We start from the raw sequence: 57,671 nt of genomic DNA, 5'->3' as shown, positions 1-57,671 counted from the left end.
TTTGAACCCGTGCGCCTAGACAATGGTAAAACCTTCCCAATCGCGCAATGTAACAACAGCTATATCTTCCCGGGTATCGGCCTTGGTGTCCTTGCAGTGGACGCCACTCGCGTGACCGATGGCATGTTAATGGCCTCTTCACGTGCACTTGCTGAATGTTCGCCATTAGCGAAGCGCGGCACCGGTGCCTTACTTCCTTCGCTGGAAGACATTACTTATGTGTCAAAGCAAATTGCTTTTGCGGTTGCGAAACAGGCGATTGAAGAAGGCGTTGCCGCCGAGCTGTCTGATGAGGCATTGAAAAAACGCATTGATGATAGCTTCTGGGAACCCAGATACCGTGAGTATAAACGCACATCGTTTTAACCAGCGGTTGACACAAAAAGCTCCTTTCGAGGAGCTTTTTTTGCTAGGATTCCATTCACTTGAGGCGCCAACCTTGACGCCTTATCCGCATGGTATTTCTGAAAAGGACAGTAAGTAGTATGGCGATCCGGCGCCTCGCACGATTGGTGTTTATCGCAGTGATTTTCGCACTGGTTACTATGGTAGCTAGTGACTTAGCGATCACACTCAATGCGCGTGACCGCGTTTRCACCAACGTCGACGCCCTGCCCAAACGCCAAGTGGCATTAGTGCTTGGTACCAGCAAGTATATTGGTAAAACCCCGAATCCTTACTATACCCACCGCATCGAGGCCGCAGAGGCACTGTATAAAGCGAACAAGGTGAGTCATTTACTCTTAAGCGGCGATAATGCGCACCGCTCCTATAATGAACCTTGGACCATGAAGCGCGATCTACTGAAAGCTGGGATCGCAGACGACGCAATTCACCTCGATTATGCTGGTTTTCGTACACTCGACTCCGTGGTTCGAGCCAAAACGGTGTTTAGCTTGGCCCGCTTTACCGTCGTCAGCCAGCAGTTTCACTGTGAGCGAGCCTTATTTCTTGCTGACGTGAACAATATTGATGCGATTTGCTATGCCGTAGCAAGCCCACAAGGCTGGGCTGGCATAAAGATCCGTTTGCGTGAAGTGCTCGCACGCACTAAAGCCGTGTTAGATAGCTTTATCCTTAATGTGAAACCTAAGTTTACCGGCCCGAAAGAGCCAATTGATGGTGTCACTGCTACCGAATCGTAAATGGGTACAAATCCACCCTTTCTTTCTCTTTCCTCTCACAAATTTCACATCTTTTTAATCAAGCGTTCAAAAAGTAGCGTGCAATCGATTAACACCCTTTTCAATAAGGCGTATATTAGCGCCGTCTGACACAGCAGGTTCTGTGCAGCGTTTAAAACATAATAATACGTGCCGCATTGCACGATGACGTTACAACAAAAAGGAAGCCCTATGGATGTGCAATCTTTGACCTCCCAATCCTCCGGGTTGGATAGAAAAGCGTGGATCCTATTTGCCGATATCGCACTCTTTTTCGCGCTGTACTATAGCCTCCCCTTTGACCCTCAAGTGACCACAGGTCTTAGCCTGCTCGTCTTTATCGCGGTGCTCTGGCTAACTGAAGCTATCCATGTCAGCATCACTGCCATTCTCGTTCCCATTCTGGCGGTCGTCTTAGGAGTATTTGAATCCCCTGCGGCGATGGCGAATTTTGCTAACCCTATCATTTTCCTATTCTTGGGTGGCTTTGCCCTTGCCGCGGCATTGCAGGCCCAAGGGCTGGATCAAGCCATCGCCAATAAGGTACTGACGGTCGCGAAAGGAAAAATGTCCGTCGCCGTGATGATGTTGTTTGGGGTCACCGCGGCCTTGTCAATGTGGATAAGCAACACCGCTACCACGGCGATGATGCTGCCGCTTGTACTCGGCATTTTACGTAAAGTCAGTAACCAAAAAGATCATGGAACCTACGTGTTTGTGTTACTGGGGATTGCTTATTGCGCGAGTATCGGCGGGATTGCGACCATCGTCGGCAGCCCACCCAATGCGATTGCTGCAGCAGAAGCGGGACTGAATTTTGTTGGTTGGATGAAAATCGGATTGCCTATCACCTTGGTATTGCTGCCGATCGCCGTCTTGGTGCTCTATGTGCTGACCAAGCCTAATTTAAGCCATGCATTTGAGGCAGAGAAACGCCAATTCGAATGGACGCTGCCTCGCTTAGTCACCATGGGCATTTTTGCACTCACCGTCGCAGCATGGATCTTTAGCAAACCACTGAACAGCCTACTAGGCGGCCTCAGTAAGTTTGACTCCATCGTCGCGTTGTCTGCCATTGTGCTGCTGGGGGCTACCCGTGTCGTGAAATGGAAGGAGATCGAAAAGACTGCTGATTGGGGCGTTTTGCTCCTTTTCGGTGGCGGGATTTGTCTAAGCAACGTACTCAAAGCCACTGGGACAAGCCTATTTTTGGCTAACCACCTAAGCAGCGCCCTTACCGGCTCTGGCATCTTCTTCACCATGTTAGGTGTCGTCGCCTTTGTGATTTTCCTGACGGAATTTGCCAGCAATACCGCCAGTGCTGCCTTACTCGTCCCTGTGTTTGCCACTATTGCAGAAGCGTTAGGTGTTTCCCCTGTGGCGCTATCTGCACTGATTGCGATTGCAGCATCCTGTGCCTTTATGCTGCCGGTCGCGACACCGCCAAACGCCATTGTTTTTGGTTCCGGTCATATCGAACAGCGTGACATGATGCGTATTGGTTTGTACCTAAACATTATTTGTATCATGGTTTTAGCCGTCTTTACTTGGTTATTCTGGTAACCCTGTTCAATCACACTACCTAGCATATGCGCTAGGTAGTGTTTTTCTCCTCTACTCTCACCCCGAAATTGTTTCAATAGAGTTTCAGGTTTACACTATTGCGACGCTTCATTAACCGTAACTAACTATGGCATTTGCAGAAATTACAGGCTGGGGAAAATGTCTTCCTCCGGCGGTGCTGACCAATGATGACCTCAGCACAATTATTGAAACAAACGATGAGTGGATCCGCTCCCGCACCGGTATTGAGTCACGCCGAGTCAGTCATGTTGAAACCTCAGATCTTGCCACCGTGGCCGCTCAACGTGCGCTGGCCGCTGCTGGGATTGAGGCAGCGCAGCTTGATCTACTGATTGTTGCAACCTGCTCACCGGATACCTTAATTCCCAATATTGCCTCTAAAGTACAAGGTAATCTTGGTGCAGTGCGCGCGGCGGCATTTGATATGAATGCGGCCTGCACCGGCTTTCTCTATGGCCTAGAAACCGCAACCAAGATGCTCCAAGCTGGCCATTATCAGCATGCGCTGATCATCGGGGCAGAACACTTAACGTGGTACCTCGACTGGAGCAAACGTGATACTGCGGTGTTATTCGGTGATGGCGCTGGCGCGGTGGTTATTAGTCAAACCGATCAAGAAGTGGGCCTTCTCGACGCACAGCTCGGATGCGACTCAGCAGGACGCGATGTGTTGGCAATTCCTGCTTTTGGCACCGCGATGGACAGATTTGATCCGCAAAATGGTCACTTCGCGTTTGACTTTAGCGGCCGCGACATTTTTAAACGGGCTGTAAAAGGAATGGGGGCTGCCGCGAACCAAGTGTTATCGCGTAATCAGCTCAGCGCGGAACAAATTGACGTGGTGGTTCCTCACCAAGCCAATAAACGCATTATTGAAGCACTTTGTGACCACGCAGGCATTAGCCTAGATAAAGCATTTGTGAATATTCAGCACTATGGCAACACCTCGGCAGCAACCATTCCTATCGCACTCTGCGAAGCGGTGGAACAAGGTGTAGTGAAACCCCATAGCCAATTACTGACCGCCGCGTTTGGTGCTGGTTTAACTTGGGGAGCGGGATTGATTCGTTGGGGTGAACGCACCACGCCACTGCAACAATCGGATGCGGAATTACCCGCCACAGATAAAACCGCGCTGGAGCTACTTGCCTACGCGGTTGATCAATGTCAGAACCGCCAAGCCTAGCCCCAACGCTTGGTGCATCCGCACTCGCTAAAAAAAGCCGACAATCAAGTCGGCTTTTTGCTGTGTATTTTATCAGGCGTTGCTTAGTGAGCGAGATGCAAAAACGCCGCCCCGCGTACGCCACCAGAATCACCGTGCTGTGCTTTCATCAGCATCGGTGGTTTTGCCGCGGACAAAAGGTGATGAGGAAGACGTTTGGGCAGCTCGTGATAAATTTCATCAAAGTTAGACAAACCACCGCCTAGTACCACCATATCGGGATCAAACGCGGTTAACAGCCCACCAAAGCACATCGCCAACACATCAAAAAAGCGGTCAACAAACGCAACGGCATTCGTTTCGCCTAACCGGTATTGCTCGATGATCTCAACGGCAGATAGCGGCGCGTAATAATGGGCATAAAGTTGTTCAAACCCGCGTCCTGACAAGTAGTTATCGAGACAACCTTGATTACCACATCCACAGGCAAACATGGGTGGTTTATCCCCCAAGCGTAGCCAGGCATCAATAGGCATGCGCATATGACCCACTTCACCGGCCATTTGGTTTTTACCGTTGACCACCTTACCGTTAATCACCAAGCCACCACCAAACCCGGTACCCAGAATCAAACCAAGCACGGTTTTCGCTTCTTTGGCTTGCTCATCCCACGCTTCCGATAGCGCGAAGCAATTGGCGTCATTGCTCACCCGAACCTCGCGACCGACGCGCGCTTCTAAATCCGCTCGCAAGTGCATACCGTTTGCTGCTGGCACATTCACGGTTAACACCGTGCCGTCTGCCGATTCTGATCCGGGAATGCCAATCCCCACTGTCCCCTTTTCGCCGAACGTCGCGTCGTACTTTTCGACCAACATGGCAAGGGTATCAATCAGGGCTGCGTAATCCTTAGTCGGTGTCGCATAGCGCTCAGTTGCTACACGATTGAGTTGTTTATCGAAGGCGCCAAATTCAATTTTGGTTCCGCCCACATCAAAGCCGTAATACATGGCCCAGCCACCTTTGTGTGTCGTTATTTATACAAATTATTATTCAGCAAACGGTCATAAATGTCCGTGAGCCGCAACATATTTCGTTACTTTAGAACAAGATATTTTATTCCGCGTAAGATGTTTGGTCACGCATCGCTATAAACTGGGTTAACGCATCTCCCTCAGGTAAGGTTTTTTGTCGCTTCCCAGCAATATAGCGTTCGCGAAAGACATCAAACCACTGGCTTAAATGCACCGCAGCTCGGCGGTCACCCGCGTTTTCGAGCACGTGCGCTGCCACTTCTGCGGTCGCTAATTGGTTCTCTCCGTGTGCGTCACGGACTCGATAGCGTGATAATGCCTCAGGTTGAATACTCAAAACCGGAAAACGATCAAGCCAAGGGCTTTTTCTAAAGATTTTCTTCGCTTCTCGCCATGTGCCATCAATGACCACAAATAACGGACGTTTACCGCTAGGATGAGGCTTTGGGGAAGAAACAACGCGAGACGGCTCAGCATATTGGGCGGGAAACACAATATAAGGCTGGTAAGCGGGATCGGCTAATCGCGTCAGCATCTCAGGATCTGGCTCAGTACGCGACCAAATATACGCCGAGGTATCAGGGATACAGTCAGCAATGAGTCGCCCCGTGTTACTCGGCTTGAGAACTTCGTCATCGTACATGATCAACATAAACGCGGCGTTAGTCTCACACTGGCGACGGTATTCACACACACAATAGTGGCGAACTAACATGCATTGGGTACAACGTTCAACACCTGCACCTCGGGCAAGATAAGGTCGTGTGGCGCGAGCAAGGCGCCTCTCGTATAAGCGGTGAACGGCATGGGAAGGGGTTGCGTCAGACATAAGGCAAGCAGGCAATAACGATAAAGGTGCCTATTATACGCAAAGTAAAATGGGATGCAGTGCTGAAAGAGGTTGTGCTGACAGGAAAAGAGCCCAGTCAACACTGAGCTCTGTGGCATGTAGTGATCTTTTGTTTAGCGCAGTTCAACCATAGCGCCATCAAACAAATTTTTGACGAGTGCAATGTACTCTTCCAAAAAGCCCACTTGTTCTGCCGTAACAGGTTGCTCCCAGCGTCCCGCGAGTACTTCTTCCATGTCTTCTACCACACGGTCAGCTTCTTTCAGGATGGTAAAGCGCAACGCTGACGAAAGGCCAGGATTCTGCTCGCATATAGTCATAATATTGGATGCGACCAAATCATGGACGATATCGGCAATCGTATCATCGCCAATGGCTTCGCCCGGTTGCTCAAACACAGAGAGATTAAACGCAAAATGCTCGATCAGTGCTTGATACCCGTCTGAGTCTACTACCATGATTACTTGTCCTTAGACTGTTCTAATGTCGCTATTGTATCGCGATCGTCAAGTGTATGCGCCTTTTGCGCACGAAATTAGAAAGCTAATCACGCTTCTTCGTACACCGCTTAACGCTATGTATACTATAAGATAGCATTGTGTATAGCACGCCATGCGACCACGTCGAACCGATACGTCGTCAAATTCGTGAGCTAGGCAAGCATACAACCACAATCCGTGTTGAGGCACAAGCTCATACAAAGGACTGAACGCCAGTGCAACTATCAGCAGTATAGCTGGGGGTTGGCAAAGATGCAGAGGCCTCAATGGCAACAAGCCGGGATGATCCCGTCGCTATTCACGCACAAGGATGTAGGAACCACGCATGACAGCTAACCGTGCCCGCCCATTTAGCAAAAGTATTGTCAGCAAAATCGGGCTGATCATGACCTTTATTACCCTGATGGTGCTCGGCCTCTCTGTATCCAGTTACGTGATGCAAGAGCGCGTTAATCGGGATGTTGAGCAAGCCACGAACCAAGAAATCCCCAGTGCCATTATTACCATGACCTTGCTGCGGGCGGCGGGTGAAATGAATGCCAGCATGCTCAAATATGTCATGGGGCGTCATGAATCATTGGCCGTGTTTCTTGAAAACCAACAAGAATTCGAGAACCAACTAGACAAGCTGGCACGGATCAAACCAAGTGGCCACCAGCGACTTACGGAAATTCGTCATCTGTATGAAAGATTTCAACGTAAAGCTCATCAGAAAGTACTAACCGAGTTTGACCCCGTTGCTGAGCAATGGGCTCGCAAGCAAGTATTACGTTTATCGATTGATGTGGTCCGCCCGATCGATAGCCTCGTCGCCGAATTAAAAGCCGCTCAAGAGCTGACGCAACCCGACAACGTCGCGATTTTACAATATCTTGATGAGCTCGTGGATGAAAACGGCGACATGCTCACCGAGCTCAACCAATACCTCGATGGCCAAGAAACCAGTCGTCGCGACTTCACTGACGACATGGCAACATTCGAGCGCTACCTATCACTGGCGAAGTTCGAGCTCAATGATCCCTTGTCTCTGAACAAACTGGAATTAATTTCTCAGCACTTTACCAGCCTGAAGCGCAGTGGCATTGCCATTTTCAATAACTATCAACCTCGCGCCAAAATAGAAGCTATGAAGGCGGTGCGAACGCTCAGTGATCAGGAATATCAAGCGCTAGAAAATGCGCTTTCTGGCTTTGCACGCGAAACGGGTATGGTTGTCAGCAGCTCAATGGTTGATTTGCAAGATATTCTTCATTCCAATCAGCTTAATCTTGGTTATTTGCTGCTATTTATTTTGTTTGTGAGCAGTGCCATGTATGTGTATATCTACCGCACATTCACACAACCTATCGTCAACCTGGCCGATACCATGCAAAGCTTGGTGAAAGGCGATATGACGCCCCCGCTCAGTGACTACCAAGAACGCACCGATGAGGTTGGTAAAATCGCGCATGGTTTAGTGATATTCCGTGCGCATATCATCTCTCGCAACCAAGCACGAGAACAGCTGATGCGAGAAAAAGAGCGCGCAGAAAGTGCCTCGCGCGCGAAGGCTCAATTTCTCGCCACCATGAGCCATGAAATTCGTACGCCAATGAATGGCGTCATCGGTATGATTGATATGTTACGCCGTTCACCGCTCTCACCGTCGCAACACAGTCTGATTGCAACAGTGCGAGAATCGGCATTATCGCTGTTGTCGATTATTAACGATATTCTTGATTTTTCTCGCACGGAGGCGGGCAAGCTCCAGTTTGAACGCGTCACCTTTTCGCTCTCGGAGACGGTCGAGCAAGTCATGGAAACGGTGAGCCACCATGCCAACAAGCGGAACGTGACACTGTCACTATTTATCGATCCGCGGCTTTCTGATCAGCTGATTGGGGATCCCAACCGCCTTAAACAAGTGCTGTATAACTTGGTTGGTAATGCGGTGAAGTTTTCCGGCGGAAAGTCGACCCAGACCGGGAAAGTCGATGTCTGGATCATGCCTCAGCCTGCCTCTTCGCCGGATAAAACCAAGCTTGATATCGAAATCACCGATAATGGAATTGGTATTAGCCAAGAGAAGCTCGAAACCATTTTTCAGCCATTCAATCAGGCTGAATCATCCACCACCCGCGAGTACGGGGGCTCCGGTCTCGGACTGGCGATTTGCAAGAATATTGTTGACCTGCTCGGCGGCGTGATCCGCGTGCACAGTGAGGAAGGGAAAGGCACACAGTTTCGTGTCGAGCTGGAGTACACGATCAATCCCCTGTCAGAAAAAGCTAAACCCGCCATTGCCACAGAATCGAGCGCGCCACTGTGGGTTTTTATTGATTTACCCGCCGGAGCGTTACGCACCGCCATTACCGCTTATTTAAAACACTTAGATATCAAACACCGAGTGACACACAATAAAACGCTCACACCGCTTGATGCGCATCCCAGCTCAACTCAAACGGATAACACCCACTTCATTATTATCACCCAAGACCCAGAAACGGTATTAAATAATAGCCAACTTCATCAGTATACTTTCGCCCATGTGATTGCACTGCGACATACCCTCTCCTTGGCTCGTCACCAAGATAAGCGTGTGGTAGAACTGTTCGCCTCACCATTGACCTATCGTCGACTGGTGCATGGTCTTCGTGTCTGCTTAGGGCTAGAAAGCCCCGATGTCAGTATGCTCGGCGAATATAGTGACGAGCTATCACTGTCAGCCCCACTCAAAACCGGACGGGGTCGAATTTTAGTCGTCGAAGATAATCCCACTAACCAGCAGGTGCTGATCCAGCAGCTTAGTTATCTCGGATTCGATGTACTGATGGCAGAAGATGGTAAACATGCCCTGAGTGTGTACCAACAGCATGAGGTGGATTTGGTGCTGACCGATTGCCACATGCCCAATATGGATGGTTACGATCTCACCGCGGCACTAAGAAAACGACAGCAAGGCGGTCAACGCATTCCAATCATAGCCATTACCGCCAACGCCCTGAGCGGTGAAGACACCCGCTGTTTTCAAGCAGGGATGGACGATTACATCACTAAACCCATTGAGCTCGACGCGCTCAACGAGACCTTACAAAAGTGGTTGAACGACGACAATGCGCTTGCCGCTTTCACCTCAGGCGTCCCTGTCTCAGACGATATGCACACCACGCCCGAGGCAGAACAAACAGCCGAGCATCTCGTCCTAGACGCCAGCGTGATCACGCGATTGTATGCTGGGCAACAGGATGCTTACCAAGACATCATCGCCGTTTTTAAAACACGCTGCCTGCCCTGCCTACATGAGCTTGTACAACACACACCACCGTTTCACGACTGGGCGGCATTAAAAGACGCCGCACACAAACAAAAATCCGCGGCAGGCAGTATCGGGGCGCAAGAAACGTATCACTATTGCCTAGCGGCAGAAAAAGCGGCGGCCGCACACGATAGCGCTGGACTGGATACAGCGCTTCGCCAACTCCACCAAGCACTACCTCGCCTCGAGGCAGCCATTGCGCAAATTCTGGACGGGTCGAAATAGCGGTATCAGCGGCGGATGACGAGAGATAACGTGATCCCATATCCGGATATCGGTAAAAGCGGTGTACAAATTGCGCAATCCAGTGCCACACTGAGTAAGAGACAGTTAAACAACTACGGTAGTGAATAATGAGAAAAACCAAGGTCGTCACCTCCGAGGACATATTACTTAAGCTTTGTCAGTCAGCCACCGCTGTGTTGACCAAGGCCACCAATTCGCCGGTTCATCACGCCGCGATGGTACAAAAAATTGCCAAAACCAGTTTAAAGCCTGATTTAGGCTGCTTTGTTTTATTTGATGGCGGCTTCTCTGGCCTTGTCGTCATCAACTTCTCCTCTGCTGCGGCAATGGAGATCTACAACAACTATATGCAACCCGTGTGAGCTTTACCACCGAAAACAACCATATTTTCTACCTAGAGCTGGCGATGGAGCGGACTGAATTCATCCAGTTACAAGACTTTGAAGAAGGTGAGGAAGTCAATCCAGACGCGATTCTCGAAGAAGAAACCGTCCGTCAGCTGGAGAAGAAACCCACCGAGAAAAAAGGGACGGGTGGCGGTAATAACGACCTACTCGACGAACTAGGGATCTAATCGCTCCCCTTTGAACCTTGGCCCCCCAACCATTAACATCGCCATAGTTAGTGGTTGGGAAGACTCACTCTCGCCTTGTAAAACCTGCAACTAATTTTACTTAATAAAATAAATGCGCCTCTTATTGCGCAACCTCAATTTATTAACTTTCTTTTTGCATCCTATCGCAATCTTCGTTTGATTAACGTCACACAGAAAGAATGAATCTCAATCAAAATCTCGCCATTTTTTAATCGTTTACCTCATTAAATACGTCAGTTATTTTTAGTAGGTGAATAATTCTGCATCGTATAGACTGCGCCACAAAATCATAAGGCTGGCAAAAGATCAGTCAAAACCCTACTGGGCACCCTGCCCACTCCATTATCATTCGTGAAAAAAGGTCGATTCATGAGTCCAGAACACTACCTACTCGATTGGCAAACTAGTCAAAACCACTCTGAAACCATGTATCCGCTGCTCAGCCAGCTTTATCGCCAAAAAGGGGTCGAAATCCAACTGTTTGGCCGTCAACTGATCAACGCCAGTACCATTGATATTATCAAAGCGCACCGAGTCGCCCGCCGTTACACCGGAGGCACCTTAGCACCCAGTCAAACCTTGCCTTTAATTGAAGTGATGGCGGAAATGGATCTCGCGCCAAGTAAAATCGATGTCGGCCAACTGGCTTGGACGTACTGGCAATCTAATGACAACCAAGACGGCATCGCTGATTTTCTCCACAGTCAATTAGGCCATTTAGTGGGAACGGGCAACAGTGTTGAGCCTAAAGATGTCGTTTTATATGGCTTTGGCCGCATTGGGCGTTTGTTAGCACGACTGTTGGTGGAGAAAAGCGGTCCCGGCTATCCATTACGTTTACGCGCTATTGTTGTGCGTGGTGGACGCGAAGGCGATCTAGAAAAACGTGCCAGTTTATTACGTCGTGACTCGGTTCATGGCCCATTCAACGGCAGTATCACCGTTGACGAAGACCGCAGTGCGTTAATCGCAAATGGCAACTTTATTCAGGTGATCTACGCCAACAGCCCAGCGGATGTGGATTATACCCAGTACGGCATTCACAATGCATTAGTGGTCGACAACACGGGAATGTGGCGCGACGAAGAAGGGTTGAGCCAACACCTGAAAAGCAAGGGCGCCCAAAAGGTCTTGCTCACCGCACCGGGCAAAGGCGATATCAAAAACGTGGTATTCGGCGTCAACGATAACGTTATCCACGACGATGATAAGATTATCTCAGCGGCCAGCTGTACTACCAATGCGATCACGCCAGTGCTTAAAGCCATGCACGACAAATTTGGCATTGATGGTGGCCATATCGAGACGGTGCACTCATTCACCAACGACCAAAACCTGATTGATAACTATCACAAAGGGGATCGCCGTGGTCGCTCAGCATCCTTGAATATGGTGCTCACCTCGACCGGTGCCGCCAGTGCGGTCGCGAAAGCGTTGCCTGCGTTAAAAGGTAAGCTCACGGGGAATTCTGTACGCGTTCCTACTCCAAACGTTTCGATGGCAATTGCCAATTTGAATTTGGATAACGCAACAAGCAAAGATGAGATCAATGCTTACCTTCAAGATGTTGCCTTGTATTCGCCGCTATCCGGCCAAATCGACTTTACCCAATCTACTGAGCTGGTTTCTAGCGATCTGATCGGTTCTCGCTTTGCGGGTGTGGTTGATAGCCAAGCAACTATCGCGGATGGAAACCGTTGCGTCCTGTATATCTGGTACGACAATGAATTTGGCTATAGCTGCCAAGTGGTTCATTGCATGGAGAAAATGATGGGCGTTCGCTATCCATTGGTCCCTGAACCCGCAAGCCTGTAATCAGGTGTAGAGCATAAAAAAAGGCCCGAATGGGCCTTTTTTGCTAAGCAGAGAGCAAACTATGACTGCTTTGCAGCCGTCAGCGGCGATGGCTGACTGACAGGTTTGATCAACGCGTAAACAATCCCTGTGACTAACGTACCCGCGGCGATGGCAGCCAAGTACATAAACACGGGGGTGATTGCATTGGGAATAAGCAGTACAAATAATCCACCATGAGGCGCCATTAATTTTGCGCCAATCAGCATCGAAATTGCACCAGTCAACGCGCCCCCAGCAATACACGCCGGAATAACTCGCATTGGGTCTTTAGCCGCAAAAGGGATCGCCCCCTCAGAGATAAAGCACAGCCCCAGCACAAACGAGGCTTTACCCGCTTCTTGCTCAGCATCGTTAAACTTACGTTTCGCCAGAAATGTTGCCAGTCCCATACCCAGCGCCGGCACCATACCTGCGGCCATGATCGCTGCCATTGGCATATAGGTACCACTGTCGATCAAACCCACACCAAAGGTGTATGCGGCTTTGTTCACAGGACCACCCAAGTCGAAGCACATCATCGCACCCAGTAATACACCCAAGATCACTGCGTTGGTTGAGTTCATTCCTTGCAAGAAGGTGGTTAAGCTATCCATCGCCACCGAAACAGGGCCACCCACCACATAGATCATGACCAAGCCCGTGAATAAGCTTGCCACCAATGGGATCACTAAAATGGGCTTGAGGGCTTCCATGGTTGCAGGCAGTTGCACTTTATCAGCAACAAACTTGGCACTGTAACCGGCGATAAAGCCCGCCAGAATCCCGCCAAGAAACCCTGCGCCTGTTGAGGCTGCGAGCATACCTCCAATAAGGCCGGGAGCAAGACCGGGACGATCCGCGATAGAAAAGGCAATAAAACCGGCGAGGACAGGCACCATCAGGGCAAACGCACTGCCACCGCCAATTTGCATTAATGCGGCAGCCAATGTGCCTTCTTCTTTAAATGCTTCAATGCCGAACACAAATGACAGTGCAATGGCCAAACCGCCCGCGACCACGAGTGGCAACATGTGCGACACCCCAGTCATCAAGTGTTTATACACCCCCGTCCGCTCACCTTGGCTAGCAGTCGCTTGTCCGTTGGTGTGCTTTTTAGCTGCGTGGTAGACCTCAGCATTGGCGACTGCATCATCAAGGCTTTGAGCGGCTTTTTTCAACGCGACGCCTGTGCTGGTTCGATATAATCGCTTCCCATCAAAGCGACTTAAATCAACCTCAATGTCTGCGGCAATAAACACCACATCCGCATCAGCGATTTCTTGGTCAGTCAGCGCATTTTTTGCCCCCACCGAGCCCCGTGTTTCAATTTTAACGCTGTAGCCTTTCGATTTGGCGGCCTCTTCAATCGCCTCTGCCGCCATAAATGTATGGGCAACCCCGGTCGGACATGCGGTGATGCCGACAATACGCATGGATTGATTCGCCTCAGGCTCCTCTGACGCTTGATAAACCTCAGCGTGAGATGACACCGCATCGAGAACCGCTTGCGCATTGTCCATCACATCACTTAATGATGCCTGATAAACCGGCTTACCGTTAAAACGTGCGGTCTGCGCCGGTGAACCGACGAGCAAAATACGCTCCGCGTCAGCAATCGCTTCAGACGAGACCGGTGTTGGCGCCTTAATGCTCGATTGACATTCGATGGTTGCTTGCCAGCCTCGCTCACCGACTGCTTTTTCAAGCAATCCTGCTGCGATAACTGTGTTAGCGACGCCACTTGGGCACGCCGTCACAATGACCAGTTTCATACCTTTTACCCCACTCTTGGATTGTTTATTCGGCGTGTGCGGACATAGTGACCGGTGACACGCTAATTTTTTCTATCATTTGATAAACACGGTCGAGATCAGAGACACCGACACCCACTTGGGTGACCGCCAGCGCAGATAGCGCGACCGCTCGACGAAGTACCGTCGCTTTTTCTTCACCGGCTTGGCATCCCCATACCAAACCGGCAACCAGTGAATCTCCCGCGCCAACGGTACTGACGACCTCTTGCGCAGGTGCAACGGCCTGCAGCCAACCTTGATGGTTGCGCCACAGCACACCATCTACGCCACGAGAAATCACCACATTGGCAATGCCTTGTTGGAATAGCTGTTCACCACGCGCTAACAAGGTATCGAGTTCATTACTGATTGGCGCGTTCAAGCACTGAGCAAGCTCAGCTTCATTGGGTTTCACAAGCCAAGGCTTGGCAGACACCGCAGCACGCAGTGCATGTTGGCTGGTATCTACAATCACCTGCTTACCGGCCTCGGTGAGAACCTGAACCCAGTCACTGAGCTGATCAGCATTGACGCCAGGCGGTAAGCTACCGGCCAGTACAATCCAGTCATGCCCATCAGCTAATTCCAATAAGGTATGCGTGAGCGCCTCAATATCGCGCCCTTCCACTGCCATTCCCGGAAAGTTGAGATCCGTGACACGACCGTCTTTTTCTACCAGTTTGACATTTGTTCGACTCACGCCCGGTACGCGTAAAAAGCGATCGCAAATGCCATGCTCAACAAATAAGTGCGCAAAGGGGTCTTGATTTTCCTCACCCAAAAAGCCAGATACCGTCACTTGGGCGCCCAAATCAGCCAACACCCGCGCCACATTCACGCCTTTTCCTGCAGGATGTAGGTTGTACTTTTGCACTAAGTTGACATCGCCAGCTTGCAAGATACCAAGCGCTCCCGTCATATCGAGAGCAGGATTAAAGGTCACGGTTAAGATTGTACTCATGCGTGTTCTCCTAAGCCTTGACGAATAGCTTCACCCAAGGCGGCTATCGCCTCCTGCGCATCACTCCCTTGGGCGGTAAACTGAAGCTGATGGCCATGCTTTACTCCCAGGGCAATGACTTTCATCAAGCTCTTGGCGTTGACGGCAGCCGATTGGGTGGACGCATTGGCCACTTGAATATCCGCGCTGAATTTTTTAGCGGTGTTCACCAACATGGCACCAGGTCGCGCATGTAGGCCATGTGCATTGGTAATGGTAAATAGCCCAGATTCACCCTCAATCTTCGCCGCGGGTGCTGGTGGCTGCACAGTCTCTACGTCAGCGGCATCCGGATGCATAACCGCCGACACAAGCGCGTCAGGTGATTGGTTGATAAGGCTGTTCAATTTACCCTCTGCTTTGAGTTGGGTCAGCTTGGCGAGCAGGGCCATATGCGCGTCATTCTTCGCCGCAAAACACCACAAAGCATGGGCGACATGCTCACCCATATTCAATGGCTCAGAAGGCATGACTAACGACATCCCAGTGTGAGACACGCCATTTGCAATGCCCAACACCCAATGCCCCTCGCCCAAATGAACAGGCGTTGCGGCAATCAGATGACTAACGCCTGAGGTATCTAGGCATCCGCTATTTTTCAAAAGTCCCGCGCCAGCTGCTTGCAGTGTGGTGATATCTCGCGCTGGGAAACCACTTAAAATCATATCTGGGGTAAACGTAAAACCCTGATTATTGTCCTTCGTGCCACCATTGAGGAGTGCCAATATAGCGTCTGCGCTCTCAATACGTTTCAACTGCGCTTCAATACCGTCTTGTGATAACACGTGGGTCAATTGGCGTAGGATTGTCAGGTGCTCATCTGACTTCGCCGCAATACCGATGGCAAGATAAGCGGTTTCACCGTCTCCCCAGTCCACGCCCTGTGGGAAGTGACACACTTGCACGCCCGTTTGTTTCACTTGATCACGGGTGTCTGTAGTGCCATGCGGGATCGCAATACCATTGCCTAAATAGGTGCTCGTTTGCGCTTCTCGCGCCAACATACCCGCTTGATAACCGGGCGCGACCAATCCTTTGTCAATCAGTCGCGTGGCCATAGCTTTGATCGCCTCTTCTTTCGAGGCGGCAGACTGCTGTAAATAGATATCTTGTGCTGTTAGTGCGAGCATGAGGTTAATCCTCTTCGTTTGTGCGCCTTGCGCACGCAATATATTGGGCTCATTACAATCACCGCATCGCAGCAACTGCATGGTAAATCGTAGAAGGTAAGCCAGACGGATGCCTGCATCATCGACCCACATTCTGTTCAATCCTTGAAGACGCGAGATGGTTCGTATCACTCAACTCACGCTAAGCTGAATCGTTTCAGCTTTTGGTTGCAGTCAGACCTCAAGGGTGTTGTCTTTGGGTCTATTTATCGCAACGTTGAATCCGGTCTAACGCTTAGCCGTCCTGTGTTTGGCAAATATGTGATAAAAGTAGTGTCATACAGAACAGCTGAAACCTTTCAGCTTTAAGGCTGAATCGTTTTAGCATATAATGCAAACATAATCTCGATCGGATGTGTGCAAACTTTGATCGCATTCACAAAGCCATCAATAACGATTGGCCTGATACTGGATCCTTTCTATGAAGCTCGATGAGATAGCACGCCTTGCCGGCGTGTCACGCACCACGGCCAGCTACGTGATTAACGGAAAAGCCGATCGTTATCGGATCAGCGCTAAGACCCGGGAACGGGTGATGGCGGTTGTTGACCAACATAACTATCAACCCAACCGTGCCGCAACCGCCCTACGGGCAGGAACAACACGCACCCTCGGATTGGTGGTTCCTGATCTTGCCAACAGCAGTTATGCCCTCTTGGCCAAATTGCTAGAGCGCAAAGCCCATGATCAAGGCTACCAAGTGATTATCACCGGCTCGGATGATGATCCTCAGCGCGAGCAAACCGTTGCCACTACATTGATTTCTCGAAAGATTGATGCGTTGATCGTCGCTTCGTGTTTGCCAGCGGACAATGCTTTCTATCCTGATGTGCAGCGAAAAGGCACACCTGTGGTGGCTATCGACCGACAACTAGACGCGACCCAGTTCGCCAATGTACTGAGTGATGATGCCAAAGGTGCGTATCAATTAACCGAGACACTTATTGCGCCTAGCGATGTGTATCAGGCGGGATTGATTGGTGCCGTCCCCTCTTTAGCCATCTCGCAAGAGCGTGAAAAAGGCTTTCTTAACGCATTGGAGGTCGGTAATGTGGACGGACAAGTGCGCTATGGCAACGCGTTTAGCCGCAGCGAAGGTCAACGGTTAATGACTGAATGGATAGATGCTGGCGATTTACCCGATGCCTTGCTTACCACCTCATTCACCCTATGTGAGGGTGTATTGGATGCAATCCGGCAAACAGGTATTGCGCCCACCGCCTTATACTTTGCCACATTCGGGGACAGTCGCATCTTGGACTTTTTACCCTTTGGGGTGCAGTCGCTTCCACAACAGTTTGATGCGATTAGCGATGCCGCGTTAAGCCTCGCTATTTCAGCTGCTGAAGGCGACAACCAACCCGGCGTGATCACCGTCGATCGTCAACCGATTTGGCGCCCGCATCAAACCCAAGCTTGGATCGGTTTAAACTAATCATGCTCAGTAACCCGTGGCTTCCATAAAGCCACGGCCGCTCACGCTCCCTTCGACACGCACCGGTCCTTCCCAGTATGGGATGCTTAGCGCCATCCAACTATCTGGGTTTAGAGGCTGCGTGGTCACGTTGATCCCTTCATCGGGAATACGTATTTGCCAACCGACGGGCAATGTTCGTTTATCGGAAAGTGTGGCGTGATTGACCGGCACCATGCGTATTGCATGTTTATCAAGTGATCGCACCTTGCCATCGGCCGAGGTTAAAGATCCAAATACAAAGGGCTTTAGACCCCGGATCTGAGTCACCATCAGCGCGCGCCCATCGTCGAGATTCAAACCAAACCAATCCCATCCGGATTGGTCGTCGGCCATGGCACCGCTCGACCATTCTTTATCAAACCACCCTTTTCCTGTAACAGAAAAAGACTTGCCATCGAGCGTCAAGGTGCCTGTAATGCGTAATTGTGGCACCGAGAAATAATAAGAGGCCGACGGTGCACTTTCATGACGAATGCTATATCCCTGCTCGCCCTGCTTCACTCTCAGACCACTGTCTTCAACCTGCAGAGCAAAGCCCACCTCAGTATTCTGTGCCTCAAATTGTGCTTCAACTGTCGCCGGAAAAGGATCGGCTTGACCCTGCCATTGCCAATCATCCAGCCACGCCTGAAATGGTGACAACGTCACGCCGGCTTGACCAATGCCACCGCGGGCAAACCGTTCCGCTTCCCACTGCTGATCAGCGCGTGTTATCGCGACATGTGCCATATAGAGTTGTGGGCTAGCCCAGCCAAGCGCCTGCTCGGCTCGAATCGCGCGGCGAAACAGAGTCCATTGCACGCCGTAGGCTTGGCCTTGGCTATCTTCCAGTGTGGCGGTTAAATACCACCACTCCGTGGCAAAGCCCGGATGGGCAGCCATATCTTTCGGGTATTCGGGATGATAATCGGGGGTCACAGCTTGAAAACCAGACTGCTGGGCAAACACATCAAAGCCTGTCGATGCGCTGCTTTGAGGCGCAGGCTGGCGTCCCCACCAAATCAGACTTCCCAGCGCGATGGCTACAATCATCACCAGCATGGAGCCAAACAGTTTGCGACTTAATTTCATCCCACTCACTCCTTAACTCCTGCCGCTACTGCGCGTCACGCAAAGAGACGGCTGCAGTACGCTTCATCATGCGATAGACGGGCCAAGCACCAGCCACCATTAATGCAAGCATTGATAGCCCGATAGTGGTGGCATAGGTGAGCGGGAAAAAGCTCATGGTCATCGTCCAACCAAAGGAAGCTTTGAGCACCACATGGATTAGCATCCCCGCCAGCAGTAGCCCTAACGGAATTGCGATCACAGCGCTGGCAACCCCGAGGATCACCAACTGCCCGCCTCCGAGCGCAATCAACTCGCGCCCCGACAAACCTAAACAACGCAACAAACTGTACTGACGCTGGCGAGACAATTCGGTGGCCAACGTAGAGAAAAACAGACCACTGATGGCAACAATCAGCATCAATACACACAGACTTTCGGTCACCGTAAACGTACGGTCGAAAATGCGCATCGCGTACTGCATGATATCGGCTTGGTTTTGAACTTGGCCGTTACTGAGTGAGAATGTCCGACGAATCTGCGCAATAAACAGGTCGCTTTCAACGCCTTGATCGAGGACAACCGCCATCGATGGCCTGCCAGCAGTTAACCAGCTTCCTACGTCACCGCGCGCAGAAACCACTAGCTGACCGTAGGGGTTCCCGTAATCATAATAGACACCCGCAACTTGCCATCGCTCTCCCATCGGGGCGGGTAAATTCACCATTTCACCCGCATCCACACCGAATTTTGCGGCCAGCGACTCGCTGAGTAATACAGCTCGTTGCTGATGGAGCTGCGACCAATAATCCGGTTGGGCGTTCTTGATTGCCAATGCTTGTTTCTCGAGGGGGCGATTTCCAACCGAAAGGACTTCTAGTCGGCCTTGCGGCGCATCGAGCTCACGACGGTACGTTGTCCAAAACTGAGAGACATTGTCTTGCTTAACCAACCAAGATTCCATGCGAGGCAATAGCTCATTACTAGGGCGAACATATACATCCGCCGCGAGTCGCTGCTGTAGCCATGTTTCGGTACTGGCACGAAAGCTACCCACCATGGTTTCCATGCCAATATGTGCCGACACCGCCAACATAAAGGCCATTGCCGCCACACCGCGATAACTTAAACTGGCCGCCGCATCAGTAAAAAACCAACGCCAACGTGCGCCTTGGTGCCATTGCGCCAATAGATGAAATAAGCCGCCACACAAATAGGGTAAGACCAACGCAGCACTTAGCATGGTTAGCGCAATTAACGTGAAGCCTTGCCACTGGCTGCTAGGCCAATACGACACACCCCACGCGGCTACCGCAAGCAATAACGCCAATACCGCTTGTACCGAAAACTCACGGCGTGTCCCGCGTAATAGGGTCATCCGCTGCGATAAGCGACCCGAAGGCGTTTTTATTAAGCGGATGAGTGGCCAAGCCGATGCCATTGCAGCTCCTAGCAAGGCTAACAGTACACTGTATAATCCCCACTGCCATTGCCAGTGCATGATCAAGTCAACTTCAGCACCATATAGGTCAGACAGTGTCGTGGCGACCGCTGGAAGCAGTTGCTTAGCTAGCAATAACCCAAGCACATTCCCGCTGATCACACCCAGTATGACCCAGCCGACTAACTCAATCGCCATCACCAGTGACAACTGCCGACCGTCTACGCCTAATTGCCGTAAGCCGCCGACCAGTGGCTGACGCTGCGTCATTGAAAGAGAAATGGCTTGATAGAAAATAAACAACCCCACCACGAACGCGAGCAATCCCATCGCCAATAAATTGAGGTGAAATGCGTTGGTAAGTGGTCCTAACTGGGTGGTTTGGGTTTTCGCAAGTGTTAAAGCGGGGGGTAATAATTGGCGGATCTGCTCGCGCTCGGCCTGACTCAGTGCGCCACATAAGACTTCACTAATGCCGGCATGAGGAGACAAGGCACGCAATAGCGCCATATCCGCCACTAAGTAGGTGCCCATACTGAGCGCATCGTTATCGACAATACGCAACGGGCCAATCGCCGGATAATCTAGCAAGGGGATCATTTGTCCCGATTGCCACCCCTTGTGCGACGCCATCGCTTCCCCGACGTAAACGGGATAAGGTGGAGACATCGCATCGACGGGAGAAATGCCCTCACCGCCATCACCTTCGCTGAGCATGGGTAACATTGCGATCGTATCGACGCCCATCAGGTTGAGATCATCAAGTGACGGCGTCACAACTTGTAAACGCTCTATCGGCACACATTGGGTAAATCCCGCCCGACGTAAATCGATATAAAACGCTTGCGGTACGCGCTGCGTGCGTTGGGTATGATGGATGCTAAACGGATAGGGATTACTAAATAGCTTAGCCCCTTCTCGGTAGCTTTTTTGCGCGTGTTGGTTGATCGATAATACGCCCACCAACAAGGCGATACCTAAGGTAAGCCCCAGCCAAACGAGTAATATTTGAAAAGGATGGCGGCGATAATGCCCCCATAACGCATTAGCGACGGGCCCGAACACTGAGCACGCCCCCTTGCAGCATGACGCTACCTTGTAAGTAATTGGCAACAGTTTCACTGTGCGTAACCACCAACAGGCCCGCTTCTTGTTGGCGCGTTAATGTGGTAAGTAGCCGCATGACGGCATCCGCATTACGCTCATCGAGGCTTCCCGTTGGTTCATCAGCCAATAACAGCTTGGGTTCCATATATAGCGCGCGCGCAATCGCGGTGCGCTGTTGTTGCCCCCCCGAGGCTTCTTCGGGGTAACGATTCAACAACGGCATCAAATCAAGTTGGGAGACAATCTGACGCCACAGCGCTGCATCGTCTTTCAAGCCTTTAAGTTGACGGCAAAAACGGATGTTATCGGCGATGTTCAGGGTTGGCAGCAGGTTAAACTGCTGAAAAATAAGGCCAATATTCTGGCGGCGAAATTGGGTACGCGCGCGCTCATTCATTTGATGAAGCGGTTTATCATCAAACCAGATTTCACCACTGTCGGCTTTGTCCAAGCCGGCAATCAGGTTAAGTAGCGTGCTTTTGCCCGACCCACTTTCCCCCATCAAGGCCAATTGATGGGTGGGAGAAACAGACAAAGCGGCACCTTGCAGCACGGGATGAAAATCACTTCCATCCTGATAGCCCTTACACAGCGCCTTAATTGCTAACATGCCAATCCGTACCCTTTAACGTCTAAATAGCAGCGATAAACGAGAAGTAAGTCACACTGTCTGAACGAATTCGCAATGTACCCCAATTAACACGCTGAGAAAAGGGCTAAAAACTGTGGGCAGCTTCCCATTATTATTTGATAACAAAATCAATTGCTGTCGCTAACCAAATTGTTCAGCCACACACCGGATTTAACACGGATGAGCGAGCCGACCCACTTTACCACCTCTTCGGTCGCCAATAAGGCATAAACCCAATAGACCGGCCACTCAAACACGACTGCGGCTGCCAGCACCACAGGAATACCGATCAACCACTGGGCARCAAAATCTTGACCCAAGCAGTAACGCACGTCGCCCCCCGCACGCAACACCCCGACGATCATTGCCATCGGAATGGTTTTTACCACGATAAGCGCGCACATTGCCCAATAAAAGTATGCGGTAATTTGCGCCGTTTCTCCGGTCAAGGCAGGGAAAAACCCTAGCACCCAAGGTTGAATAGCTAACATCACCAGCGCAATGAATACACCAGCAATAAAATTAAACACGCCCACTTGCCAAGCTTGTTGGTACGCAGTCTCGGTTTGCTTGGCGCCGAGATTATTCCCCACCAACACGGCGGCGGCATTGGCCGTGCCGATCAAAAACGACAAAGATAAGGATTCAACCGGCGTGATGACCGCGATGGCGGCAAGTCCGGCCTCATTCACATGTCCAATAATCGCGTGATAAACGAACAACCCGGACGACCACATTAAAAAGTTAAAGGCGGTGGGCAAGGACAATGCCAAGAAGCGCTTGACGGCTTTCAGTGTGAGGGACGAGACCCATTCCGCACGCGAAAAGGCAACAAGATGTTGGCGCTGGTATAAGTACAGGTATAAAGCCAGCATTTCTACAATACCACTCAATGCGGTCGCGACTGCGGCACCTTTGGAGCCCATTTGAGGCGCCCCCCAGTGGCCAAAAATAAACACCCAGTTCAAGAGGATGTTAACGCTAATCCCCACGCCACTGAAAAACGTGCTGATCCCAGGCTTGTGCATAGCACGCAAACCAGCAGCTAACCCTGACACACTCGCTAGGCAAAAGAGCGACAGTCCCGCGATTTGCAGATAATCTTTTCCTAACGCAATGACAGTAGGGTTGTCGCTGGCAACACTAATAATCGAATCTGCGTAGAGCCAAAAAATAAGTGCACTGAGTGCAGCAGTGGCATTGGTCAAGGTCACTGTGAGTGCAATTTTCTCGCGAAAGCCCTGCATATTGCCTGCACCCCAATACTGGGCAACCAGCATGGATCCGCCTGTCATCGCGCCAAAAATCAACAACGTTGAGACAAACATCGCTTTACCAGCGATACCAATCGCCGCAACATCAGCTTCACTCAACTGCCCCACCATTAAAATATCTACCAAGCTGCGGCTGGAAAACATCATGGTTTGCAGCGCAATGGGAATCGCAATTAACAGTAAACGCTTGAGAAAAACAGCATCAAAGAAAGGACGGGACAAGGCAGACACAGGCGACTCCACGCAACAACGAGAATGGCCTTAGTGTACTTGCCTTTATATGAAGAAAAAACCGCCAACGGGCGGTTTGTATCGATTATTTTTGGGTTGTCTGTGCGGGCATCACCATCAAACTATCTGCTTGGTTTTGCGGCCAAATTAGATACTCTGCATGGTATTTAACAATTGACTTATAGGCAGTCACTTTCGTCGGAGCTAATCCTGCTTGATGCGCCCAATCAATAAAGGTGTTTTCTGGACCTCGTACGTACACACTCAACGGCTTCACCAATACGCCCTCTGAGTCAAAAGCCGCTTGCGTCGCATCGGGACACACTGCCAATGAATGTTGCCCCTCCGAGATCACTCTCACTTTGCGATCAATGGTAGCGTCAGTATGCACCATCCACTGCGCCGATTTTGCCGCATCGATTAGCTGGCATAGCTGGGTATGCATCACGGCGTTAGCCGGCGCATTCACCGGAAACCAAGCTTGATAAATCGATTGAATTTGACGAAATTCCGCTTCTAACGCCGCTTTGGTGCCCGCACTACGGGCACGCTGCACCCAACGTTGTAAATCGGCTTTCACACTATGATGAAAGCGCTGTTTTTTGGCCGCTTGTGCCACCCAACGTCCTAAAAACGCTTCTCGAGCAGCGGGAGCATCAACGAGTTTTCGCGCCGCAATAGCGGCTTCAATGTCTGCAAACGCGGTATTCACTACCGTCTGGATATGGGTCACGTAACTCATGGTTCTTTTCGCGCGAGTAACCAATAGAAAGCGGCAGAGAGTATCGCACAAATCGCGATAGCGCCAATCATCCCCCACGGCGTGCCATCAGAAACGACTGCTACCCCAGCCCCGACTAACGAGCCAATACCAAAGCGCATCGTCCCTGCCAACGACGATGCCGTACCGGCCATTTGGGGATAACAAGACAGTAAACAAGCCATGCTGTTACTGCCGATGGTCGAGATCACGCCGACGTAGGTCATCACTGGGATCACGGTTCCCCAAAGACCAAGGTCTAACCACTGACAGACTGCGATCGCGATACCGGCAACCAGCTGAATCGCCAAGCCGAAACGCAGCATCCAGTGAGAGCCCATTTTGCGCACCAGCCGACCATTCAAAAAGGTCATGATGATCAAACAAACAATGTTAAGGCCAAACAGATAACCAAATGCCTTCGCACTGACGCCGTAATAGTCGATATAAACAAACGAGCCGGCAGTAAGAAACGAGAACATGCCGGCAAAAGAGAAGCCAGAGCAAAAGATCATACCGACGGCAAATGGCGTTTTCAGCATACGCGCATAGTTACGCAGTGAAGCCCCGATGCGTAGCGGCGGACGATGATTTTTGGGTAAAGTCTCGGGAATTTTCACCACAATACAGACCATCACAAAACACGCCCAGCCGGCCAACACCCAAAAAATCGCACGCCAATCGAACCACGTCAGCAGGTAGCCGCCAATCATGGGAGCAGCAAGCGGTGCAATGGTCATCACCAAGGTGATAAATGACATGGTACGTGCAAACTCTTCACGCTCGAACATATCACGCACCAAGGCTTGAATGATCACTGCAGCCGCGGCTCCCGCAAAGCCTTGGGTAGAGCGAGCCAGCATCAATACGTTGATGTCTTCGGCGAGCGCACTGACGACAGCGCAGATAAAAAACAGTATCACCCCGCCAAGCATAACCGGCTTGCGTCCATAGCTGTCGGAGATTGGCCCGTGAAAGAGCTGGCCAATCGCAAATCCGGCCGTATATGCCACTAGGGTTGACTTCACCGCACTATTGGGTGCTCCCAAATCGCCAGCAATGGCTGGCATCGCAGGCAAATACATATCGATGGCAAGTGGTGTCAGCGCCGCGATCGCGCCCAAAATGATAATCAAAAGCCAACTGAGTTGTGTCGGTGACGCCGTGACAGCCGATGATTGCGACATAACACTCCTTAACGTGAAAGACAGAGCAATAGGAAATAACGTGAGGTAGATCGAATTGTAACAGTTTATTGTTTCTGTGCGGGAAAGAATGTCTTTCTTTTTGTTGTTATTGCATAGCGCAATAAGCAACGACACCCAGCGTATAATCTGGGTGCAGATTGTCTCTCTCGCAACAAAAAACAGTGTTCGGCGGGAATATAAAGGAGTCTGGCTGACAGACTCCTGAAAAAGACACCCCATTTTTCGCCCCTGTGCGGGTAACGGAATGCCTAAGGCGTACTTTTATTTGATAAACATGGCCACTTCATCAGCGGTCAATGGGCGATATTCGCCCGGCTCAAGAGAGTCGTCCAAACATAGCGGCCCAACAGACTCACGGTGCAATGCCTCAACACGGTTACCCACCGCAGCAAACATGCGCTTCACCTGATGGTACTTCCCTTCTTGAATAGTCAGCAGCACCTCACACTCATCCACCTTTTCGAGCTTCGCTGGTAAGGTCTCTTCTTTTTCACCGCGTAACATAACACCCTGCTCAAACTGAGCGGCGACATCATCGGCGAGTGGGTCCGCTAACCATACACGATAGGTTTTATCGCATTTATGCTTAGGTGAAGTAATGCGGTGTGACCACTGTCCATCGTCGGTTAATAACAGCAAGCCTGTTGTATCAGCGTCTAATCGGCCAGCGATATGCAGTTTCTCCGCATTCACTTCCTCTAAAAGCACAAACACCGTGGGGTTGAACGCATCTTCATGGGAACACACCACACCCGCAGGTTTGTGCATCATAAAGTAACGCGGCCCGGACAGCATCAGTCGCTGGCCTTCAAACTCAACCTCAGCATCATCGCTGATTTTAACGGCGCCAGATTTGATCACCTCACCGTTGACCGTAATCGCTTCACTTTTCAGAACGCGTGCGGCTTGCTTTCGCGTCACCCCTAAGGTCTCACATAAAAACTTATCTAATCGCATGTGACTGCTCGTTACACCTGTATTTGCGGCGATTATACGTCACATAGGCAGTAAGACACAGATCAAGTTTCAATGGATTGACCTGCATACTGAACGGCCGTGACATAAACTTGTCTCATGCTATCGCCAATCCACAAATTAGATGCAAGGCCTCACGCAGGCTTTTTGTTGAGACGACGAGTCCGTCACATCGTGCCAATGCAACACGTTGTGGCGATTGAGCCTAACTAATGACTGGGTATGATACTGACGTCTCTCGACTAATCAGTGATAAATAAGGTAACACTATGATTGTTTCTCTTCGCCAGCCGGACGCTAATGCTTTTGAAACGCTAATCGCCATGTCGCGCGCGCAGCACGAGCATGAAGCGCTTCCCTTCGAACGCGAACCTGTAGAAATAGCGTTTAAAACGCTACTCTCACAACCAGAGCGTGGGGCTGTATTTCTGATTGATGTTGAGCATAATGGCGAGTGCGAGACCATTGGCTACTTGGTCTTGGTGTACAGCTTTAGCGTTGAAAATGGTGGCAGCGTGGGCGTGATTGATCAGTTTTTTATCGCACAAAACTGGCGGCGCCAAGGTGTGGGCTCTCAAGTGATCCCCTTGGTCGAAGCGACCGCCAAGCAGCATGACTGTGTCGCGGTGATCCTCGAGGTCAACATTGGTAACAAAGGTGCCCGCTTGTTTTATGAGCAATTTGATTACCAACCTCGCCGTCAGCACTGCATTATGTCAAAGCGCCTGTAAAGTCCTGTACCTCGCCCCATAAGTCAGTAAAATTAAACGGCCTTACTTAAAAGGGCCGTTTTTTGTGGAACAAATTCATCGCCAATCACCGCGAACCGCCAACGTTTTTGGTGGTTAACCCCAATACACTGAGAATAACCCTGACTACTGATTATTATGTATACCCTTCGTCCTTATCAGTCTGACGCCGTCAAAGGTGTGCTTCATTATTTTCGTCGTCACAGCACGCCTGCCGTCGCCGTACTCCCCACAGGCGCAGGCAAAAGCTTGGTGATTGCAGAGCTCGCTCGCATCGCGAAAGGACGCGTTCTCGTACTCGCCCATGTAAAAGAGCTCGTCGAACAGAATCATGCTAAATATGAAGGATATGGGCTAACCGGAGGCATCTTCTCCGCAGGGCTGGGACGAAAAGAATCACACGAAAAAGTGGTGTTTGCCTCAGTACAATCGGTGGTACGCAACTTGGAAGCATTCGCAGATCAGTTTTCGCTGCTGGTTATCGACGAGTGCCACCGCGTACCTGACAATCAAGATAGTAGCTACCGCCGCGTCATTAGCCATTTACAAAGCGTGAATGCCGGATTAAAAGTATTGGGACTCACTGCGACCCCCTATCGGCTGGGTCAAGGCTGGATTTATCAGTATCACACCAGTGGAAAAGTCCGCACCACCGAAGCGCGTTTTTTTCGTGACTGCGTCTTCGAGCTGCCAATTAGCCATTTGCTCGATGAAGGATTTTTAACCCCCGCCCATGTGCTGGATGCTCCCTTACTCAGTTACGACTTTTCGCAAGTCTCTCGCACCGCCAACGGTTACTACCGTGAAGCCGATTTAGAAAAGGTCGTGGCCAATGCACCACGCGCAACGCCGCAAATCATTGAGCAGGTAATGTCCTATGCTAAGCAGCGTCAGGGCGTCATGATTTTTGCCGCGACCGTCAATCACGCGAAGGAAGTGCTCGCGCTACTGCCTCCACAAGAATCCGCCTTGATTATTGGTGATACCCCCGGTCCTGAACGCGATGCGCTGATCCAAGCCTTTAAGCAAAAGCAGCTCAAATACTTGGTCAATGTTTCTGTTCTAACCACGGGGTTTGATGCCCCTCACGTCGATTTAATTGCCATTTTACGTCCAACCGAATCAGTCAGTTTGTATCAACAAATTGCTGGCCGTGGCTTGCGCCTTTCTCCTGGGAAAAAAGACTGTTTAATCCTCGATTATGCCGGCAACGTCTACGACTTGTATCAACCCGAAATCGGCATGCCAAAGCCAGATAGCGACAGTGAACTCGTTACCGTTCCTTGCCCTGCCTGTGGATTTAATAACAGCTTCTGGGGGAAACTCGACGACAATGGTTTTTTGATTGAGCATTATGGTCGTCAATGCCAAGGGTACTTGGACGACGACGACGGCGAACGCGAAATATGTGGTTACCGTTTTCGCGCCAAATTCTGCGATGAATGCGGTGCTGATAACGATATCGCCGCGCGGCGCTGTCATCAGTGTGACAAGCCATTGGTCGATCCGGACAAAAAGCTCCGTGAAGCACTTAAACTCAAAGATGCACTGGTGATGGCTTGTGTGGGGGCACCGGACTTTATCGTCGCGCGCAAACAAGGGCGTTTTTGGCACTTACGCCAAAAGATTTTTGATGTTGATGACTTTCTCTCGCAAGCTCGCCTTGATGCATTGCTTGCCCAAAGTGGCGGCCAACAATTCGCCGATGCCGACCTCTAACGCACGCGATTGCGCCATCCTGCGCGTTATGGCTTGTTTTACCCTCCAAGCAGTGCTAATATCCGCGCTCGTTTTTGGGTACTGAGTTAGGTCGCTACGCTCAGTACTGTATTTTCACTCTAAAGAGAGTTATTAATTATGATGAAATTCGAAGCTGAAGTACGCGCAGAGAAAGGTAAAGGTGCGAGCCGCCGCCTGCGTCATCAGAAGAAATTCCCTGCTATCGTTTACGGTGGTAACCAAGAGCCTGTATCTATCGCACTTGACCACCCAGTTGTTGTTAACCAAATGGACAAGCCTGAGTTCTACGAAGGCATCATCCTGGTTATCGATGGCCAAGAAGTTAAAGTGAAGCCACAAGACATCCAACGTCACCCGTTCAAGCCAAAAGTTGAACACATGGACTTCATCCGCATCTAATTCCTCAGCGAATAATGATGTGATAAAAGGCGCCCACGGGCGTCTTTTTTTATCCTGAGCATTCATGACCTAGCGCAAAAGTAAGGTTTACATGTCATGAAAATGTCATAAATGGAGACCTAGATCAAAAAAGGGAGAATGAACGTGATAACAGCATTCCAATTTGACTATTAAGTTGATTAACTTAGCCTCCCTTTTAATACACATGTTATATCCCACCATGAAAAAAAGCATTTTTGTTGTTGCATTTATGTCCTTGGCGTTAATGTTAACGGGCTGCTCAGCCACCAATACTCTCGTTAAAAAACGTAACCTTGATGTGCAAACCAAAATGAGTAACACCGTCTTTTTAGACCCAGTGGCTCCTTCAAAACGCACCGTGTTCTTACAAATTCGCAACACTTCCGATAAGCCTAATCTCGATATTAAGTCTGATATTAAAGCGAATATTGAAAGCCGCGGATATAAAGTCCTCGACAATCCAGATAAAGCTCACTACATGATCCAAGCGAATATTCTGCAAGTCGGTAAATCAGATCTGCGTGATAGCGAAAACTTCCTATCTCAGGGCTTTGGAAGCGCCGTTGGTGGCGCCCTTGTTGGTGCTCAATTTGGCGGCGGTTCAGGCCGAGGTGCAACATCTCTCGCAGGTGCGGCCATTGGCTTGGTTGCTGATGCGTTGGTTGAGGACGTTTATTATTCAATGATTACCGACCTACAAATCTCAGAGCGCGCCTCTGCAGGTGTCGTAGTAACTGAAGCGCTTGATTCTCAACTTGCGCAAGGCACGAACAGTAAGAAGGTCGTAACATCAACCCAAGAAACACAATGGAAACGATATCAAACACGTGTTCTTTCCACTGCCAATAAAGTTAACCTAGAGTTTGCTGAGGCTGAGCCTGTGTTGAAGCAAGGCTTAGTGCAGTCGATCAGTGGGCTTCTATAAAGTGACTAAGCGCGCTTCACCGAGGCGCGCTTTTATCTCGTCATCTTTTTGACAAATACGACAACAAATAACGCCATCGTAAAGCTGCCAAGAAACGCTTCAAAGGCGGCAATAAAACGCGCCACGCCGTGAGGCGATATATCACCGTAGCCGAGGGTGGTAAAGGTGACAACACTAAAATATACGGCGTTCAACAATTCATAAAAGTATCGCTGCCAACCAGTGACATCCGGATAGATAGGATTGCTTTGTGTGGTGCCAAGGGCAAAATACGCGAGTGCACACGACACTATCACCAGAACCGAAAAGACCACCACGCGCAGCGGATCTTCACCATAACCGCAAAAGAGATCAACAATCTTGGAAAGCCAACGTCGAAAACTCAACTTAGGCATTTGGTAGCGCCGAAACCGCATCTCTTTTTTAAAAAAATACCCAGCGACTTCAAATAACCCCTGCTTTTCGCATTGCTTGCGCACGTTTCGGCAGACTTCTTCGGCCTCTTGAAATAACGATTTTCGCCTTGCCGGATCACGCTCTTTGTAGGCCAGTCGTTCTTGCTTAAGCTCTTTTCCCCAGTCCACATTCTCAAGGCCTGCACGAGCCAGATCAGCGCCTAACAAATTGCTGCCATCTAGCCGTGCACAGTTTAAATTCGCGCGTAGCAAGTTGGCTTTCATTAATGAGGCGCCGCGTAAATCCAATCCAAAGCAATGCGCTTCAGCCATGTTTGCCCGATAAAAATCCGCGCCTTGGCACGAGTAGCCTTCACGACTTCCTCGGTTTACCAAGTCAATGTCAGTCAGGTCAGTTCGCGCAAGTTGAAAGCCATCAAGCGGTTTTCCTGATGCCGCCCATTTTTCCACGTCGGCTTTTACGTCATGACCGCATTTATCAATGTCCGGATCATGCCAATAGCATAGCCCGGACTGTCCGGCTGGCTGATCGCAACACCAGCCTTTGCTGCTTTTAAATGAACAAGTTTGACTGCGCATGCCATCGCCCTCCTTACCTAAGTTTAGAAACACTCGGTAATGGCGCCACTTATGACCAGTGAAATAATCAAAGCCAGAAAGAGAACGATGAGCCCAATGCTTACTGGGTGGGGTCCTCATCATCAAACAATGAGGGTTGTTGCGGGATCGGTTGGGTATTTAAGGCAGCATCACGCATCTGTTTGCGCTTGGCACGCATGATGCGCTCATAACGCTGATGGCAGAGGCGAACAACATTACGTTTTTGTTCATTGGTTAATTCAAACCAATGAAAGCGTTCTTCGCGACTGCGAAAACACCCCTTGCAATAGCCTTTATTATTCACTTCGCAGATGCCTTTGCATGGACTTGGCACCTCGAAGAAATCCAGTTGTTCCACGTCTACCTCCCTGCTCGTCTATTCATTCAAGCGGGCACAGGGCAGAAATGCAAGTTTGGTTAAAACAAGCCTAATTGTGGCAAGGCTAAGGTATCAAACTCTTTACCAATAAACGGCAAAATACCATCGGCAACGGGCTTAAGCTGCTTATCAATATAATGCTGATAATCAATCGGGCTACGCCGGTAAGCAAGGGGTTCGGGGCCATTAACGGTAATCACGTATTCAATCCAGCCACCGCGTTGATACTGCTGAGCGCGTCCACGCTGATGATTTTCGCTATCAGCTAAGCGTGCCGCGCGCACATGGGGAGGCACATTCTTTTGGTATTCCGATAACGGACGACGAAGCCGCTTACGGTACACTAAGCGTTCATCGTGCTCGCCTTTGCTGGTGCTGGTCACCAGCTCACGAATAAACTCGTCCACCTCTTCGCCATCGAAGACGCGTTGATAGAGCTGTTGCTGAAATTGCTGTGCAAGCGGTGTCCAATCGGTTCTCACCGTTTCCAAACCTTTAAACACAATCTCAGCGTGACCCGATTCCCTGTTCACAACGCGACCCGCATATCGCTTTTTACTACCGGTCTCTTGGCCACGAATGGTGGGCATCAAAAAACGCTGGTAATGGGTTTCATACTCAATCTCTAGCGCCGATTCAAGAGCATAAGTGTCTTGTAGGTGCTGACGCCACCAGCTATTAACGTGATCAACCAGCGATTGACCAATAGCATCAGCGTCCTCACTCGCCTTATCACCGCCCAAGGACACAAAGGTAGAATCGGTATCGCCATAGATCACCGCATAGCCTTGTGCCTCAATCAGTTCACGAGTGGTTTTCATAATCTCATGCCCCCGCATCGTAATCGACGACGCTAGTCGGTGATCAAAGAAACGACACCCTGACGATCCTAGCACCCCATAAAACGAGTTCATGATGATTTTTATAGCTTGTGAGAAGGCTTTTTCTCCCGCCTTTTTAGCGCGATCGCGCGCTTGCCATAAATCATCAATCAATGCCGGCAAGTAATGCTTTTCTCGGTGAAACACACCACCGCGAAAGCCGGGCACAATATCGTGCTCCTCGCCTGTTTGTTGTGACTTTAAGCCTTCAACCAGCCCTAGCGGATCAATCAAAAACGTACGAATAATAGACGGGTACAGCGACTTAAAATCCAACACCAACACCGAGTGATAAAGGCCGGGTTTAGAGTCCATTACATAGCCGCCAGGGCTTGCAATCCAACCGTCGCTGGCCAAATTAGGCGCCACATACCCCGAGCGATGTAAGCGCGGGAGATACAAGTTGGTAAACGCAGCAACAGAGCCTCCAACCCGATCTAGCTCGACACCGGTGAGACGCGAGCGCTCAATCATAAAATCAAGCAAATGCGTATGGGCAAAGATGCGATTAACCAATCGGCAGTCTTGCAAGTTATAGGTGGCGAGCGCGACTTTATCGTGATGAAACATGCGATTGATGGACGCCATACGATCATGCGGATCGTCGATGGCCTTTCCCTCACCAAGCAGCGTTTGCGCGACCGACTCAAGCGCCCAAGAGCGAAAACCATAGGTCGCTGTTTTCAGCGCATCAATCCCATCAATGACCACACGTCCCGCCAAACTAATAAAGCCAGACTTATTGGCATTTCCTTCTCGCCAATAGGCACTCTCACCGCCGCGGCCAATACGGAGTGACTTTTGGTGACGCTGCGCACGCTTGACCAGCAAACGGAAATCAAAATCAATGACGTTCCATCCCACCACTACATCGGGATCATAGGTGCTAAACCAGCGCTCAAGCGCCGATAACAAGGCGACTTCGTCGCTAACCCATTCTATCCATGCGGGAGCGTCGGGTTGTGGCGCCCCAACCATAATCACGCGGCTATCCATGTCACTGTCTAAACCAATCGAGTACAGCTGACCTTTTTCTGAGCATTCAATATCCAGTGATACATGGCGTAATTGTGGCGTATACGCCTGCGCCTTTGCTTTACCTTGGGTCACTTCGAGGTAACTTGCTCGCTGACGCGCATTACCGGTAAACAGCAAGCTGCCACAAATATAGCGCTCCATTAGATAGCGATCCGCAAGACGCAAATCCCCTTCATAGAGTGGAATGGCGGCGCCACTTAATACACGTTGCCCTTCTTGGGCGCGTTTGACGGTACTGAAGTAACAGGCGACCAAAGGAATATGTTGAAAGGTCGCCAACGGGACGGTTTTGCAGTAAGCGTGCGGGTCGACAGAAGGAAGCAGTGCTTGTGCACGTTGTTGCTCTTCTTGGGGAATAAAAAAGACGCTTTGTTGATTCTCAATACAGAGTTTAACCGGACCATCAGGTGTAGAGAGCCACAGCACGATGGCACTCGATTCGCCTCGATCACGTTGTTGGCGCGTAATAACGAACCCTTTTTGAACATACGGTTGAGACGTCGTCGATAAAGCCACTATTTAGCATCTAACCCAAGAAATCATACTGAGAGTGTAACAAACCGACAAAAGCACTGTATAGATAAACAGTTTAATTTATTGCTCATCACGCCAAACATTAACCGCGTACCTGTTCACGCGGCGTCGCTCCCATCAAGATGACGCCGATAAAGGCCACACAAGCCGCACTGGCTAAACGCATGTTCATCATCTGACCATCGTCCAACCACACTACGCCAACTAAGGCGAGCACCGCCAGTACCGATAACGTGTGCTTCCACAGCAAAGAAACCTGTGTAGAAAGCCACTGCCAAGGATAAATTATCCCGAGCACCGTCAGGGCTCCAGCAATCATCGCCACTACGGCGCCAGATATCGTCACGGTTAAACCGGGCAACGCGAAAATCAGCAGGGCAATTGCCAGTAAGACACTCAACCGAAAACTGATGCAGAGTTGTTTAGGGTACGCTTCAGTGTGTTCAGACAGCGTCTGCCAATAGTCACGCCATGCCAATCCAGCGACAAGTGCCAAGCCCAACCCTAAACCACTGGGGGCGTACATACCGGGGGCAAATAAATACCCCACACCAGCAAACAACAGCATCATGCCGCCCCAGTGCAACCCTTTGCGTTCTGCCGTCGCCATCAAGCCGTGCACACCTTGAACGCCAGCCATCACCATCAGTGCCAGCGTGCCTAAATCAAGATATCGGCATGCAAACAAGGCGGATGTGACGGCAAGCAACAAGCTCGCGGCCATACGCCAAACATCAGTCGGCTGCGAAAAGAGTGAATCAGGCAATCGCGACGCAGCACGTTTTGGCGGCGCTGGATACATATAGGTTGCATTGGCACAGACGCCCGCTTTGTTGCTCGATAGATAACGCGCCGTCAACCATGCCATGATTGCGCCGCCGGCCAACCACAACGCGGCAAAACTCGCCGAATCCAGGCCTCCCGCCATCCCCCACTGCACAAGGTAGCCATTGGCCGTGATCACCATTAATACCAGCAACGACAGACTCATTTGCTTGACCATGCCCATGAATGGGGCTCCTTATAACCACTTACTCCTGCATAGACCGCGTCATCGCGATATTTCTTTCAACCCCTTCCCTTTATGCAGGGCCGAACAATAAGCCTTCTGATCCGCCATCACGGCTTTGTTGTTATTGACGGACGCGATACAATACGCGTTTGTTCGTTCTCGGGAAGTATGCATGTCAGATCCGAAAAGCAAAGCGCTCAAAAAAATCGCCAAATGCCTTGAGTTAAGTAACTCAGCAAACGTCAATGAGGCAGCGCAGGCGATTAAGATGGCTGAGCGCCTGATGCGAAAACATGGCCTGGACCAAGACGATATCGACTTTATCAGCATGGGGAAAACGCGCTCTGAAACCCTGCTGCCCACCTCGGTGAGTGAACCGATCCTGAAGATCATTCGTGGTATTAATGGTCGATTTGGCGTGGAGTGTGTGCTGATCAACTACAAAGGCTTAAAGCAAGCAGAATTTATTGGTGATGCCGATCGCGCGATATTCGCCGCGTTCGCCTTTGATGTGGTGTATCGCGAGATGAATGAGCATATCGGCCAATTCCGCAACAGTTTTGCCGGTTCGGGCACCAGCACTCAAGAAGTGTCACGCCGTGTGCAATCTTTTACCATCGGCTGGCTAGAAGGGGCGCTGGAGAAACTGCCTCAGCTCGATGCGCGTGACAGCGATGATAAGATCAAAAGCTACATCGACAAAGAGTTCGAAAACATTGATCGAGAAACCTTCAAGCAACAGCTAAAAGCCGCCATGGCCGCCATCACCGACGATTACGAGAAAGGGATGAAAAAAGGACGTCAAGTATCTGTGAGTCGCCCTGTGGGCGGGCAAGGCGAACGAAAACGTCTCACTAGTCAGACAAAATCACGCTAGCTCCCTTCGAATTGTCCGACAACGGTCAAGCCTGGCGCATACTTAAGACAGTTGCGTCAGGTTGGGTCAAATCTCGGTTAAATCTCTTTTTTCCTATTGAGTTACCCACTATCCAGATCTAGCCTAGGGGTGAAGGTCGTTCCAAAAATGGCCGGATAACAACGCATAGTTAATGCGAACAATAATACCTTATCATCCTTATTTAGGAGACAGTGGCATGAAAAAAGTCGTGACAAGCCTAGGCCTACTTTTAGCCGTTGCACCAGCGGCTTATGCACAACAAGATAGCGGTCTATACCTCGGTGGCCGTGTAGGTCCTTCATTCCTTGAAGACAGCTGTGTCTCTGACGCCAACTGCGGCGACTCAGAGCTAGCGGCAGGCGTAGTTACCGGTTATAACTTCAATAACTGGTTTGCGCTAGAAGGTACCTATGACTACCTTGGCCGTTTTGATACCTCATTTGACCAGTCAGGCACAACGCTCAGCGCGGCGGGCGATCTTACTGCGTTAACACTGGCCCCTAAATTTGCCTACCATCTCAAACCGGATACCGCGTTATACGGTAAAGTCGGTGGCGCATGGTGGAACTGGAACAGCAGCGCCGGTGATCGCGATGACGTGTCACTGATGGGCGCGATCGGTGTGGATCACCAAGCGACCGATAACATCAACGTACGTCTTGAATACCAACACATTAATGATATGGACGACGGCTACTTCTCAAGTGTTGACAATAACCTTGTGACCGTGGGTATGACCTACCACTTCGGCCGCACCAGCAGCGAGCCGATGCCTGAGCCTATGGTTGAAGAGCCAGTCATGGCTGAGCCGGAGCCAGAACCACAAATGGTTGCGGAACCACAAACCATCGTCTTGTCAGAAGCGGGCGAAACCGAGTTGTTTGGCTTTGATGAAGCAACCCTTTCTCCACAAGCGGCTGCCTCATTACAACCATTGATCAACCGCCTACTCCAGCACGAAGAAGCGACCGCGACCATTATCGGTCACACCGACAGCAAAGGCCCAGCGGCCTACAACCAAAAACTGTCTGAGCGTCGCGCACAAGCGGTAGCAGATGTATTCGTTGATGCGGGCATCGATGCCGAGCGTTTAACCGTGATGGGTAAAGGTGAGTCCACGCCAATTGCTAGCAATGACACTGTGGACGGCCGCGCGAAAAACCGTCGCGTTGAAGTCACCTCACCTGAGTTTGTCTACGTCGAAGTACAATAAGTCCCTTGGTGACAAGGTGAACTCCCCCTAATCAACAAAGCCACCGTTCATGCGGTGGCTTTGTTTTATTCAATCTAAACAAAATAACGTTGCACGTGGCTCGCTAGTAAGTCTAATTATACCGCTTCAGCGGGATGCTGGCCGAGATGGGTTTTCATCAAATCATCAATCATGACCCGATCTTCATCGCTCACGCCGGCGACGCGTGGATAACGCGGCTGTGCCCGATCATTACAATACGCCGCATCCCACCCCTGAGTGGTGTGTAAAAATTCAGCCGCAAAATCAGACGAATAGCGTAAGCAGCCTGCCATGACCGTATCTATGTACGACTGCGCGATCGGTTTATGCACATCAGGCGCGACACGATCCTCTGCCACATACACATACACGGGCCCTTCAAGCGCAATCCCTTTGGGCAGTGCAATACGAGACGCGTCTAGCGAAAGACGTCGATACCCTGCCTCACGGCGATCAAAGTCAGGCAAAGCATCTGGCGCGATCTTTACTAAGACGCCATTGCACGCGCCGTCTCCTTCCAATACCACTAACGGAGAGATCAATGCTTCACTGACATTGCTCCAATAGCGTTGCAACCCCGATACGGTTACCGGACACGCCCACCCTGACTCTCCGGTCAACGCGCGCGAAGCAGGATTCATTAAACTGCCATAGCCAAACAAGTACATTCCCCAAATAACTCCTTATCAGGTTCACCTTACAGAACGCCAGCATGTGCCTTGCTTTTCTCACCCAAGTTGCCAAAATATCGGCAACGTTGTAAACAAGGAAAGTGATTATGGAACAACTAGATAAGCTGGAAGCTCACTTCAAACGTCTGTCGCATTTTCAGCACCTTGCCGCAATCTGTGGTTGGGATCAAGCCACCATGATGCCCAGCGGAGGCAGTCAAGCCCGTGCCGACGCTATGGCGGAATTGGCACTCTATACCCATCAGCAACTCACTACGCATGAACTGCATGACTGGTTTAGCGCGCTGGATGAGCAGCAAGACCGACTCAATGACGCCCAACGCGCCAGCCTCCGAGAAATGAAGCGTCAGTGGCAACATGCCAGTGTACTCCCTGACACCCTAGTGAAAGCCAAATCTTTAGCTGGTGCAAAATGTGAACACGCCTGGCGACAGCAGCGTCAAAATAACGACTGGGACGGCTTCGCCAAAAACCTTAAAGAAGTAGTGGCACTCGCGCGCGAAGAAGCCCACATCCGAGCCGATCAGAAAAACTGCTCACCCTATGACGCTTTGCTGGATCTTTACGAGCCAGACATGACCGCTGACCGCATCGATGAAGTGTTTGGCGAGCTTAAAACATGGCTACCAGACACCATTCAAGCGGTAGTGGATAAACAAAGCCAGCAAACCACACGGTTGCCCGATGGTCCCTTTGCAGAGGATCAGCAAAAAGCCTTAGGCGAGAAAATGATGGCGCTGCTGGGTTTTGACTTCGAGCATGGTCGATTAGACGTCAGCACTCATCCATTTTGTGGAGGCGTGCCAACCGATGTACGCATTACCACCCGCTATGACGAGCAAGACTTTACCTCGGCGTTAATGGGCGTGATCCACGAAACGGGGCACGCGCGCTATGAGCAAGGTCTACCCAAACACCTTGCCGGCTTGCCGGTTGGCAAAGCGCGATCAATGGGTGTGCATGAGAGCCAAAGCCTGTTCTGTGAAATGCAGCTTGCCCGCAGTGAGGCATTCGCCACCTTGATTTGTCAGCATGCCAAACAAGCCTTTAACCGCCAAGACGACCCGGCTTTCCATGTAGACAACTTCCACCGCGTGCTCACACGTGTCTCACCCGGCTATATCCGTGTTGATGCCGACGAAGTCACCTATCCTGCACACATCATGTTGCGCTACGACATTGAGCGCGATCTTATCAGTGGCAAAATGGACGTCGATCATATCCCTGATCGTTGGGATCATGCCATGCAGCAATACCTTGGCCTCAGCACCGCTGGCAACTATAAAAACGGCTGTATGCAAGATATCCACTGGACCGATGGCAGCTTTGGCTACTTCCCGACCTATACCTTAGGTGCACTATATGCCGCGCAATTGATGCAAACGATGCGTCAGCAAATGGATGTGGACGGCATTATCGCCAGCGGCAATGTCTCACCGATTTTTGATTGGTTGTCTCAACATATCTGGCAACGCGCCAGCACCACCTCAACCGATAATTTACTCAAAGATACCACCGGCGAAACCCTCAACCCCACCCATTTCCGCGACTATATTCAAGGGCGGTATTTGTAAGCTCACAGCAGCTCCAAGGCCAGCAATGCTGGCCTTGGAAGCTAACCTCAAGCTACCTCTACGCGTTTTGCTACCACCCTATGTTCGCCTATCGGTGTTAAAACTGGCGAGGACTCAAACGCTGTTTCTGTCAAGCTAAACGACTTTAGAAGCACATCGCGGTCTATATCTAAGAAAACAGCTTTCTCCCAAGTCATATTTGCATAAGAGCGGAAATAGAGAGATCGACTTTCATGATCACGTAAAACAGCCCACTGGGTAATATCACTATTCAGCGGCTCATTGTTTTGGAGCGCCTCAGGAACAACTAACCCACGGGGAATATCAATTCGATTTAGCAGTTTCTCTGCAAGCGTCATTGCCTCTTTGACGGTTTTAGGTCGGTTTGCCAACTGCTGACAGACGTAAGTTTGCACAAAACGCGACGGAGGCGTGGGATCCGCAGGCAAACCAATTAGCCCACTGCCATTCACATTAGTTAATGGTCCAGGCGACCAACAAGAGCGAATGGGAAGAGCATGATTTACTTGGCTGGCTTGCTGTACTTTGTTGGTTWGATTACTGAATTGAGATAGATAGTTTACATGCCAAAGGTAGTCTGAGGAATTCGTCATTACACCAATATACGCATGGTCAACCAACACTTCATAAGCCGAGCAAGGACTGAATCTGCGCACTTTGAAATTATCCACATACGGATCACAGATATCCGTACCTATGGAATCAAACTGCTCTCTTGCCGCATAACAACGATGAATATGCATTTTTCGGTCATACAAAAACTCAATCACGGCACTCTGTCCATCAGCATCATGGATTACATAATGCAATGTCATAGCAACCGCGTCTTCGCCTTCAATACCCAACTGGCTTAGTAATACATAAACAGGATTCTCACTGAGATAATTAACCAACGCCTCAACAGAACTAAAGCTAGATAACACCCATGTTGGAAAAAAAGCAGACCCAATGACAAATGCACTACCGGTGCCATCGACTTGTGCTTTTTTAACTTGTGCAGGAGTTAAGTAATAGGTCATCCCCGGTAAATACAGCGATCCGATTGATAGGCCTTGTGTATTCATACCATCAGAAGCGACATATCCATTCGCGGTTTTTCTGCCCATTTCTTCACTATTACACAGTGCATTGGTATGAATAAAATCATAGTGACCCTGCCAAGATGCTATGAACTCATAAGATTGAATTGTCTGGTTCTCGCTATTTGGCGCAACTAAATCGACTTGGTCCGCTTTACCCATTTCAGTAGAAGGTTGCATCGACACTGTCCATGTACCTTTCCCTTTGCGTTGCCAAACCTGAGTCAATAAATCCACGCCAAACTCCATAGAGCGCGCGGACACGCGCTGCCCGTTTTGAGCCATTACTCTCACATCCATACACATAGTCTTGTCCTCGTTTTAGTTGACAGTGTCGTCTACTTATTTAGACCATAAAGCATCTATAGGTATACAAATCTGTAGGACGGTTGGCGCTTAGTCACACTCTTGTGCGTCCACTGACCGCTGGTAGGGAAATCCTCTATTGAATGTTCATCCAGCATAGACTGTTAATCCCATCACATTTCTGTACAATGCGCGCTCAGTCTTATTTATCTTTACACCCTCCTCGCTTGGCCGTGCATCTCCCGTTTTGAGTATGATGATACGCGCCCTCGTTGAGCATATTCGCTAGGAAACTCTTTTGATTTCAATCGCCAATATCACCATGCAGTTTGGTGCTGAACCGCTATTCGAAAATATCTCTGCCAAATTTGGTAACGGAAACCGCTACGGGTTAATCGGTGCCAATGGCTGTGGCAAATCGACCCTGATGAAAATCATGAGCGGTGCCCTCACCCCAAGTGCAGGGAATGTTTCTATCACACCAGGGCAGACGTTGGGCGAGCTGAGCCAAGACCAATTTGCCTACGAACAGTATTCAGTGATTGATACGGTGATGATGGGTGACCGCAAGCTTTGGGAGATCAAGCAAGAGCGCGAGCGTATTTATTCTCTGCCAGAAATGAGCGAAGAAGACGGCATGGCCGTGGCTGAGCTAGAAAGTCAGTTTGCAGAAATGGACGGTTACACCGCGGAAAGCCGCGCGGGCGATATTCTTTTGCAAGCCGGCATTGCCGAAGAGCTGCACTTTGGCCTGATGGCGCAAGTGGCGCCGGGGTGGAAGTTGCGCGTGCTGCTTGCTCAAGCCCTGTTTGCCAATCCTGATATTTTGCTGTTGGACGAACCGACCAACAACTTGGATATTCACACCATCAACTGGTTGGCGGGTGAGCTGCAACAGCGCCAGTGCACCATGATTATTATCTCGCACGACCGCCACTTCTTGAACGCCGTATGTACCCACATGGCGGATATTGACTACGGTGAACTGCGTGTGTACCCGGGTAACTATGATGACTTTGTTGCGGCATCTAGCTTGGCACGCGAGCAATTGCTATCAAGTAACGCCAAAAAAGAAGCCGAGTTGAGTGAGCTGCAAGACTTTGTGAATCGCTTTGGTGCTAATGCCTCTAAAGCCAAGCAAGCCAGTTCACGCGCCAAACGCATGGAAAAGATCCAGCTTGATGAAGTCAAAGCATCAAGCCGTGTGCACCCTTACATCCAATTTACCGAAAGCAAAAAGCTCCATCGCCAAGCGGTTGAATTGAAAGAGCTGGGTCATGGCTTTGAAGATGGCCTGTTATTCGATAACGGTCACCTACTGCTTGAAGCTGGCTCACGACTGGCTGTGATTGGTGAAAACGGGGTGGGAAAATCAACCCTACTGCGCTGTCTTGTGGGTGAGTTAAGCCACCAGAAAGGCACCATTAAGTGGTCTGAAAATGCCGCGATTGGCTACTGCCCGCAAGATAACAGCGCGGAGTTTGACAACGATCTGACCCTGTTTGAGTGGATGTCACAGTGGCGTACGGCCAAGCATGATGACTTGATCGTGCGTGGAATTTTAGGGCGTTTGTTGTTTTCAGCGGATGACGTGAATAAAAAAGCGAAAAGCTGCTCTGGTGGTGAGAAAAACCGTCTGATGTTCGGCAAACTGATGATGCAAGATATTAATGTGATTGTGATGGACGAGCCAACCAACCACATGGATATGGAAGCGATTGAAGCGCTCAACAAAGGGCTAGAGCAATTCCCCGGTACTTTGATTTTTGTCAGCCATGATCGCGAATTCGTCTCCTCGCTCGCCACTGACATTATTGAGATTAAAGACCAACAGTTGTCGCACTTTAACGGCAGTTACGATGAGTACCTCGCCCACTTAGAAAAAGTACGTGCGGTGGCTTGATCACTTCGGTTATCGATCACCAATAACGACTCACTCGCCCCAGCCATAGTCGATGTCGCTGGGGCGATTTTTTGTTACTGGTCTGTCACTAGCAGCACACTGCCCTCAATCTGCGTCGGCCCGTAAGCAAAGATCTCCGCGTTGCGCACGTCAAACATCAAAATCGTATTATCCGCTTGCACATGGCTATTGCTCCACACGTAAGCGCGTACATCACCACTGCCATAGCCTTCTTCTGAGGTAGAATATGGGAATCCGGCGGCAAATGCCTTTGGATTAAGCGCGGGTTTCATACAGGCATGTTCAGCCAATGAGGCTAGCTCTTTAATATTGGGCATGCGCCATTGCGTGTGGCCGGCAAATTGATGCAGCGGATGCGCTTGGCTTTGATTGATCGCCTGCACTTCATTAAGTGCGGCTTGCCAATACATTCCTGTGCCCTCACCACGGCACGCCTGTTGTTCGGCTTGCCAGGTTTTACCCAGTGGGCAACGCATCCAAGTTAATCCGGTAAAGGTGTCCGTTACCGTGCCATTGTCATCAAAGCTATAACGGACATTCGGTGCCGTTTTGGTTAAATCAATCGAGCATTCTTGGCCCGCCCATGCAGTTACAGATGCGAAGATACTGGCGGCAATGATCAGCTTGTTCATTATTTTTCTCCTTGGGCGACAAGACGAATAGGCAGTTGCCATGAGGTGTAGTCAGACTCGACCTGATCGCTATAGATCTCGAGCGATACCGTCGTGCCACGATCACTGCCTCGTGTTTGCGGCAGCTGGATATAGCGCGCACCCGGCGTCGCAAATGCGGTATATTCGGTTAAGAAAGAGGTGGAAGACCACAGCAAACCGGCATCGTATTCACTGGCAGAGGATTGATGAGGGAAATACTCAGTATCGAGCCCATAAACACGCCCATCGCTATCGGTTTGTGTCTCGCCGAAATCAATCAGGCTATACAGTTCAATAAAAGTGGGTAAGCGCCATTGATCGACGCCACAGATCTGTTGCTGATTTAGGTACGCTTGGTATTGGGCCGTGGTGCAAATACCCTCAGCGTCTTTGCAGCCTGTCGCCTCAGTGTCTTTGTCAAACGGTTCGAACTGCCCGGGCACTTGATAGGCAAAAAGGCGATCCACATATCGCGGGGATTGAGGATCCGTGTGTTTGCTCTCCCATACCAGTCCGCTGCGATTATCTTGCACACAATCCCAAGTGGTCGCGCTATCGGGCAAAGGCTGACCCTTGTCATCCAGTTTGGTGAAGCTAAACCCACCTTCCGTTGCATCAAAACCATAGTCAGCATCTTGACCGGGGTAATCGACAGGCGCGGTGGCAACATTCCCGCTGTCGGAATAATAGCTAACAATGCCGGTATCGTTTACAGGACGCATTTGAGTCCGTTCATCCAACTCAACCAAAATCGCGTTCAGCTCAGCATCGCTCGGAGCACCTTTGAGTAAAACATCCGAGTAACGCGCCAATTCACCGCTTAGTAGCGCTAGCATGCGATTCGCCCGCGTAGGCGTCATCCCCGATATCAGCGATAAAACGTTATTTTCAAGCTGTACAAAACGGTTATCCGCTCCGTTGGTAAGCAAGTCTGCTTGCGTCGTGACGCCCATCGCCTCGAATTGCTCACGTAAATGAGCGACAGCATCTTGATAGGCATCCCCTGCCGCCATGTTGCTAGCGACCAGTGTGCTGATCACATTGATCTCATTGCCGGTAGTCTTACGCACGCCGGGAGCAACAAGGAATGCATTCGCTTGGCGAGGCGCGTCAGCCTGCGCTCCCATTCGTTGCGACGATAACGTGGTCACGCCGGTGTCGATTTGCGCGACAATCGGTGAGGACAAGATCGCTTTATTGGCGCTGGTGAGGGTAAATGCCCCTTGCTCCGCTTGCGTGGTGGGTTCGTTGGCGTTGCAGGCAAAGTCACCATTTAAATCCGCACAAACGGTTTCATTACCGGTGGCATTGGTGGCGCTAATGGTACCAGAGACGCTGTAGGTCGGCGCGATCGAGTCGCTTGCACTCGTTTCTGATCCAGAACCATTACAGCCTGCCAGTAGCAATGCACTGGCGAGTAGAGAGTAGTTAAATTTCATCATATCTATCTTTTTAATAAGGGTGTTAAGGTGATTGAATAACGCGCTATCAGGACTCGCCCTTTCGTGCTCGCCAGCCGCCCCAAAGCAAGCCCACCAGCAGCAGTGGCCATGACAACGCGCCGCCTCCCGAGCTAGCGGTATCGAGCGCATCCTCGGTGCTAAGGTCGGTATCTTGGCAATCGAATCCCGTCACGCGTCCCACTTGCCATGCCACCAGCTCACCACTGCTGCCTTGGGCATAGTCCGTCACTTCAAGACGCCAACTGCCCGCTAGGGGTTCGCCATCAAAGGCTTGTAAAAGATCGTCGTGCTGGCTGGTCCAATAGCGCACTAAGTCATTGCTCTGACGGGCGGTATTGGCATGTAACGTCACCCGTGAGCCTGCGGGGGAGACAAGAACAACGCGTAAATCTGATGGGCTGGCATGGTTGATATGGACATACACGCCAAGATCGGCACGAATGGCATTCGCGTCATCATTAATAATGAAGTTAAAACTCTTGAAACCATTGTTTTGAGCGCCATTACTGGCCACCGATGCATCCGGCAAGGTCGCATTCAGGGTTTGGCGCGATTGGGGGAGTTGGGGCAAGCCTTTAATCACCGTCAAACTGTCTTGCCATTGATGGGTTTGCAGCGTGTCATTAAATTGATAGTCAATTTGCGCCTCAAGAGTCAGCGGCTGACCGCATTGCGCCGCAAGCGGTAGAGGGATAGAAAACGACTGAGCCTGATCGAGTGATTGATTAATGGACGTGGACGCTCCACCCTCCACCTGAATATCACCACGAATTTTGGCTGTGCGCCCTTGTGGTGTTAGGCGTGTGTGGATCGCCGCCGTATCGGCAACATAACGCTGGCTTGTTTCAAAGCGAAACGGTGCTTTGAGCAAACCGTGTTTTTCAAAGTTCGCTTTCAACAAGGCTGCATAGTCGCGTGATGGATAATAGGTTTTAGCCACATAGAGCATGCTTTCTGCCAGATCGTGCATTTTCATGCCCCGGCCTAGCCCAAACATCGATTCCAGCACCAAGGTATCCATTTCTTTAAAAGCGGATTCACCATACAGCGCGACGGCTTGCTTGAGGGTTTGGAACAAAGGCGTCGACCAAAGCTCATCCCCTAATTCACCACCGACGTTTTCGTGCGCGCGGTATTCACTGCTCTCAAAATAGCGCGCTTTTTGATTCCACAAACTGCGCGTACCTTGCTTAAAACCGAAATAACCATCCCAGTTAAAGACGGTATCAATCTCGAAGTCATCACCTTGTTGATACAAGGTACGATAGCTGGCAGAGCCCGCCCAATAGTCAGCAAATCCCTCACCCAAGGCGCCAGTGTGGCCGTACGCCCAGTCGGGCAAAATATGGTAGTGAATGCCGTGGGCCAGCTCATGGACCACGACATCGGCGTCAAGTGTATCGGGCGAGCCAGACGCCCCAAACATCACAGCGTTAGGACCCACATAGTAAGACGAGTTGTTCGAACTTAAGGCGTGAGCATCAAAGCGTACCGGACCATCAAATAATGAATACCCTAACGAGGACACATATTGCAGGGACTTATCCAAATGATAAAACGCCATCATTTGTGCAAAGTCTTGACTATCAAAAGGCAACGCTGTGAGCGAAGCATGGCTCGCAAACTGTGTGACACCGTCCGGATTTAAAAACGAGACACTGTCACTTTTCTGCCATTGTCCAGACTCAGGGTTTTTGTCTTCAAAGGCGATCGCATCAACGGCTTGGACTCTGGGATTACTCAGGTAGAGCGTGCCGTCCACATCCAATAAAGAGACATCACGCATAACGAAGCGTGGCGCGTGGGGATAATCCGCCAGCGTTGTCCAGAGCGTCTCGGGGGCGGGCTGTTTGTCCATACTACGCAGATCCGGATCAACCACATTGACGGTGCGCGTCACTAGCTCTCCGTCTGATAGCGCTGGCGGCGCATCCGCGATCAGGCGACGCGGGATCTCAATAGCCGCCTCTTTCACTGCCTCACCCTGTCGGATCATGGTGTCGGTTAGGCTTTTATACACCCGAGTCACCAAACCGTGTTTGTCGGTATGTAACACCAACGTACGCTGCGGCTGATACTCGCCACCACGGTAAATATCAAAGTTATACTGACGACCAAGCAAACTGCTGGTTTGGTAGCGCAACGACAGCTCCCCCACTGACGGATAATGGGTGCGCAAATACTGCTGTGCTTGAGTGGCATCACTTGCTTGATAATTGCCCGCAGGGTAATCCCATTCCCCTGCCATGACATTGGCACTGGCAAGTACCAACGTCACAAGACTGATCGCTGATTTCATGGTTCTTCCTTAAAATGCATAACGTGCATTGAGGGTGAAGTAACGACCGGGCTCGGTCGAAAAACGGGTTTGTGACTCAGAAATACCGGCAACGTCTTGATAACGAATGTATTCGCGGTCTAACACGTTATAGACATTGAGATTGATAGAAGCATGAGACGAGAGCTGATAGCCCAAGCCAAGGTCAACGCTCGCCCAGCCAGACGTCTGAGCACACTCAGTGCGGGTGCCTAACTCGGTGTAACACATGGGCGTGCGGGTCATCTGATCTGCCCAGTTCAAACGGGTATAACCGTTAAACGATTGGTTATCGAAGTGAAGCGACAGGCTGCCTTCGAGGGGGGCTAAGTTGCGAACATACTCGTCATTGTCGTCTTTGCCAGAGATCCAGCCGATCTGACTTTTCGCTTGCCATTGATCGGTAAATGCGTAGGCCGCTGATGCCTCAACGCCATACGTTTTTACACCATCAAGGTTTTCATAGCGTTTCTCAAACAGGCCGGTTTCCGCATTAAAACCCTGATCGGCAATATCAATAAACTGGCTAAACCGGTTGTAATATGCCGCGGTATACAAGCGCAGCTTGCCGTCATCATATTTGGCCCCGAGCTCAAAACTATCGCTGGTTTCCGCGTCAAGCGACGGATTGGGCAGCACCACAAATGGCGTCACCGGCACAGAGGCGTGGTTAGAGTAGCCATAGCTTTTGTCGTATTCAGGCGCTCGATAACCATGCTTATAACTGAGGTAGGTATTGAACGCGGGCGTCCAGTGATAAGCCACCGAAGCACTGGGCGATAACGCTGCACTGTTATTGTCCGCCACACTCGCCATGCCAATGGCTTGGGGATCGTCTGCGCTTAATCGGTACGCATCAGCACGTAGACCCAGCATGACACGCCACTGCCCGATACTCATTGCATCTTGCGCATAAACACCTAACGCATAACTCCGTGCTGGCGCGAACGGTTGCGTATCACTCACCGTTACGCCGTTCCAATCGAGGGTCGTTTTCGTCACAGGGCGTTCATGGTAAGCCGTTTCTAACACACCACCGTAAACCAGCGTATGCACCACATCTCCGCTGATTTGCTCAGCGTTGGCGTCTACCGACCAACCGATTGACTGGTCTTGAAAACGGCGATCATCCAGCACCCGACGTTGCTCATTGATGTTTCTAACCAAGGCTGCTGGGCGTGATATTCACTGCCAAGCCAAAATTGCGTGGTTTCGATTTGTTCGGCTTGATCAAACGTTTTGATATCCCACTTACCGTCAGGTTGAATCGATGCTGTCCCTTCTTGTCGCGATGCATCTTCACGGTAGAGCTTGGCTCGAGCACTTAGCTTCCAACGATCGGAGACATAATGATCCAGACGCAACGACGCACTGCCACCATCCAAAGTACGGTTGTACAAATCTTGCTGGTAATTACGGGTTTCTTCCCCTTCCCAGTAGCTCACATCGAGCAACGCACTGGTATCACCATGACGGAGCGCGAGACGACTGCCGACTCGGCCTTTATCACTGAGCTCGCTGTAGGTAACTTGCGCGTCGGCGAACAGATCCTTGTTGCGGAGGAGATCGTCCGCGGACTGCGATGTCACGATCACAGCACCGCCTAATGCACCTGAACCGTAACTGGTTGAGCTAGCGCCTTTCACGACTTGGATTTGCTTTGCGCTTGCGATATCAAAGGAATTACGCCCTGCTTTATCATTCAAATCAGCGGCACCGAACCCATCCGCGACTGGAACGCCATCTTCCACTATCAAGATACGGTTACCGGACATGCCGCGAATAGTGATGTTTTGAGGGCGACCCGCTCCGCCTGTCACACTGACACCCGGTTCATTTGTGAGTGCATCATAGAGCTCGGTGGCGCCTTTTTTTTGGATATCTTCGCCACGATAAATGGCGACCGAACCCGCTGTATCTGATGGTAATTCAGCAAATTTATTGGCCGTGACGACCACCGTCTCGACGTGGCGATTGGTCGCGTCACCAGAGGTATTCTCCTCGGTGTTGACAGAATTGGCGTGCACGGTGCCAGTAGCCAGTGCCGTCAGCACTGCCACAGAGACAGAAGACAATTTCATTTAATACTCCGGTTAGTTCACACGCTTCAGTTGGTGTAAGAGAAAGGCATAGTCGGTCGCTTGTTGCGTCAGCCCATGACGCGCATCGGCTTGGTGGCCACGGGAAAAATCTGTCAACAACAAATAAGGGCCCGATCGGGTGCTGGTTGCGGCTAAATGCGAAAGGTATTGCGCCCCTTCCCAAAAAGGCACACGCTGATCGTCCCAGCCGACACGCACCAGCATAGGGGGATAAGGTTTTTGCTGGATGTTGCGCAAAGGATCATAGCCTTGCATAACCTCGCGCTGATCGCTCTGCGCAGGATTGCCCCATTCTTGGTATTGCTGTGCCGTTAACGGCAACGCCGGGTTGGCCATACTGCCCAGAACATCAACAAACGGAACATTGAGGCTAGCGGCAGCAAACGTTGCGGGCGCTTGGTTAAGTGCCGCGGCAACCAAGGTACCGCCAGCGCTTGAGCCCACAGCCGCGACTGCACGCTGTCCGTCTTGATAACGGCCCATCGCTTTAGCGACATCAATAAAATCTTGGATGCCATGCTTTTTATTCATCCCGCTGCCTGCTTGGTGCCATGTTGCACCGTAATAGCCTCCGCCACGCACATGCGCAATTGCATAGATGACGCCTCGGTCCATTAGCGAGACAGTTTGCGGCATATAATACGGCTTCATGGTAAAGCCATACGCGCCATACCCATACAGCACGACTGGCGATGACGGGGTCAGCGCATCTTTGCGGTACGCCAACGTAACCGGAATACGATGCGGTCCGACGTACAAGCGTTCAGAGTGATAACGAGATGCATCAAAGTCGGGGTAATGATCGGCACTGACTTCACGACGTGTGCCGGATTTAAGATCCAGCGCTTCCCATCGTGGTGGCTGTACGAGCGACATACTGCGAATAAACAATTGATTGCTAGCATAGTCGCCTCCGCGCGCAAACCAAGCGATCTGCCCTTGTGCCGCCAAAGGCTGCTTAACCACGCGCTCACCGTCCGCATTAAGTAAGATAAACCACTGCTCACCCTCGTACTGTTGGGTGAGGACAATGCCATCTTCGAAAAGGTAAAACGTGTTTAACTCAGCGCCCGGCTCGGCAGCATAAACGACGTGCCAATCATTCGGTGTCGCGACGGCAGCGCGATAAAACTGCTTGGTTCCTTGGTGGTTGCTCAGCATCCATAACGCATCATCCGTCTTGTCGAGATAGTATTCGACATCCGGTTGACGCGCTTTGAGCGGTGCAGACAGGCTGCCTTCATTCAGACGGAGTACACGCTGTTCGGTCGACGATTCATTGTTGACTTGCACAATGGCCGTATCTGTGTGGCTAGCACGGTATACCGACAACAACCAAGCAGGATCGACTTCTTCATACACCAAGCTATCGCCACCGGTAGAGCCTATTTCATGGCGGAACAACTGGCTGGGACGCGCAGTTTTCGCCTCTTTGCCGACATAGTAGAACTGCTGATTATTCGGCGACCAGATGACAGATGCATCAGCCCCGGTGGCAATAATATCGGCTTGCCCTGATTGGCGGTTGATCAGCACGATGCGGTAGTCTTCCTCACCGTGAATATCCTCGGCAATGGCGAGCCATTGTCCATTGGGACTTAACGACCAACTCCCTAGCTGGTAATACGCATGCTCAGCCGCTCGCGCCTCAATGTTGAGCAATGTCGATGCTTTTTCGCTACCAGCTTCTTTTTCGCGAACGGCTTCTTGTTCGCTGGCGGCATTGCGCACACGCAGCACGCGCTCACCATTAACCCGTGTTTGTAAAAACTCGAGACCATCGCGCGCTAACCAAGGTTCGGAACCGGTTTGCGGTGTACGCTCCCATTCACTCAATAGCTCATCACGAATCGATTGACTCGCAGTCAACGACTGTTGCGCATGCTGATTTTGGCGTTCCAGATATGCCCGAATTTTATCCTGTTGTTGCGTCACATTTTGCAGCCACGAAAATGACGACAACGTATTCGTTTCATCATCGCTATGGCTCAATGGCGACACAAACATAAGCCCGATTAACAGCGCATTCACTAACTTCATGTTATAAAAACATTAAATTGGGGGTAAGTTCAGGGCGCGCATCATAGATGCAAATACGATTGAGATCAATTATCATTTGTAATGATCTTTGAAGGAGATCTCATTCAATCATATTGACTGTAATAAAGCGTTGTTATTTAAGCTGTAACGAGATAAAAGGCGACCATGAAGCGCAAACGACCTATCACCCTACACGCGCCAACTCAAACACTTGGATTGCTGATAATCGTCGCGCTAGTGAGTGTGGGTGTTCATTATTCATCGCTTGCCGAGACGTGGGTGTGGCAACGAAGTGCACTTGCTTCAGGCCAAGCATGGCGCGTGGTGACGGGCAATTTTATTCATCACAACGTCTTCCATTTACTGACCAACATGACGGGATTAGGCATATTCGGCCTGATGTTTTATCGCCATATCAGCGCCGGTACGCTGGCTTCGCTGATCTTGTGGCTTGCGTGTGTGGTTGGTCTGGTGATGTGGTGGAGCCCCTATCAGCAATATATGGGTCTATCTGGGGTGTTGTATGGATTATTTATGTATGGAGGAATAAGCACTATTCACACCCCTAGCGGGAAATGGATTGCCTTAATTACTAGCGTAAAATGTGTGGGAGATGCTCTCGCGGGTCAAGCTCTGCCTATGCGTGCCGCATTGGGTATCGATATTGCTCACCTCGCTCATGCTGGAGGGATCGTCGGGGCGCTGGCCTTTTTTGCCCTCAAAAAGCGGATCCAACATCGCACCATATCAGCTAAAAACACCGACCTTGCACTGTCTTAGTGGTCTGCGACTTTCATTCACCGCCATTTACCGCTATACCTACATCACTCTCGGTTGATAATAGGTGCCTTCTATGAAAGCGACACTGCCAGCACTTACGCTTGCTGCCATATTAATCTCTCCCTCCAGTCAGGCGTTGTTTGGTCAAGGTAATACCACCACGGATGTGATGACCCAAATGGCGACCCAATTTGCGGACGATCAAGCCAGTGAATCACCGCTTGTACAAGCGATTACCGAGCAAGTGGATGTTAGCCCGACTCAAGCGGCTGGCGGCGCAAGTGCCCTGCTAGCGATGGCGGCGAATCAGCTCTCCGGTAACCAGCAGCAAGAGCTGGCAAGTCTGCGTCCTGATTTATCGTCCCTTTCATCATTACTGGGTGACAGTGGCATTGGCGATAACATTGGTTCGCTCGAGAGTTTATATAACGTGGCTGACACGCTCGGCATTGATGCGGCCACCTTGCAACAATTTGTACCGATTGTACTCGATTATTTAGGCCAGCAAGGTGCCAGTGAGGGTTTACTCAGTGCACTAACAGGGCTTTGGCCTTAGTGTTCGCTTAAACGTTTTCATCGACGCGCGGCGCTTAACCGCGCCTTAGTGCGTTCTCTCAAGCAAAACGGATCGAGACACGTTATCATAGCGGCCTTGTTGTTTTAGCCGGTGTGATTATGCCTGCCTTTTCATTGTCCGCGATCCCTATAGGGATCCGCTTTATGCTCCTTTCCGCGTTCGGCTTCGCGGTCATGTCCGCCTGTGTTAAATATGTCAGCCTACATGGTATCCCGCTTTTTGAGATTGTCGCTGCACGGGCGTTAGTATCGCTCATCATCAGCTACACCGATGTCAAACGAAAAGGCTTGTCGCCCTTTGGCAATAATAAACCGCTACTATTGCTGCGCGGCGTATTAGGGACTGCCGCACTTATGTGCGTGTATTACGCCGTCACCACCCTACCGCTCGCCGAAGCCACTGTATTGCAATACATGCACCCCGTTTTTACTGCGGTACTTGGATTTATCGTGCTGAAAGAGCGATTACAAGGCGCCACCTTAGTATCCATTGCCCTGTGTTTGGGCGGCCTTTATCTGATGGTACAACCCAACCTCAATACATCGATCGATAGCGCACTTCCGCCCTTTAGTGTCGCTATCGCATTGCTGGGGGCTTTAGGGAGTTCGGTGGCCTACGTGATTGTACGAAAACTCAGCCGCAGCGAAGACAGCTCGGTGATCATCCTATACTTCCCGATGGTCGCTCTGCCGGTCTCGGTGGTGTTAATGTGGCCAGAGTTTGTGATGCCAAGTTTGCCACTCACATTCTTATTGGTGTTAGTGGGTGTGTTTACTCAAATCGGCCAGTATGGGCTCACCAAAGCCATGCAAACACAACAGGCTGGCGAAGCGTCAGCCTATGCGTATGTGCAAATCGTGTTTTCTACTTTAATTGGGATAGCGATCTTTCAAGAGCTGCCGTCCATGTGGACGTATCTCGGTGGTGGGCTGATTGTGGCAGGCGCATTGTTCAATGCCTTGGGACACCGCCTCTTTCGGCGACGTTTGATGTAGTTCGGCACGAAGATAGTTAGAAGACGTGAGCATGGCCTCAAAAGAGGCCATGTTATTGTTTTGCTTTTCTGATCAGGCAACTTGATGCATTTCTGCACGCGTTTCCGTCAACGCGTTTATCGCCAAGCGTAGATCTTGCTCTAGGGTATGCAACCAGGCATAACGCTTGGTGTATAAACGTCGCTTACTGCCGCTAAGCTGGGTAACATCTTTGCGTATTGGCTGCATCGGTAAGGCATACATATACCGACTCAATGACATCCCATCATATTCGCGCCAAAGCTCATCATAATCAAACGTCACCACATTCCGCTTAGAGGTGATGTAACGGATCGCTTTATAAATATGGCCTTTGTTAGACACCGCGTAGCAGCGCTCGGCACCCATGATACGGCCCAGCATCAACACCAGCTCTAACATCAAAGCTTTGGTGCGCAATCCATGCGCCGTTTTCGTCAACATTTTAATGATCTGATGACGATCAGGTACGCTATCACTCGGACCTTGCAAGGCACCGATATAGAGCTCTCGCCCCTCACGGTTGAAGTGGAACGAAATGCTGTACACGCCTTGCTTGCTCTCCACGTCATACAAGGACAAACCCAGTGCCCCTTCGCGAATTGCACCACGATAAAAGCGCACGCCATATTGACGGCCATTATTGGCAGTAAAGCTGACAAGAGGCAGACCCGCGACTGAGAAAATGGTGCTGCAATGACGGCCAAAGGTATTCGCCATAAAACGATAATGGTCATGCAGCATTGCAACCCGCTCAGGCATGCTCAGTGAGACATTGAGGTAAGGTTTAAGCGGTTTAGTGATCACTTCTGGATAGTCAGCCAATACCGGCGCCAAATAGGGCTCGTTAAAGACCTCAATCATGCGTTCCATAATGGTTGGAAATGCCGAACCCAACGCACAAAAACGCCAGTTTTTACTCACTACACGCCATCCTTTGCTGTTCGGATAAATTCTTTCAGCCCACTCCACAAGGCTCATTCGATGTTGTTTACTGATATTCATCACAGCCACACCCACTTCATTGTGTCGCATAAAACGCGTTAAAGAAGGCTGACTATAACCAGCAAGTCACAAAAAGGCTGTCGCAAGAATGTACGAGAGTGTCAGAGTTTGTCGGCGGCTACGACAAATAACGTGCCTAAGCTGCCTATGCGGCAGTGAACGATGACAACGTGTATTCCCTAGAGCGCAAATTTTTCTAAGCTGCCTATGCGGCAGTGAACCCGAAGTCGAAACACTTTCGGGCTCCGATGTATTTCTAAGCTGCCTATGCGGCAGTGAACGTGGTGCAATAGTCACAGTGACTGCCGATAATTTTCTAAGCTGCCTATGCGGCAGTGAACTTTTACCTACCGCTCCGTCCAGTTGTTGAATTTTTCTAAGCTGCCTATGCGGCAGTGAACGAAATCAAGAAAGAGCTTGATGAGATGGAGAATTTCTAAGCTGCCTATGCGGCAGTGAACGGAAGCCCCGGCCGAGGAAGCGCAATTCTTTGTTTCTAAGCTGCCTATGCGGCAGTGAACCTGAACAGCTCCAGCCGTTTAGCGAAAAGCTGTTTCTAAGCTGCCTATGCGGCAGTGAACGGCCTCAGAGCACTGTCATAACCGACCTGAAATTTCTAAGCTGCCTATGCGGCAGTGAACACATCACCAGAGCTGTTTATTGATGGCAATTTTTTCTAAGCTGCCTATGCGGCAGTGAACCGAATGGACGCGGGGTTCCGAGAAATCACTCATTTCTAAGCTGCCTATGCGGCAGTGAACGGGATAATCGCGCTAAAACCTTGGTGCTCAAATTTCTAAGCTGCCTATGCGGCAGTGAACTGGGTTCGCCTCGGCGCGTTGCTGCAGTTCGTTTTCTAAGCTGCCTATGCGGCAGTGAACAAATACCTCTGGAATGCCGATAGCGACGGCGCTTTCTAAGCTGCCTATGCGGCAGTGAACTTGGCGTGTCGCTCGATTCGAGCCAGTTTTCCTTTCTAAGCTGCCTATGCGGCAGTGAACCCAAGACGCCCACGATTACCTGTGCGGCGTTTTTTCTAAGCTGCCTATGCGGCAGTGAACGCAAAAATGCTATTCTCATACAAATTTCCTAGTTTCTAAGCTGCCTATGCGGCAGTGAACAGCTTGGATTGTCATTTATGAGTAGCGATGGATTTCTAAGCTGCCTATGCGGCAGTGAACCTAGCAATGACCGAGTTAACTAATAAGACATGTTTCTAAGCTGCCTATGCGGCAGTGAACCGCTTGCAAGGCGGCGGCGTCTTCGGCTTTCATTTCTAAGCTGCCTATGCGGCAGTGAACAACGGCTACATCAACGCGCTTCGTGATATTAATTTCTAAGCTGCCTATGCGGCAGTGAACACAACGATTGGGACGGGCAGACCGGAAGCGATTTTCTAAGCTGCCTATGCGGCAGTGAACATTTTGCTGGCTGTCGTGGTGACCGCTTTTGTTTTCTAAGCTGCCTATGCGGCAGTGAACTCTTTGATCACCGGATTGGTTGGGCTCATGTTTTTCTAAGCTGCCTATGCGGCAGTGAACTATAGAATAACCTAACAATCATCTGTTACAACAGGCCGTTAGGATAAAAATGGCCTTTTACCCTTGTTAAAAGGCGCTTTCCGTAACGCTTTGTATTTATTGCTTATTTTTGAGCGGCCAAAAAAGAAGGGTCACAAGGGTATCAACTTATCACATATGTTGAAGCAGAGCCCTCTTAAGTCACGCAGATGTGCCAGTTCTAAACATGTTGCAAGGCGCGACATTTTGTTGCATATTAACCAGTGAAGATTTATAAACGAGGTAGTGAATCATGCCAACCAGTGTACGGTTAGATGATGAGTTTGTGTCAGATGTAAAAGTGCATGCAGAAGCTGAAATGCGCTCCGTGCCCAAGCAAATTGAGTACTGGGCAAAAATTGGGAAAATCATGACTGAGAACCCTGATTTACCCTATAGCTTTGTGCAAGAGGCGCTGATTGCATCTGAAGAAGTTAAACTTGGTAAGGTAAAACGTTATGAGCGACGGACCCCAAAACAATCAGATTGATGTTTTCGTCTCTCGTGTTTTTGAAAAGCAGATGAACAAGTTGTCCGAGGCGCAGTGTGAAGTGGTCGAGGACGAGATAGACAGAATCATTGAAGATCCCACGCTTGGCACCCAGAAAAAAGGCGATCTGTCTTATCTTTGGGTGCACAAGTTCAAGCTCGATAGGCAAGAAGTGTTACTTGGCTACGCTTGGATTGAAAACAAACTCGAGCTCTATCTGCTTAATATCAGCTCGCACGAGAATTTCTACGCGACGATGAAAAAGCGCAGAAAAGCGGATTTAACGATCATCGGCGCGACGCCGAATCGACGCTAGCGGTGTCATTTCTAAAGCTCTAATTAGCGAATTTGATGACTTGTCGAAATCATACTGACTACGATATCGTTAAGTAGCCGTCCTCGAAAATTTGTAACTACTGCGTTTCTTTGTGAATCTATTTTATTCATATCACTATCATTGATTTTACCATCGCATGTGGGAGCGTAGACTATCATCGCAGTGTTATCTTTTTTCAATTGGATAATTTCGTCAAACGCAGCCGAATCAACGCTACTATAATGAACCACATAAAAAGAATAACTCTCAGCTTTTTTTAAACAATCTTTGTCAATCTTGACTATATTTTTTTCCTTGAACAATCCTGAGTCTAGAATGACTGACTTTAAATCTTCATACTTATCAGTTGCAAATATAGCAATTTTTCTCTGAGACAACCCTTTACCTATTCGATACCAAACAGGAACGAACCCTCGAATGACATAAAAAAGGGTACAAAAAAGTCCAAAAACAGATAGTAATGTAAAAAGACCACCCATAACGCTAAAAAAAGGGTGATCAAAAAAAGTAAAAAATTTCTCCATAACAC

47 protein-coding genes, 1 pseudogene and 1 CRISPR repeat array (1 of these 49 running past the window's edge) are annotated in these 57,671 nt (G+C 50.3%); of the genes and pseudogenes, 22 read left to right on the top strand and 26 right to left on the bottom strand.

The window, feature by feature from the left end; all coding sequences use genetic code 11:
• The 4 genes from BZJ17_RS06110 to BZJ17_RS06095 all read left to right on the top strand — a co-directional run.
• Nucleotides 1-366, top strand: partial view of an NAD-dependent malic enzyme gene (locus tag BZJ17_RS06110; protein ID WP_069588539.1) — the final stretch only. The gene continues 1,326 nt to the left of window position 1, outside the view; only the last 366 of its 1,692 coding nucleotides appear in the window; its start codon lies off the left edge, out of view; the stop codon is at nt 364-366.
• 119 nt (nt 367-485) lie between these two features.
• On the top strand, nt 486-1,145 hold the full coding sequence (locus tag BZJ17_RS06105; protein ID WP_077640127.1) for an ElyC/SanA/YdcF family protein: 660 nt from the start codon (nt 486-488) through the stop codon (nt 1,143-1,145).
• Nucleotides 1,146-1,355: 210 nt separating this feature from the next.
• Nucleotides 1,356-2,726, top strand: a complete 1,371-nt coding sequence (locus tag BZJ17_RS06100) for a DASS family sodium-coupled anion symporter (RefSeq protein ID WP_077640126.1) — start codon at nt 1,356-1,358, stop codon at nt 2,724-2,726.
• Nucleotides 2,727-2,853: 127 nt separating this feature from the next.
• A complete protein-coding gene (locus BZJ17_RS06095) occupies nt 2,854-3,933 on the top strand; it encodes a ketoacyl-ACP synthase III (RefSeq protein WP_077640125.1) in 1,080 nt (359 codons plus the stop codon).
• An 83-nt stretch (nt 3,934-4,016) separates the two neighbouring features.
• On the opposite strand, the gene nagK is transcribed toward BZJ17_RS06095, so the two are convergent.
• From nagK to BZJ17_RS06080, 3 genes are all read right to left on the bottom strand, one after another.
• Nucleotides 4,017-4,922 carry an N-acetylglucosamine kinase gene (gene nagK / locus BZJ17_RS06090; protein WP_077640124.1) on the bottom strand — a complete coding sequence of 302 codons (906 nt, stop codon included), beginning with the start codon at nt 4,920-4,922 and terminating at the stop codon, nt 4,017-4,019.
• A 106-nt stretch (nt 4,923-5,028) separates the two neighbouring features.
• The gene (locus BZJ17_RS06085) at nt 5,029-5,775 is read right to left on the bottom strand and encodes a tRNA-uridine aminocarboxypropyltransferase (RefSeq protein ID WP_077640123.1); all 747 of its coding nucleotides are present in this window, start codon (nt 5,773-5,775) and stop codon (nt 5,029-5,031) included.
• Between the two features lie 134 nt (nt 5,776-5,909).
• Nucleotides 5,910-6,254 (bottom strand): DUF3802 family protein, encoded by a 345-nt coding sequence (locus BZJ17_RS06080; RefSeq protein WP_069588527.1) that lies wholly within the window; start codon nt 6,252-6,254, stop codon nt 5,910-5,912.
• Between the two features lie 367 nt (nt 6,255-6,621).
• On the opposite strand from BZJ17_RS06080, the gene BZJ17_RS06075 reads away from it, so the two are divergent.
• The 4 genes from BZJ17_RS06075 to BZJ17_RS06065 all read left to right on the top strand — a co-directional run bounded on the left by BZJ17_RS06075 (nt 6,622) and on the right by BZJ17_RS06065 (nt 12,247).
• Nucleotides 6,622-9,816, top strand: a complete 3,195-nt coding sequence (locus BZJ17_RS06075) for an ATP-binding protein (protein ID WP_077640122.1) — start codon at nt 6,622-6,624, stop codon at nt 9,814-9,816.
• A 128-nt stretch (nt 9,817-9,944) separates the two neighbouring features.
• Nucleotides 9,945-10,199 (top strand): DUF3334 family protein, encoded by a 255-nt coding sequence (locus tag BZJ17_RS17665; RefSeq protein WP_347230977.1) that lies wholly within the window; start codon nt 9,945-9,947, stop codon nt 10,197-10,199.
• Nucleotides 10,196-10,411, top strand: coding sequence for a DUF3334 family protein (locus BZJ17_RS17660; protein WP_347230976.1), 216 nt, complete (start codon nt 10,196-10,198; stop codon nt 10,409-10,411). Before BZJ17_RS17665 ends, BZJ17_RS17660 begins: the two co-directional genes overlap by 4 nt.
• 390 nt (nt 10,412-10,801) lie before the next feature.
• Entirely contained in the window at nt 10,802-12,247 is a 1,446-nt protein-coding gene (locus tag BZJ17_RS06065; RefSeq protein WP_069588521.1) for a glyceraldehyde-3-phosphate dehydrogenase, read from the top strand.
• A 59-nt stretch (nt 12,248-12,306) separates the two neighbouring features.
• Here BZJ17_RS06065 and fruA read toward each other — a convergent pair whose 3' ends face one another.
• The 3 genes from fruA to fruB are packed head-to-tail and all read right to left on the bottom strand — an operon-like array spanning nt 12,307 to nt 16,191.
• The gene (fruA, locus tag BZJ17_RS06060) at nt 12,307-14,040 is read right to left on the bottom strand and encodes a PTS fructose transporter subunit IIBC (RefSeq protein ID WP_077640121.1); all 1,734 of its coding nucleotides are present in this window, start codon (nt 14,038-14,040) and stop codon (nt 12,307-12,309) included.
• Nucleotides 14,041-14,065: 25 nt separating this feature from the next.
• Nucleotides 14,066-15,022, bottom strand: a complete 957-nt coding sequence (gene pfkB, locus BZJ17_RS06055; RefSeq protein ID WP_077640120.1) for a 1-phosphofructokinase — start codon at nt 15,020-15,022, stop codon at nt 14,066-14,068.
• Nucleotides 15,019-16,191: a fused PTS fructose transporter subunit IIA/HPr protein gene (gene fruB, locus BZJ17_RS06050; protein ID WP_077640143.1), complete on the bottom strand. Its 1,173-nt coding sequence runs from the start codon at nt 16,189-16,191 to the stop codon at nt 15,019-15,021. The genes pfkB and fruB overlap by 4 nt, the downstream gene beginning before the upstream one ends.
• A gap of 460 nt (nt 16,192-16,651) precedes the next feature.
• Between fruB and cra the strand changes: the two genes are divergently transcribed.
• The gene (gene cra, locus BZJ17_RS06045) at nt 16,652-17,665 is read left to right on the top strand and encodes a catabolite repressor/activator (protein ID WP_077640119.1); all 1,014 of its coding nucleotides are present in this window, start codon (nt 16,652-16,654) and stop codon (nt 17,663-17,665) included.
• Nucleotides 17,666-17,671: 6 nt separating this feature from the next.
• Here the strand turns inward: cra and BZJ17_RS06040 are convergent, their stop codons facing one another.
• From BZJ17_RS06040 to rsuA, 7 genes are all read right to left on the bottom strand, one after another.
• On the bottom strand, nt 17,672-18,778 hold the full coding sequence (locus BZJ17_RS06040) for a lipocalin-like domain-containing protein (protein ID WP_077640118.1): 1,107 nt from the start codon (nt 18,776-18,778) through the stop codon (nt 17,672-17,674).
• A gap of 25 nt (nt 18,779-18,803) precedes the next feature.
• Complete coding sequence (locus BZJ17_RS06035) at nt 18,804-21,263, bottom strand: ABC transporter permease (RefSeq protein ID WP_077640117.1); 2,460 nt, start codon at nt 21,261-21,263, stop codon at nt 18,804-18,806.
• Complete coding sequence (locus BZJ17_RS06030; RefSeq protein ID WP_077640116.1) at nt 21,244-21,915, bottom strand: ABC transporter ATP-binding protein; 672 nt, start codon at nt 21,913-21,915, stop codon at nt 21,244-21,246. The genes BZJ17_RS06035 and BZJ17_RS06030 overlap by 20 nt, the downstream gene beginning before the upstream one ends.
• 149 nt (nt 21,916-22,064) lie before the next feature.
• Entirely contained in the window at nt 22,065-23,441 is a 1,377-nt protein-coding gene (locus tag BZJ17_RS06025) for an MATE family efflux transporter (RefSeq protein WP_277868792.1), read from the bottom strand.
• Nucleotides 23,442-23,526: 85 nt separating this feature from the next.
• A complete protein-coding gene (locus tag BZJ17_RS06020; protein WP_077640114.1) occupies nt 23,527-24,183 on the bottom strand; it encodes a DUF2913 family protein in 657 nt (218 codons plus the stop codon).
• Entirely contained in the window at nt 24,180-25,628 is a 1,449-nt protein-coding gene (locus BZJ17_RS06015; protein ID WP_077640113.1) for a Bcr/CflA family multidrug efflux MFS transporter, read from the bottom strand. The genes BZJ17_RS06020 and BZJ17_RS06015 overlap by 4 nt, the downstream gene beginning before the upstream one ends.
• A gap of 42 nt (nt 25,629-25,670) precedes the next feature.
• Entirely contained in the window at nt 25,671-26,366 is a 696-nt protein-coding gene (gene rsuA / locus BZJ17_RS06010) for a 16S rRNA pseudouridine(516) synthase RsuA (protein WP_077457055.1), read from the bottom strand.
• A 287-nt stretch (nt 26,367-26,653) separates the two neighbouring features.
• Between rsuA and BZJ17_RS06005 the strand changes: the two genes are divergently transcribed.
• The 4 genes from BZJ17_RS06005 (at nt 26,654) to BZJ17_RS05990 (ending at nt 30,218) form a co-directional block, all read left to right on the top strand.
• Nucleotides 26,654-27,115, top strand: a complete 462-nt coding sequence (locus tag BZJ17_RS06005) for a GNAT family N-acetyltransferase (protein ID WP_077457057.1) — start codon at nt 26,654-26,656, stop codon at nt 27,113-27,115.
• A gap of 156 nt (nt 27,116-27,271) precedes the next feature.
• Nucleotides 27,272-28,852, top strand: coding sequence for a DEAD/DEAH box helicase (locus BZJ17_RS06000; RefSeq protein WP_077640112.1), 1,581 nt, complete (start codon nt 27,272-27,274; stop codon nt 28,850-28,852).
• A 141-nt stretch (nt 28,853-28,993) separates the two neighbouring features.
• Entirely contained in the window at nt 28,994-29,272 is a 279-nt protein-coding gene (rplY, locus tag BZJ17_RS05995) for a 50S ribosomal protein L25 (RefSeq protein WP_069588543.1), read from the top strand.
• A 220-nt stretch (nt 29,273-29,492) separates the two neighbouring features.
• On the top strand, nt 29,493-30,218 hold the full coding sequence (locus tag BZJ17_RS05990) for a complement resistance protein TraT (protein ID WP_077457073.1): 726 nt from the start codon (nt 29,493-29,495) through the stop codon (nt 30,216-30,218).
• Nucleotides 30,219-30,250: 32 nt separating this feature from the next.
• Here the strand turns inward: BZJ17_RS05990 and BZJ17_RS05985 are convergent, their stop codons facing one another.
• The 4 genes from BZJ17_RS05985 to BZJ17_RS05970 all read right to left on the bottom strand — a co-directional run bounded on the left by BZJ17_RS05985 (nt 30,251) and on the right by BZJ17_RS05970 (nt 35,075).
• A complete protein-coding gene (locus tag BZJ17_RS05985; RefSeq protein ID WP_077640111.1) occupies nt 30,251-31,213 on the bottom strand; it encodes an ion channel in 963 nt (320 codons plus the stop codon).
• Nucleotides 31,214-31,313: 100 nt separating this feature from the next.
• On the bottom strand, nt 31,314-31,592 hold the full coding sequence (locus BZJ17_RS05980; RefSeq protein ID WP_077457063.1) for a DUF1289 domain-containing protein: 279 nt from the start codon (nt 31,590-31,592) through the stop codon (nt 31,314-31,316).
• 59 nt (nt 31,593-31,651) lie between these two features.
• Entirely contained in the window at nt 31,652-34,048 is a 2,397-nt protein-coding gene (locus BZJ17_RS05975) for a DNA polymerase II (protein WP_077640110.1), read from the bottom strand.
• Nucleotides 34,049-34,148: 100 nt separating this feature from the next.
• On the bottom strand, nt 34,149-35,075 hold the full coding sequence (locus BZJ17_RS05970; RefSeq protein WP_077640109.1) for a hypothetical protein: 927 nt from the start codon (nt 35,073-35,075) through the stop codon (nt 34,149-34,151).
• A 175-nt stretch (nt 35,076-35,250) separates the two neighbouring features.
• On the opposite strand from BZJ17_RS05970, the gene BZJ17_RS05965 reads away from it, so the two are divergent.
• Together BZJ17_RS05965 and BZJ17_RS05960 are read left to right on the top strand one after the other, a co-directional pair.
• Nucleotides 35,251-35,955 carry a DUF2786 domain-containing protein gene (locus tag BZJ17_RS05965; RefSeq protein WP_069588488.1) on the top strand — a complete coding sequence of 235 codons (705 nt, stop codon included), beginning with the start codon at nt 35,251-35,253 and terminating at the stop codon, nt 35,953-35,955.
• A gap of 217 nt (nt 35,956-36,172) precedes the next feature.
• Nucleotides 36,173-37,189: an OmpA family protein gene (locus tag BZJ17_RS05960; protein ID WP_069588486.1), complete on the top strand. Its 1,017-nt coding sequence runs from the start codon at nt 36,173-36,175 to the stop codon at nt 37,187-37,189.
• 116 nt (nt 37,190-37,305) lie between these two features.
• On the opposite strand, the gene BZJ17_RS05955 is transcribed toward BZJ17_RS05960, so the two are convergent.
• Entirely contained in the window at nt 37,306-37,878 is a 573-nt protein-coding gene (locus BZJ17_RS05955) for a gamma-glutamylcyclotransferase family protein (RefSeq protein WP_069588484.1), read from the bottom strand.
• A gap of 110 nt (nt 37,879-37,988) precedes the next feature.
• Between BZJ17_RS05955 and BZJ17_RS05950 the strand changes: the two genes are divergently transcribed.
• On the top strand, nt 37,989-39,476 hold the full coding sequence (locus BZJ17_RS05950; RefSeq protein WP_077640108.1) for a carboxypeptidase M32: 1,488 nt from the start codon (nt 37,989-37,991) through the stop codon (nt 39,474-39,476).
• A gap of 47 nt (nt 39,477-39,523) precedes the next feature.
• On the opposite strand, the gene BZJ17_RS05945 is transcribed toward BZJ17_RS05950, so the two are convergent.
• On the bottom strand, nt 39,524-40,861 hold the full coding sequence (locus BZJ17_RS05945; protein WP_277868793.1) for a linear amide C-N hydrolase: 1,338 nt from the start codon (nt 40,859-40,861) through the stop codon (nt 39,524-39,526).
• A 319-nt stretch (nt 40,862-41,180) separates the two neighbouring features.
• Here BZJ17_RS05945 and BZJ17_RS05940 point away from each other — a divergent pair, with 319 nt between their 5' ends.
• A complete protein-coding gene (locus BZJ17_RS05940; protein WP_077640106.1) occupies nt 41,181-42,785 on the top strand; it encodes an ABC-F family ATPase in 1,605 nt (534 codons plus the stop codon).
• Between the two features lie 74 nt (nt 42,786-42,859).
• Here BZJ17_RS05940 and BZJ17_RS05935 read toward each other — a convergent pair whose 3' ends face one another.
• The 5 genes and pseudogenes from BZJ17_RS05935 to BZJ17_RS05915 form a co-directional block, all read right to left on the bottom strand.
• On the bottom strand, nt 42,860-43,438 hold the full coding sequence (locus tag BZJ17_RS05935; RefSeq protein ID WP_077640105.1) for a DUF1566 domain-containing protein: 579 nt from the start codon (nt 43,436-43,438) through the stop codon (nt 42,860-42,862).
• A complete protein-coding gene (locus tag BZJ17_RS05930) occupies nt 43,438-44,901 on the bottom strand; it encodes a DUF1566 domain-containing protein (protein ID WP_157893166.1) in 1,464 nt (487 codons plus the stop codon). The genes BZJ17_RS05935 and BZJ17_RS05930 overlap by 1 nt, the downstream gene beginning before the upstream one ends.
• A gap of 46 nt (nt 44,902-44,947) precedes the next feature.
• Nucleotides 44,948-47,221 (bottom strand): proprotein convertase P-domain-containing protein, encoded by a 2,274-nt coding sequence (locus BZJ17_RS05925; RefSeq protein ID WP_077640103.1) that lies wholly within the window; start codon nt 47,219-47,221, stop codon nt 44,948-44,950.
• Between the two features lie 9 nt (nt 47,222-47,230).
• Nucleotides 47,231-49,320 (bottom strand): annotated as a pseudogene (locus BZJ17_RS05920) (TonB-dependent hemoglobin/transferrin/lactoferrin family receptor).
• 12 nt (nt 49,321-49,332) lie between these two features.
• Nucleotides 49,333-51,381, bottom strand: coding sequence for a prolyl oligopeptidase family serine peptidase (locus BZJ17_RS05915; RefSeq protein ID WP_077640102.1), 2,049 nt, complete (start codon nt 51,379-51,381; stop codon nt 49,333-49,335).
• Nucleotides 51,382-51,546: 165 nt separating this feature from the next.
• On the opposite strand from BZJ17_RS05915, the gene rrtA reads away from it, so the two are divergent.
• From rrtA to BZJ17_RS05900, 3 genes are all read left to right on the top strand, one after another.
• The gene (gene rrtA / locus BZJ17_RS05910) at nt 51,547-52,161 is read left to right on the top strand and encodes a rhombosortase (RefSeq protein ID WP_077640101.1); all 615 of its coding nucleotides are present in this window, start codon (nt 51,547-51,549) and stop codon (nt 52,159-52,161) included.
• A 73-nt stretch (nt 52,162-52,234) separates the two neighbouring features.
• Nucleotides 52,235-52,717, top strand: a complete 483-nt coding sequence (locus BZJ17_RS05905; RefSeq protein ID WP_077455856.1) for a DUF2780 domain-containing protein — start codon at nt 52,235-52,237, stop codon at nt 52,715-52,717.
• A gap of 119 nt (nt 52,718-52,836) precedes the next feature.
• Nucleotides 52,837-53,733 (top strand): DMT family transporter, encoded by an 897-nt coding sequence (locus BZJ17_RS05900; RefSeq protein ID WP_077640100.1) that lies wholly within the window; start codon nt 52,837-52,839, stop codon nt 53,731-53,733.
• Nucleotides 53,734-53,805: 72 nt separating this feature from the next.
• Here the strand turns inward: BZJ17_RS05900 and BZJ17_RS05895 are convergent, their stop codons facing one another.
• A complete protein-coding gene (locus BZJ17_RS05895; RefSeq protein WP_131826800.1) occupies nt 53,806-54,786 on the bottom strand; it encodes a VirK/YbjX family protein in 981 nt (326 codons plus the stop codon).
• A 103-nt stretch (nt 54,787-54,889) separates the two neighbouring features.
• A CRISPR array of direct repeats spans nt 54,890-56,297; the repeat unit is 28 nt; unit sequence TTTCTAAGCTGCCTATGCGGCAGTGAAC.
• 271 nt (nt 56,298-56,568) lie between these two features.
• Between BZJ17_RS05895 and BZJ17_RS05890 the strand changes: the two genes are divergently transcribed.
• Nucleotides 56,569-56,805, top strand: a complete 237-nt coding sequence (locus tag BZJ17_RS05890; RefSeq protein ID WP_069586499.1) for a hypothetical protein — start codon at nt 56,569-56,571, stop codon at nt 56,803-56,805.
• Complete coding sequence (locus BZJ17_RS05885) at nt 56,774-57,121, top strand: type II toxin-antitoxin system RelE/ParE family toxin (RefSeq protein WP_077640099.1); 348 nt, start codon at nt 56,774-56,776, stop codon at nt 57,119-57,121. The genes BZJ17_RS05890 and BZJ17_RS05885 overlap by 32 nt, the downstream gene beginning before the upstream one ends.
• A 23-nt stretch (nt 57,122-57,144) precedes the next feature.
• Here BZJ17_RS05885 and BZJ17_RS17190 read toward each other — a convergent pair.
• On the bottom strand, nt 57,145-57,671 hold a 527-nt coding region (locus tag BZJ17_RS17190; RefSeq protein ID WP_077640098.1), incomplete at its 5' end, for a hypothetical protein.

Source organism: Salinivibrio sp. IB574, from assembly GCF_001996205.1.
GTDB lineage: Bacteria > Pseudomonadota > Gammaproteobacteria > Enterobacterales > Vibrionaceae > Salinivibrio > Salinivibrio proteolyticus.
Note: the sequence above shows the minus strand (reverse complement) of the source record. Positions and strands in the feature narration are given on the sequence as shown.

What these genes read in the sequence shown, in the direction of transcription:
- BZJ17_RS06100 (WP_077640126.1), top strand. Translation starts at nt 1,356, where the DNA reads ATGGATGTGCAATCTTTGACCTCCCAATCCTCCGGGTTGGATAGAAAA.
- BZJ17_RS06095 (WP_077640125.1), top strand. Translation starts at nt 2,854, where the DNA reads ATGGCATTTGCAGAAATTACAGGCTGGGGAAAATGTCTTCCTCCGGCG.
- nagK (WP_077640124.1), bottom strand. Translation starts at nt 4,922, where the DNA reads ATGTATTACGGCTTTGATGTGGGCGGAACCAAAATTGAATTTGGCGCC.
- BZJ17_RS06085 (WP_077640123.1), bottom strand. Translation starts at nt 5,775, where the DNA reads ATGTCTGACGCAACCCCTTCCCATGCCGTTCACCGCTTATACGAGAGG.
- BZJ17_RS06080 (WP_069588527.1), bottom strand. Translation starts at nt 6,254, where the DNA reads ATGGTAGTAGACTCAGACGGGTATCAAGCACTGATCGAGCATTTTGCG.
- BZJ17_RS06075 (WP_077640122.1), top strand. Translation starts at nt 6,622, where the DNA reads ATGACAGCTAACCGTGCCCGCCCATTTAGCAAAAGTATTGTCAGCAAA.
- BZJ17_RS17665 (WP_347230977.1), top strand. Translation starts at nt 9,945, where the DNA reads ATGAGAAAAACCAAGGTCGTCACCTCCGAGGACATATTACTTAAGCTT.
- BZJ17_RS06065 (WP_069588521.1), top strand. Translation starts at nt 10,802, where the DNA reads ATGAGTCCAGAACACTACCTACTCGATTGGCAAACTAGTCAAAACCAC.
- fruA (WP_077640121.1), bottom strand. Translation starts at nt 14,040, where the DNA reads ATGAAACTGGTCATTGTGACGGCGTGCCCAAGTGGCGTCGCTAACACA.
- pfkB (WP_077640120.1), bottom strand. Translation starts at nt 15,022, where the DNA reads ATGAGTACAATCTTAACCGTGACCTTTAATCCTGCTCTCGATATGACG.
- fruB (WP_077640143.1), bottom strand. Translation starts at nt 16,191, where the DNA reads ATGCTCGCACTAACAGCACAAGATATCTATTTACAGCAGTCTGCCGCC.
- cra (WP_077640119.1), top strand. Translation starts at nt 16,652, where the DNA reads ATGAAGCTCGATGAGATAGCACGCCTTGCCGGCGTGTCACGCACCACG.
- BZJ17_RS06040 (WP_077640118.1), bottom strand. Translation starts at nt 18,778, where the DNA reads ATGAAATTAAGTCGCAAACTGTTTGGCTCCATGCTGGTGATGATTGTA.
- BZJ17_RS06030 (WP_077640116.1), bottom strand. Translation starts at nt 21,915, where the DNA reads ATGTTAGCAATTAAGGCGCTGTGTAAGGGCTATCAGGATGGAAGTGAT.
- BZJ17_RS06020 (WP_077640114.1), bottom strand. Translation starts at nt 24,183, where the DNA reads ATGAGTTACGTGACCCATATCCAGACGGTAGTGAATACCGCGTTTGCA.
- BZJ17_RS06015 (WP_077640113.1), bottom strand. Translation starts at nt 25,628, where the DNA reads ATGGGGTGTCTTTTTCAGGAGTCTGTCAGCCAGACTCCTTTATATTCC.
- rsuA (WP_077457055.1), bottom strand. Translation starts at nt 26,366, where the DNA reads ATGCGATTAGATAAGTTTTTATGTGAGACCTTAGGGGTGACGCGAAAG.
- BZJ17_RS06005 (WP_077457057.1), top strand. Translation starts at nt 26,654, where the DNA reads ATGATTGTTTCTCTTCGCCAGCCGGACGCTAATGCTTTTGAAACGCTA.
- BZJ17_RS06000 (WP_077640112.1), top strand. Translation starts at nt 27,272, where the DNA reads ATGTATACCCTTCGTCCTTATCAGTCTGACGCCGTCAAAGGTGTGCTT.
- rplY (WP_069588543.1), top strand. Translation starts at nt 28,994, where the DNA reads ATGAAATTCGAAGCTGAAGTACGCGCAGAGAAAGGTAAAGGTGCGAGC.
- BZJ17_RS05990 (WP_077457073.1), top strand. Translation starts at nt 29,493, where the DNA reads ATGAAAAAAAGCATTTTTGTTGTTGCATTTATGTCCTTGGCGTTAATG.
- BZJ17_RS05985 (WP_077640111.1), bottom strand. Translation starts at nt 31,213, where the DNA reads ATGCGCAGTCAAACTTGTTCATTTAAAAGCAGCAAAGGCTGGTGTTGC.
- BZJ17_RS05970 (WP_077640109.1), bottom strand. Translation starts at nt 35,075, where the DNA reads ATGGGCATGGTCAAGCAAATGAGTCTGTCGTTGCTGGTATTAATGGTG.
- BZJ17_RS05965 (WP_069588488.1), top strand. Translation starts at nt 35,251, where the DNA reads ATGTCAGATCCGAAAAGCAAAGCGCTCAAAAAAATCGCCAAATGCCTT.
- BZJ17_RS05960 (WP_069588486.1), top strand. Translation starts at nt 36,173, where the DNA reads ATGAAAAAAGTCGTGACAAGCCTAGGCCTACTTTTAGCCGTTGCACCA.
- BZJ17_RS05955 (WP_069588484.1), bottom strand. Translation starts at nt 37,878, where the DNA reads ATGTACTTGTTTGGCTATGGCAGTTTAATGAATCCTGCTTCGCGCGCG.
- BZJ17_RS05950 (WP_077640108.1), top strand. Translation starts at nt 37,989, where the DNA reads ATGGAACAACTAGATAAGCTGGAAGCTCACTTCAAACGTCTGTCGCAT.
- BZJ17_RS05935 (WP_077640105.1), bottom strand. Translation starts at nt 43,438, where the DNA reads ATGAACAAGCTGATCATTGCCGCCAGTATCTTCGCATCTGTAACTGCA.
- BZJ17_RS05930 (WP_157893166.1), bottom strand. Translation starts at nt 44,901, where the DNA reads ATGATGAAATTTAACTACTCTCTACTCGCCAGTGCATTGCTACTGGCA.
- BZJ17_RS05925 (WP_077640103.1), bottom strand. Translation starts at nt 47,221, where the DNA reads ATGAAATCAGCGATCAGTCTTGTGACGTTGGTACTTGCCAGTGCCAAT.
- BZJ17_RS05915 (WP_077640102.1), bottom strand. Translation starts at nt 51,381, where the DNA reads ATGAAGTTAGTGAATGCGCTGTTAATCGGGCTTATGTTTGTGTCGCCA.
- rrtA (WP_077640101.1), top strand. Translation starts at nt 51,547, where the DNA reads ATGAAGCGCAAACGACCTATCACCCTACACGCGCCAACTCAAACACTT.
- BZJ17_RS05905 (WP_077455856.1), top strand. Translation starts at nt 52,235, where the DNA reads ATGAAAGCGACACTGCCAGCACTTACGCTTGCTGCCATATTAATCTCT.
- BZJ17_RS05900 (WP_077640100.1), top strand. Translation starts at nt 52,837, where the DNA reads ATGCCTGCCTTTTCATTGTCCGCGATCCCTATAGGGATCCGCTTTATG.
- BZJ17_RS05895 (WP_131826800.1), bottom strand. Translation starts at nt 54,786, where the DNA reads ATGCGACACAATGAAGTGGGTGTGGCTGTGATGAATATCAGTAAACAA.
- BZJ17_RS05890 (WP_069586499.1), top strand. Translation starts at nt 56,569, where the DNA reads ATGCCAACCAGTGTACGGTTAGATGATGAGTTTGTGTCAGATGTAAAA.
- BZJ17_RS05885 (WP_077640099.1), top strand. Translation starts at nt 56,774, where the DNA reads ATGAGCGACGGACCCCAAAACAATCAGATTGATGTTTTCGTCTCTCGT.